Source organism: Streptomyces sp. NPDC048516 (genome assembly GCF_043199875.1).
Classification (GTDB): Bacteria; Actinomycetota; Actinomycetes; order Streptomycetales; family Streptomycetaceae; genus Streptomyces.
The window spans coordinates 55,841-113,511 of the sequence record NZ_JBICWS010000003.1 but is presented as its reverse complement, the minus strand read 5'-3'; the positions used below and the strand labels follow the sequence as shown (position 1 = coordinate 113,511).

Here is a 57,671-nt window from a genome sequence, read left to right as displayed (position 1 = left end):
CGCCCGGCTCCACCTTCAAGCTGGTGGTCGCCGCGGCCGCGCTGGAGAACGGTCTGTACTCCTCGGTGGACGAGCCCACGCACAGCCCCGACCCGTACACCCTCCCGCACACCCGCACCAAGCTCACCAACGAGAACCGGGCCGCACCCTGCAAGAACGCGGACATCCGCACCGCGCTCCAGTACTCCTGCAACACCGTCTTCGCGAAGATGGCCGTCGACCTGGGCAAGGACAAGGTGAAGGCGCAGGCCGAGAAGTTCGGCTTCAACGACGAGAAGGTGGACACGCCGGTGCGGGCCGGCAAGAGCGTCTACCCCTCCGACATGGACGAGGCACAGACCGCGCTGTCCGGGATCGGCCAGTTCGACGACCAGGCGACCCCGCTGCAGATGGCGATGGTCTCCTCGGCCCTCGCGAACGGCGGCGAGCTCAAGAAGCCGCAGATGGTCGACAAGCTGACCGACGGCGGCGGCAACAACGTCCAGGACTTCGGGCCGGCGACGTACGGCGACGGGCAGGCCGTGTCGGCGCACACGGCCCGGCAGCTGAAGTCGGCGATGCAGACGGTCGTGGACAAGGGCACCGGGTCCGGCGCGAAGATCGGCCAACTGACCGTCGGCGGCAAGACGGGCACCGCTCAGCACGGCGTCGACAACAGCGGTACGCCCTACGCCTGGTTCGTCTCCTACGCCGAGGACGGCAAGGGACACCGGGTGGCGGTGGCCGTGATGGTCGAGGACGGGCATGCCGCCCGCAACGAGGTCTCCGGCAACGGGCTGGCGGCGCCGGCCGCGCGGGCCATGATGAAGGCGGCGCTGGCGTAGGCGGCACGGGCGCAGGCGGCACGGGCGGCAGGCGGCGCTGATGCAGGCGAGGGGTGGGCTCCGGCGTACGGGTGCGGGTCCGGGGCCGGAGTACGGGCGGTGGCCGGGGCCGGCCGGGCCGGCCCCGGCCCCCTCAGGCGGCGCGGTACCGGGGAGGGGCAGCGCAGCGCACCGCTGTCACACGTGCCTCGTAGACTGGTCGGCGTGAGCGAGCGCCCCCAGAACGACGACCCCGACCCGAACGAAGCCTTCGACGAACTGGTCGAGGCGGAGACCGACCGTGACCCGGATCTTGCGGTGATCGAGGCCGGCAGCCGGACCCTGCGCGCCCAGGCCGGGCCGCCGCAGGGGGACGGGATCCCTGCCCGCCCGGCCGACCCCGAGGTCGACCGTGCGCTGCGCGCCGTCGAGGACGAGCTGGCCGGCCGCTGGGGCGAGACCAAGCTCGACCCGTCGGTACAGCGCATCGCGGCGCTGCTGGACATCCTCGGCGAACCCCAGCGCGCCTATCCGTCCATCCACATCACCGGCACCAACGGCAAGACCAGCACCGCCCGCATGATCGAGGCCCTGCTGTCCGCCTTCGACCTGCGCACCGGCCGCTACACCAGCCCGCACGTCCAGTCGATCACCGAGCGGATCAGCCTGGACGCCGCCCCGATCTCCGCCGAGCGCTTCATCGAGACCTACCGGGACATCGCCCCGTACGTGGAGATGGTCGACTCCCAGCAGGAGTACCGCCTGTCGTTCTTCGAGGTGCTGACGGCCATGGCGTACGCCGCCTTCGCCGACAGCCCCGTGGACGTCGCGGTCGTCGAGGTCGGCATGGGCGGCACCTGGGACGCGACGAACGTCATCGACGGCGATGTCGCCGTGGTCACCCCGATCTCGCTGGACCACACCGACCGGCTGGGGGAGACGCCCGAGCAGATCGCCGGCGAGAAGTCCGGGATCATCAAGAAGGACGCCACGGTCGTGCTGGCCCAGCAGCCGGTGGACGCGGCGTCGGTGATGCTCAAGCGCGCGGTCGAGGTGGATGCCACGGTCGCCCGTGAGGGCATGGAGTTCGGCGTGCTCAGCCGCGAGGTCGCGGTGGGTGGTCAGATGCTGACCCTGCGCGGGCTGGGCGGCGAGTACCCCGAGATCTTCCTGCCGCTGTACGGCGCCCACCAGGCGCACAACGCCGCGGTGGCGCTCGCCGCGGTCGAGGCGTTCTTCGGCGTGGGCTCGGACCACGCCCGCACCCTGGACATCGACACCATCCGCTCCGCGTTCGCCGCCGTCAGCTCGCCCGGCCGGATGGAGGTCGTACGGCGCAGCCCGACGGTCGTGCTGGACGCGGCGCACAACCCCGCGGGTGCGCGGGCGGCGGCCGAGGCGGTCACCGAGGCGTTCGGGTTCAGCCGGCTGGTGGGCGTCGTCGGGGCCAGCGGGGACAAGGACGTACGCGGCTTCCTGGAGGCATTCGAGCCGATCTTCGCCGAGGTCGTGGTGACACGTAATTCCAGCCATCGTGCGATGGACCCCGATGAGCTGGCGGCCGTCGCCGTCGAGGTCTTCGGGGCCGAGCGGGTCCAGGTCGAGCCGCGGCTCGACGACGCGCTGGAGGCGGCGATCACCCTCGCCGAGGAAGAGGGCGAGTTCTCCGGAGCGGGTGTGCTGGTGACCGGCTCGGTGATCACGGTCGGCGAGGCCCGGCTGCTGATGGGAAGGGGCTGACCATGCGCACCCTGTGTGCGAGCACCCTGATAGGTGAATTCTTCGTGATCGGCTTCGCGGGCCTGGTCGCGATGCAGATGACCGACCTGCCGGCGGCCACGGTCTGGACGGTCAGCGGTATCGGGATGCTGCTGAGCCTCCTGCTGTGCGGGATGCTGAGCCGCCCCGGGGGCGTCCAGCTCGGATGGGCGCTGCAGCTCGCCCTGATCGCCGGCGGTTTCGTGGTCCCGACGATGTTCTTCCTGGGCGTGGTCTTCGCGGCCCTGTGGTGGGCGTCGGTCCACTTCGGCCGCAAGATCGATGAGGCCAAGGCCCGTTGGGCCGCGCAGGCCGAGGCGCCGGGCGAGCCGGCCTAGGGGGTGTCTCCGGCGTCGCCCCGGGCCCCGTACAAGAGGCCGGGGGCGGGGCCGCCCGAGGCCGGGTCACCCATGTAGCCTCAGTTCACCCGCTGACCATTGTTCATATCCAGGGAGTTCCTCCGTGAGCCAGCGCACCCTCGTCCTCCTCAAGCCCGACGCCGTCCAGCGCGGTCTGATCGGCGAGATTCTCGGCCGTATCGAGAAAAAGGCCGGCTGGACGATCAGCGCGCTGGAGCTGCGCAGCCTGGACCGTGCGCTTCTGGAGCAGCACTACGCCGAGCACGTCGGCAAGCCGTTCTACGAGCCTCTGGTCGCCTTCATGTCCTCCGGACCGGTGGTCTCGATGGTCGTCGAGGGCGAGCGGGTGATCGAGGGCGTACGGACGCTCGCCGGTCCGACTGACCCGATTGCCGCGCCGGGTGGGTCCATTCGTGGGGACTTCGGAACGATCACCCGAGAGAATCTGATCCATGCGTCGGATTCCGAAGAGTCCGCAGAGCGTGAAATCAAGATTTTCTTCCCCGGGATTTCCTGACGGGTCGTCAGCTTTACACCCCTCGTGACCAGGGGCGACCGAAAAAAACATCGGTCGCCCTTTGGTGTATACGACACGATCGGGGGAACGCATCATCGCGACACGACGTCACCATTAAGGGGGGCGGGTGCCTGTACGGCTGACAATGGCGAAACAGCCTCCCGACGTGTTCGAGTGGGCGCACTACGAACTACGATGGAGGCTTCCGCGCCGCACAGCGCATCACCTCCCGCCGACCTCCAGTAAGCATTCGCTCCAGTTGGGAAGGCCAGACGTATCCTCATGGGGAACAACATGTCGTTCATCGGCCGTGACATGGCTGTCGACCTCGGGACCGCCAACACGCTGGTGTACGTCAGGGGCCGCGGCATCGTCCTCAACGAGCCGTCGGTCGTGGCCATCAACACCAACACCGGCGGGATTCTCGCGGTGGGTGCTGAGGCGAAGAAGATGATCGGGCGCACGCCCGGCAACATCGTCGCCGTAAGGCCCCTGAAAGACGGCGTGATCGCCGATTTCGAGATCACCGAGCGGATGCTCCGCTACTTCATCCTCAAGATCCACAAGCGGCGCTATCTGGCCCGCCCGCGGGTCGTCGTGTGTGTCCCCTCCGGCATCACCGGAGTGGAGCGCCGCGCGGTCATCGAGGCCTCGACCCAGGCCGGCGCGCGCCAGGTCCACATCATCGAGGAGCCGATGGCCGCCGCGATCGGGTCCGGCCTGCCGGTCCACGAGGCCACGGGCAACATGGTCGTGGACATCGGCGGCGGTACGACCGAGGTCGCGGTCATCTCGCTCGGCGGCATCGTCACCGCGCAGTCCATCCGGGTGGCCGGTGACGAACTCGACAACGCGATCATCCAGCACATCAAGAAGGAGTACAGCCTTCTGCTGGGCGAGCGCACCGCCGAGAGCATCAAGATCACCATCGGTTCGGCGTACGACCTCGAACAGGACGAGCACACCGAGATCCGCGGCCGTGACCTGGTCTCCGGCCTGCCGAAGACCGTCGTCATCTCGGCCGCCGAGGTCCGCAAGGCCATCGAGGAGCCGGTCAACTCCATCGTCGACGCGGTCAAGACGACGCTCGACAAGTGCCCGCCGGAGCTGTCCGGTGACGTCATGGACCGCGGCATCGTGCTCACCGGAGGCGGCGCCCTGCTCCGCGGCCTCGACGAGCGGCTGCGCCGTGAGACCGGTATGCCCATCCACATCGCCGAGGACCCGCTCGACTCCGTCGCGCTCGGTTCCGGCAAGTGCGTCGAGGAGTTCGAGGCGCTCCAGCAGGTCCTCGACTCCCAGCCGCGCAGGTAGCACGGCCCGGGTCCCGGTCCGTCCCGCGGCCGCCGAACGGCGTCCGCGGCGGTCGGGACCCCTGGCGGCCGCGGCCGGTCCGCCCGGCGGGTCGCTGATATACAGGCACAACATCCCGACAGACACGGTGCACTGACGCTTCATCATCCGGCACCGTCACACAGGCACAACGCTCAACTCCCGAACGAGACCGGCGGGGCCCGCAGCCGGCCGGTCCTACGAGGAAGGACACGGCCGCCGCACGTGAGGGACACACGAGAGAGCCGGCTGCTGCTGGTGCTGCTGGTCGCGATCGCGTTCGCGCTGATCACGGTCGATATCCGCGGCGGCGAACAGTCCCCGCTCGATGGTGCCCGGCAAGCCGCCGCCTCCGCCTTCGGCCCGGTCGAAGGCGGCGTGGCCCGCGTCGTCAATCCGGTCGGCAACGCCATCGGTGCCGTGCGGGACTCCGGCCGCCGGCACAACCGGATCAGTACCCTGGAGCACGAGAACGAGGCGCTGAAGGCCAAGCTCGGCTCCTCCGACCGCAACCGCAGCCGCGCCGCCGAGCTCGACAAGATCCTCAAGACCGCCGGCACCGGCCAGTACGGCATCAAGGGCGCCCAGGTCATCGCCATCGGGTCGGCCCAGGGCTTCTCCTGGACCGTCACCATCGACGCCGGCCGCCGGGACGGCATCGCCCGCGACATGACCGTGCTCAACGGTGACGGTCTGGTCGGCCGGGTCACCACCGTCGGCGCCGACACCTCCACCGTCCTGCTGGCCGCCGACCCCGACTTCACCGTCGGCACCCGTATGGAGAAGACCAACGAGATCGGCTTCGCCAACGGGCAGGGCGTCGGCTCGCTGCGCGTTCAGCTTCTCAACGGCAAGGCCAACATCAAGCGGGGCGACCGCCTGGTCACCTTCGGCTCCAGCAGGGACAAGCCGTTCGTGCCCGGGGTGCCCGTCGGCAAGGTCGTCAAGGTCGAGCCGTCCAACGGCGATCTGACGCGTAACCTCCAGGTCCGGCCCTTCGTCTCGTTCTCCCAGCTCGACATCGTCGGCGTGGTCGTCGCACCGCCCCGCCAGGACCCGCGCGACACCGTCCTGCCGCCTGCGCCCGCGAAGCCCAAGCCGACGCCGACGGTCACCGTCACGGCCACCCCCTCCGCGAGCGCTTCTCCCAGGAGCTGACCGATGCGCATCAACCGGATCCTGCTCTCGGCCCCGCTGGTGGTCGTCGCCCTCGTCATCCAGGTCACCATTCTCGCCAGACTCCAGCTTCCCGGTGCGGTACCGGATCTGCTGCTGCTCGTCGTGGTCGGCCTCGCGCTGGTCTACGGCCATGTCGGCGGCGCACTGGTCGGCTTCTTCGCCGGGCTGCTGGCCGACCTCGCCCCGCCGTCCGACCACGCCATCGGCCGCTATGCGCTGGTGCTCTGCGTCATCGGCTATGCCGCGGGCCTGACCAAGCCGGACTCGGGCCGGCACCGCTCGGCGACGCTCCCGCTGCTCGTCGTCCTCGGTGCCGCCGTCGGCTCGACGCTGATGTACGCCGGCGTCGGCTCGCTGGTCGGTGACACCGCCGCCCGCCACGTCGGCATCATCGGACTGCTGCTCAGCGCCACCCTCTACGACCTGCTGCTGGCTCCCTTCACGGTTCCCGTGGTGATGGCGCTGGCGCGGAAGGCCGAGGGAGATCTGCTGGCCGGCGAGGGTTCCGGCGCTCAGAGCGGCGGGGCCGGCGGCCGCGATGCGGGATACGGCTGGCTCACCACCGGTACGGGACTCAAGGCCAGCCGCGGCGCCATGAAATCCCTGCGCACGGGCACGGGCATCGGCAGCCAGCGCGGCAGCCTGCTCGGCAAGTCGGCCCGCGACAAGGCGGGCCGCATCAAGGGGGTCAAGCGACTGTGACGCCCTGTCTCCTTCCGATCACCACCCCTCGTGGAGGCGCTGCGCGCCATGAGTAATCTCCCGGAAACCCGGACCTCCCGGGTCAGCGTCCGGCTCATCGCGATCCAGATCCTGGTCTTCTCCCTGCTGCTCACCCTCGGCGGCCGGCTCTGGTATCTGCAGATCCGCAACGGCCAGGAGTACGCCACCGAGGCGAAGAACAACCACGTCCAGCAGGTCATCGAGCCCGCCACCCGCGGCTCGATCCTCGATGCGCGCGGAGTGCCGCTGGCCGACAACCAGACCCGCCTGGTCGTCTCCGCGAGCCGTACCGAGCTGCTGAAGATGAAGGACGACGGCAAGGCCGTGCTCGGCCGGCTGGCCAAGGTGCTCGGGATGTCCGAGAAGGAGATCCGCAACAAGGTCCGGCTGTGCGACGCCAAGACCCCGCAGCCCTGCTGGAACGGTTCGCCGTACCAGCCGATCCCGATCACCGACGAGGCCACCACCCAGCAGGCCCTCCAGATCCGTGAACGCTCCGAGGCGTTCCCCGGCATCAGCGCCGAACCCACCGCCGTGCGCCGCTATGCCGAGCCCGGCAACGCCAACACCGCCCAGGTGCTCGGCTACCTCTCGCCGGTGACCGACGAGGAGATCAACAAGGCCAAGAACACCAGCTCGCCGTTCCTGCGCTCCGACCAGATCGGCCGGTCCGGTCTGGAGCGTACGTACGACCGCTACCTGCGGGGCAAGGCCGCGGTCACCCGCTATGAGGTCGACAACCTCGGCCGGGTCATCGGCCAGGCCAAGAGCGAGAAGGGCCAGGGCGGCGCGAGCGTCGTCACCAGCATCGACGCACGCGTGCAGGCCATAGCGGAGAAGCAGCTCGAACAGGCCATGAAGGACGCCCGCAAGGTGCACGACAAGAACACCGGCACCAACTACAAGGCCGACTCGGGCGCCGTGGTCGTGATGGAGGCCAAGACCGGCCGGGTGGTGGCGATGGCCTCCAACCCCAGCTACGACCCCAACGCCTGGGTCGGCGGCATCTCCGGCAAGGACTACGCCCACCTCACCGGCAAGGACTCCAACTACCCGCTGCTGAACCGCGCCATCCAGGGACAGGCGGCCCCCGGCTCGATCTTCAAGGTCATCTCGACCTCGGCCGCGATCAACGCGGGCTATGACTTCAACGGCCACTACCCCTGCACCAGCTCGTACAGCATCGGCGGCCAGGTCTTCAAGAACTTCGAGGGCGAGGGTCACGGCGACATCAGCCTGGGCCGGGCGCTGGAGGTCTCCTGCGACACCGTCTTCTACCGCCTCTCGCACGACGAGTGGAAGAAGGACGGCGGGGACAAGCCCAAGAAGGACCCCAACGACTGGTTCTACAAGACCGCCCACCAGTTCGGTCTCGGCAAGGAGACCGGCATCGACCTGCCCAACGAGGTCACCGGCCGGGTCCCCGACCGCAAGTGGAAGAACGACTTCTGGAAGGCCAACAAGGCCGGCTGGTGCAAGCAGGCCAAGGCCTGGCCCAAGAAGAAGGACTTCGGCACCAAGCTCGCCCGTGAGGGCTGCCTCGAAGGCATGAAGCTGCACGCCTACGACTCCATCAACTACGCCATCGGGCAGGGCGACACCCTCGTCACACCGATCCAGATGGCGACCATCTACGGCGCGATCGCCAACGGCGGCACGCTCTACAACCCGACCGTCGGCAAGGCCGTCGTCAGCCCCGACGGCAAGAACGTGCAGCAGATCAAGCCCACGCCGCACGGCAAGCTGCCGGACAGCCCCAAGACGCTCCGGCAGATCGATTCCGCGCTGGCGGGTGTGGCCACCCGCGGTACCGCCGCCTGGCGTTTCCAGGGCTGGCCGCAGGACAAGATTCCGATGCACGCCAAGACCGGTACCGCCGAGGTCTACGGGAAGCAGACCACCTCGTGGTTCGCGACGTACACCAAGGACTACACGATCGTCATGACGATCGCCCAGGGTGGTACCGGCTCCGGTGCCTCCGGTCCGGCCGTACGCAACATCTACAACGCCCTGTACGGAGTCGACGAGAAGGGGGGCATCAACCCGAAGGCCGCCCTGCTGCCGAAGCCCCAGGGCTCGCTCCCCAAGATCGAGGGTGACGGGACCATCGAGGCTCAGCCCATCAAGCCGTATGTCCTGCCGTCGCCGTCGCCGTCCGCATCGGAGAGCCCACAGTGACGACCAGTCCTACTTCCCGGGCGTTCTCGATCCGGCGCTACACCCCCGAGCTCGGCACCTGGGGCAAGCTGACGGCGCGTGATTCGGTGCTGCGCAAACTGGACTGGATACTGCTGCTGTCCTGTCTGGTGCTGTCGCTGATGGGGTCGCTGCTGGTCTTCTCCGCCACCCGCAACCGCACCGAGCTCAACCACGGCGACGAGTACTACTACTTCCTGCACCATCTGCTGAATCTCGGTATCGGCCTGGCGCTGGCCGCCGGCACGATCTGGCTCGGGCACCGCACCCTCCGCGGCGCGGTACCGATCCTCTACGGCCTGTCGGTCGTGCTGGCGCTGCTGGTCCTGACGCCGCTGGGCGCCACCATCAACGGTTCGCGTTCCTGGCTGGCGATCCCCGGCGGCTTCTCGCTCCAGCCCGCCGAGTTCGCGAAGATCACCATCACGCTCGGCATGGCGATGATCCTGGCGTCCCGGGTCGACGCGGGGGACCGCCCGCACCCCGGCCACCGCACCGTCGTCCAGGCCCTCGGCCTGGCGGCCGTCCCCGTCGCCGTGATCATGCTGATGCCCGACCTCGGCTCGGTCATGGTGCTCGGCGCCGTCATCCTGGGCGTACTGCTCTCCTCCGGCGCCTCCAACCGCTGGATCCTCGGGCTCGTCGGCACCGGCGTCGTGGGCTGTGTCGCCATCTGGCAGCTCGGTCTGCTGGACGCCTATCAGATCGCCCGCTTCGCCGCGTTCGCCAACCCGAGCCTCGATCCGGCCGGCGTCGGCTACAACACCAACCAGGCCCGGATCGCGATCGGCGGCGGCGGACTGACCGGCTCCGGGCTCTTCCACGGCAGCCAGACCACCGGCCAGTTCGTCCCCGAACAGCAGACGGACTTCATCTTCACCGTCGCCGGTGAGGAGCTGGGTTTCCTGGGGGCGGGCCTGATCATCGTGCTGCTCGGCGTCGTCCTGTGGCGTGCCTGCCGGATCGCGCGCGAGTCCACCGAGCTCTACGGCACGATCGTCGCCGCGGGGATCATCGCGTGGTTCGCCTTCCAGGCCTTCGAGAACGTCGGGATGACCCTCGGCATCATGCCCGTCACCGGTCTCCCCCTGCCGTTCGTCTCCTACGGTGGCACCTCCATGTTCGCCGTCTGGATCGCGATCGGGCTGCTCCAGTCGATCCGCGTACAGCGCCCCCTGTCGGCCTCGCGCTGACGCCTTCTCCCCGCTCGGGGCACAGCTCCCCGCTCGGGGTACAGCTCATGGCTTGAGGTGCAGCTCGAACCACAGTGAGGTGGGCCGAGGCAGGTCCTCGGGCGGTGTCGTGCCCCAGTCGTCGGCGAGGCTCCCGGTCAGCAGGAGCCCGTAATCGTCCGGCTGCCGGCCGGGCGCCGGCCGTGGAATCCGGGCCGGTGCCCGGTCGTGCACGCTGATCCGCAGTCCGTGTCCGGCGGTCAGCATCCGCAGCAGGATGTCCGCCGTCCGCGGCGTGTGCAGATGAGCGCGGGTCACCGCCTCCGAGGTGAGTAGCACGGCGGTGTCGAGGAGCGGGCAGAGCGGGGTACGCCGCAGCACGGCGCGGACGAAATCGCGGGCGGCCTTGGGGGCGGTGGGTGTGCTCGGTGCGGTGAGAACGTACGGGCGGGCGCCTGCCGAGACGCGGACGCGTGTCCGGGTGACGGGCGCGGTTGCGGGGCGCACGGGTGTCTCCCTCCCCTGGGGGCGAGTGAGCGGCGATCGGGTGGCACGCTTGATTCGCACTCTGCGTACTCGATTCGTCACACAGAGTAACGCAGGTCGTGTGGTCGGCGCTACCCGCCGCCGCGGATTGCGCTGCCGTGGATCCCGCGGCGGGCAGCTCCTTGGTGCGGGTGGGTGGCCCCCGCCGGGGCGGGTGGCTAGCCTCGATGCATGGCGGACACCGTGCGGGAAGTCGAACGGAAGTATGAGGTGGACGGCGGTGTGCAGCTGCCCGACCTGACCGGCGTCGGCGGGGTCGCCACCGTGGCGGAATCGGGCGTCGAGAACCTTGACGCCCGCTATTACGACACTCCTGACCAGCGCCTCGCCGCCGACGCCATCACGCTGCGCAGACGCACCGGCGGCAGGGATGCGGGCTGGCACCTGAAGCTGCCGGTCGCGCCGGGCGTCCGCGACGAAGTGCGCGCGCCGCTGTCCGCTACGCCGCCCGAGGAACTGACCGCGCTCGTCCGGTCACGGGTGCTGGAGGGGGAGCTGGTTCCCCTGGTCCGGCTGCGGACGCGGCGGACGGTCCGGGTACTGCGGGATGCCGCGGGGACACCGCTCGCGGAGCTGGCGGTGGACGAGGTGCACGCACAGCGGGCGGGGAGGTCCGCCAAGGGCAAAGCGGGCACGGCCGGGGCCCGCTGGCGCGAGATCGAGGTGGAGCTGATCGGGGGCGGGGACAGCACGTTGCTGGACGAGGTCGGCCGGGCACTGGTCGCGGCCGGGGCGCGCCCCGCCTCGTCGGAGTCGAAGCTGGCGCGGGCACTCGCCGAGACGGGCCTGGAGCACGCGCGCCCCGCGCGCCCCGGCGCGGAACCGCGAACGTCCCGCCCCAAAGGCTCCGGCAAGCACGGAGGCAAGGCCATGGCCGGGAAGAAGAAGGAACCCACTGCCGGAGACGTGGTGCTCCGGTATGTCCGCGAGCAGGTACGGGTGATCATCGAGCTGGACCCGGCGGTACGGCGCGACCTGCCCGATGCGGTACACCGGATGAGGGTCGCCACCCGCCGGCTGCGCAGCGCCTTCCGCTCGTACACGAAGGTGCTCGACCGCGGCGCCACCCGGCCCATCGGCCTGGAGCTGAAGTGGCTGGCGGCGGAGCTGGGGGTGGACCGGGACCGGGAGGTGCTGACCGCGCGGCTGCAGGAGGCGCTGGCCGAGGTGCCCGGCACGCTGCGGCTCGGCCCGGTGGCCGCCCGGCTGCGCATCTGGTCCGAGCGGCGCCGGACCGGCGCGCGCAGCGAAGTGCTCTCCGTATTGGACGGTCCCCGCTATCTGGCGCTGCTGAAGACCCTGCACGCCCTCCTGGAGGCGCCGCCGCTGCGCCCGGCCGCGGACAGGCCGGCGTCCGAGGTGGCGGCCGGGGCCGTGCGGAAGGACTACCGGCGGCTGGCCCGCCGGGTGGAGGCCGCGCTGGCGGCCCCGGCCGGGCAGACGCGGGACGAGGCGCTGCACTCCGCGCGCAAGGCCGCCAAGCGGACGCGGTACTCGGCGGAGGCCGCCCGTCCGGCGCTCGGCCCGCCGGCGAAGAAGTTCGCCCGGCGGATCAAACGGGTGCAGCAGCTGCTGGGCGATCACCAGGACAGCGTGGTGGCGCGCGGCGCGCTGCGTGAGCTGGCCACCCAGGCGCAGCAGGCCGGTGAGGGCGGCTTCACGTTCGGCCTGCTCTACGGGCGGGAGGAGGCCAGGGCGGCGGACCGGGAAAGGGAGCTGCCCCGCCGGTGGCAGAAGGCCTCACGGCGCAAGCACCGGGCCGCCCTCCGGCCGTGACCGCACGACTGCCGCCGGCCCCCAGGCACGACTGCCGCCGGCCCCAGGCATGACTGCCGCCCGCCCCCCCCAGGCACGACGGCCGCCCCCCGCCGCACGACGGCCCCCCGGCCGTCTGGTGCATGCCTGCTCCGCGGGGGTGCCGCGGGCTGCCGGATCGCCGTGCGAGGGGGTGGTTTCGAGCGGTTACGCTTGAGAGTCGCCCCCTGCCAGCTCACGAAGGTTCGAGATGTCTGCCGAGTCGGTCTTCCCGCAGCTCGAGGCCCTGCTCCCGCATGTGCAGAAGCCCATTCAGTACGTCGGCGGTGAGCTGAACTCCACCGTCAAGGACTGGGACTCCTGTGATGTGCGGTGGTCGCTCATGTACCCGGACGCCTACGAGGTCGGTCTGCCCAACCAGGGCGTCATGATCCTCTACGAGGTCCTCAACGAACGCGAGGGCGTGCTGGCCGAGCGCACGTACAGCGTGTGGCCGGACCTCGAAGCGCTGATGCGTGAGCATCACGTCCCGCAGTTCACCGTCGACGCGCACCGCCCCGTCGGCGCCTTCGACGTGCTCGGTGTCTCCTTCTCGACCGAGCTGGGCTACACCAACCTCCTCACCGCCCTGGACCTCGCCGGTATCCCCATGGAGTCCAAGGACCGCACGGAGGACCACCCGATCGTCCTGGCGGGCGGCCACGCGGCCTTCAACCCCGAGCCGATCGCGGACTTCCTGGACTGCGCGGTCGTGGGCGACGGCGAGCAGGCGGTGCTGGAGATCACCGAGATCATCCGCGCCTGGAAGGCCGAGGACCGGCCCGGCGGCCGCGATGAGCTGCTGTTCCGCCTGGCGAAGACCGGCAGCGTCTACGTCCCCAAGTTCTACGACGTCGAATACCTGGCCGACGGGCGGATCTCCCGCGTCGTGCCGAACCGCTCCGGCGTCCCGTGGCGGGTGTCCAAGCACACCGTCATGGACCTGGACGAGTGGCCCTACCCCAAGCAGCCCCTCGTCCCCCTGGCCGAGACCGTCCACGAGCGGATGTCGGTCGAGATCTTCCGTGGCTGCACCCGCGGCTGCCGTTTCTGCCAGGCCGGCATGATCACGCGCCCCGTACGGGAGCGAAGCATCACCGGCATCGGCGACATGGTGGACAAGGGTCTGAAGGCCACGGGATTCGAGGAGGTCGGCCTGCTGTCGCTGTCCTCCGCGGACCACACCGAGATCGGTGACATCGCCAAGGGGCTCGCCGACCGGTACGAGGAAGACAAGATCGGCCTGTCGCTGCCGTCGACCCGGGTGGACGCCTTCAACGTCGATCTTGCCAACGAGCTGACGCGCAACGGCCGTCGCTCCGGTCTGACCTTCGCGCCCGAGGGCGGCTCCGAGCGGATGCGCAAGGTCATCAACAAGATGGTCTCCGAAGAAGACCTGATCAGGACCGTCTCCACGGCCTACGGCAACGGCTGGCGGCAGGTGAAGCTGTACTTCATGTGCGGTCTGCCGACCGAGACCGATGAGGACGTGCTCCAGATCGGCGACATGGCGGTCAAGGTCATCGCCGAGGGCCGCAAGGTCTCCGGACAGAACGACATCCGCTGCACGGTCTCCATCGGCGGCTTCGTGCCCAAGCCGCACACGCCGTTCCAGTGGGCGCCGCAGCTGTCGGCGGAGGAGACGGACGCCCGTCTCGAAAAGCTCCGGGACAAGATCCGCGGCGACAAGAAGTACGGCCGCTCCATCGGCTTCCGCTACCACGACGGCAAGCCCGGCATCGTCGAGGGCCTGCTCTCGCGCGGCGACCGCCGCGTCGGCTCGGTCATCCGCGCCGTCTACGAGGGCGGCGGCCGCTTCGACGGCTGGCGCGAGCACTTCTCCTACGACCGCTGGATGAAGGCCGCCGAGGAGACGCTGCCGGCGTTCGGCGTGGACGTCGCCTGGTACACCACCCGTGAGCGGGAGTACGAGGAGGTCCTGCCCTGGGACCACCTCGACTCCGGTCTGGACAAGGACTGGCTCTGGGAGGACTGGCAGGACGCGCTGGACGAGACCGAGGTCGAGGACTGCCGCTGGACCCCGTGCTTCGACTGCGGCGTCTGCCCGCAGCTCGACCTCGACATCCAGATCGGTCCCACCGGCAAGAAGCTGCTGCCGCTGACCGTCGTCAAGTAGCGCCTCCCGTACGCCTCTTCGGCCCGGCCCCGCACCCCGCGGTGGCCGGGCCGCGGCGTGCTCCCGCACAATGACGTGATGCCGCCACAGCTCATCGCCCCCACCGCCCGCGTTCATGCCTCGTTCCTCGCCGCGATGGAGGAGTTCCGCGCCGACGGCGCCGAGCACGTACCGCACTCCAACCTCGCCCGTGAGCTGCGGACCTGGGCCACCCGCTGGCCGACCGCGGAGGGGTTCGCCGAGTACGTCGACGCGATCAGCGGCGCACCGGGCGAGGAACACGCCGACGGTGTGGTCCCCAAGACCACCCGGTGGTGGGTGGCGGACGGCAGCTACCTGGGACGGGTCACCTTCCGCCACCGCCTCACCGACGAACTCCTCCACTACGGCGGCCACATCGGCTATGCCGTACGCCCCGGTGCCCGCCGCCGCGGCCACGCCACCGCGATGCTGCGCGCCGCACTGCCGGTCGCCCGTCACGAGCTGGGCATCGACCCGGTGCTGGTCACCTGCGACCACACCAATCCCGGCTCGCGTAAGGTCATCGAGGCCTGCGGCGGGGTCTTCGAGGACCAGCGGGGCGAAAAGCTGCGCTACTGGATCCACGCGGCCGCACCCGCCGCCGGACAGCAGCCGCACCGGCACCCCTGAGGGGCCGCGGGCCACGCGGTACGACGACGGAAGAACACAGGGGGAGGGGTCGAATGGAGCCCACCGACAACGACCGGCGGGTGCCCGCCCGTTACGAGCCGGGCGAGGGCTGTGTGACCCAAGTGGTCCGTATTCCGGTACGGATCGTGGTGCTGGTGCTCGTGGTACCGGTGCGCCTGGTGTGGGATGCACTGACCGCCACCGGCCGGGCCGTCGACCGGAGCGTGCTGCGCCCCCTCGGGCGCGGCCTCGCCCGCCTGTGGCGCGCCCTCGTGGTCGTCCCCCTGGCATGGACCTGGCGCACCCTCGTGGTGCTCCCGCTCGGGTGGACCTGGCGCACGCTGGTCGTCGCCCCCCTGGGGTGGCTGTGGCACGCCGTCCTCGCCCCGGCAGGCCGGGGGACGGGCAGGGCGGTGGCGTGGCTGGTGCGGCATCTGCTCGTGCTCCCCGTGCAGTGGCTGTACACGCACGTGCTGACGCCGGTGGGGCACGGCATCGCCTGGCTGCTGCGCGGACTGGGCGCTGCCCTGCTGTGGCTGGGCCGCGCGTTGTTCGTGTGGCCGTGGGTGACCCTGTGGCGGTATGTACTGGCGCCCGTCGGCCGGGGGACAGGCGCGGTCCTGGCGTGGCTGGTCCGTTGGCTCGTCGTCGTCCCCGCCCAGTGGCTGTACACCCAGGTGCTGACACCGGCCGGACGGGGCCTCGCCTGGCTGGTGCGCGGCCTCGGCACCGCTCTCGCCACCCTCGTGCGGTGGCTGGTGATCGTGCCGCTGGTCACCCTGTGGCGGTATGTGCTGGCGCCTGCCGGGCGGCTGCTGGCCGCCGTGGTGACGGTGGTGGTGCGCGAGGCCGGGTCGGCGTTCGGGCACTGCTGGCGGGCCGCCGGGATCGTCTCCCGGGCCATCGGCCGCTTCTGCGGCACCGTCCTGCGGTGGCTGCTCGTCGAACCGCTGCGGTGGGTGTACCGCACCGTGCTCACCCCGCTCGGGCACGGCATCAGGGACGGCATCTGGCGGCCGGTCCGGCAGGCCCTGCACACCGCCCGCGCAACCGTGCGGCAGACCCGCAGGGAGATCCGGCGGGCACTGTTCGGCGCCCCCGCAAAGCCCCGGCCGGCCGGGGCTGCCGAGCCCCGGCGGGAACCGGGAGGCTCCGGCACACGTACTCTAGGTAGCAGTACGACCGCACTCACGAAGGACTGAACGACACTGGGCAAGCGACAGCCCGAAGGCCCGCCGCCCGCACCGGCGGTGCAGCGCATCCGACTGCGCTACACCAAGCGCGGCCGCCTCCGGTTCACCAGCCACCGCGACTTCCAGCGCGCTTTCGAGCGGGCGCTGCGCCGCGCCGAGGTCCCCATGGCCTATTCGGCGGGCTTCACCCCGCACCCCAAGGTGTCGTACGCCAATGCCGCCCCCACCGGTACGGGCAGCGAGGCCGAATATCTGGAGATCCAGCTCACCGAGCACCGCGATCCGGACTCGCTGCGCACCCTGCTCGACGCGTCGCTGCCGGACGGGCTCGATGTGACCGACGCGGTCGAGGCCCGCACCAGCGGCCTGGCCGACCGGCTCCAGGCCTCGGTGTGGGAGCTCCGGCTCGACGGGGTCGAGCCCCAGGAGGCCGAGCGCGCGGTCGGGGCGTTCCTCGCCGCGGACGAGGTGCTGGTCGAGCGGCGGACGAAAAACGGCATGCGGACCTTTGACGCGCGGGCCGCGGTGACGCGTCTGGAGGCCGCCGGTCACGCCGGCGATAGGCCCGACGGCAAAGCCTGTGCGATACTGCGGCTGGTTGTTCGGCATCTGACACCTGCCGTTCGACCCGACGACGTCCTGTCCGGCCTCCGAGCTACGGCCGACCTGGCGCCGCCGGTCCCCGCAGCGGTGACCAGGCTGGCGCAGGGGCTGCTCGATGAGGAGACCGGCGCGGTGACCGACCCGCTTGCGCCCGACCGCGACGCTGCCACGGCCGCCCCACCCACGGCCGCCGGGCTGAGTGCCGCGAAGGTGACGAGCGGGGCCTCCCCGGCAGCCGGGGACGGTACTGCGTAGGAGCGCCGTCGTCGCGTCGCCGATCAGCCAGGGAGCCACCCCGGTCCGGCAGACGCACTGACCAGGAGACTTTCGCCGGTCCCTGCCCTACGGGGACCGGCGAGCGAGACGACAGCTCCCGTGCGGCGCCCACGCCCCGGACAGCGGGACCGCGCTCATCACGCGGACCGCGGCCGGAACAAGGCGCGGCGCCCGGGAGCGTGACGGGAGAACCGCCCGCATGCTCGAGCCCATTGAGCCCACCCGCGCCACGCAGTCCCAGGACCGTGGTGCCGACGACAACCACTCACCCAGCGACACGCTGCCGCCGCGCCGCCGGCGCCGTGCGGCCTCCCGGCCGGCCGGTCCTCCGGTGGCCGGCGCCGCCGGAGCCGAGGTGGTGAGCACCGAGGCCACCGCCGCTCCCGCGGCCGGTCCGGCCCTCGACGAGGAGGCCGCCGCCTCCGCGGTGACCACCGGCGACGAGGCCAAGCCGGCCCGTAGCCGCCGCCGCGCGACCCGTAAGGCCACCGCCCCGGCCGGAGCGCCGCAGCCGGCCGGTGGCGAGCCGGCCGAGGTCCCCGCCGAACCCGCTGCCGAGACGCCTGCGGCCGCCGCAGAATCGCCCGCCGAGGCGCCGGCCGAGGCACCGCAGACCGAGGACGCCGCGCCGCGCCGTACCCGCCGCCGGGCGACCCGCAAGGTGACCGCCCCGGCCGGTTCCCCGCAGCACGAGGACGCTCAGGAGCCGGCCGCCGCGGAGCGCGCGCCCGCCGCCCCGGCCGCCGTGGAAGAGCCCGCGCCCGCCGCGCAGCCCGCCCCGGCCGCCGCCGAGGAGACCGAGGACGCCGCGCCGCGCCGCAGCCGCCGCCGGGCGACCCGCAAGGTGACCGCTCCGGCCGGCGCCTCGCAGGTGAGCGACGCCGACGAGGCCGCCGACGGCAGCGCCGCGCCCGCCGCCGAGGTCCGGACCGCTGCGCCGGCCGCCCGCCCCGAGACCGCCGAGGAGGCCCCGGCCGCCGCCGAGGACGCCAAGCCGGCCCGTTCCCGCCGCCGCGCCACCCGTAAGGCCACCGCCCCCGCCGGTGCGCCGCAGGCCGCCGGACAGACCGCGGAAGCGGAAGCCGAGCAGGCCCCGGCCGCCCAGGCCGAAACCGCCGAGGTCGAGACGGCCCAGGCCGAGACAGCCCAGACCGAGACCGCCGAGGCCCCCCGCCGCCGCGCACGCCGCCGCGGTGAGCGTGCCGCCGAGCCCGCCGCCGAAGCGCCCCGCGCCGAGGAGGAGCCCGCGCAGGAGGCGCCGCAGCGCGGCCGCCGCCGGGCGCAGCGGCCGCCGACGGCCGTCTTCCAGGCGCCGGTCTTCACCGAGCCGATGTTCCAGACGCCGGAGACCGCGGCCGCCGCCGCTGCCGCGGCGCGCCAGGAGGAGACCGCGGCCGAGCCGGCCGTGGAGGAGCAGCCCGCCGCCGGTGCCCGCCGCCGTCGCCGCCGCGGCGCCCCGGCCGAGCCCGAGCAGGTGTCCGCCCCGGCCGAGGAGCCGGCGGCCGAAGAAGCCGAAGCGGCGGCCGAACCGGAGCCCGAGCAGGCCGTGAGCGACCAGGGCGAGGACGAGGCCGACGGCCGCCCCTCGCGCCGTCGCCGCCGTGGTGGCCGTCGCCGCCGTCGTGGTGAGTCCGCCGAGGGCGCCGAGGAGCAGCCCGCCGAGGGCCGCGGCGCCGAGGAGCGCGAGAGCGACCGGGCCGAGCCCGAGGAGGTCGACGAGCAGCCCGAGGCGGAGGAGGAAGCCGAGGAGCAGCCGGGCGGCGGCTCCAGCAGCAGCCGCCGTCGCCGTCGCCGCCGCCGTCGTACCGGTGACGCCGGCGAGGACGGGGCCGGCGGCACCGACGACCCGGAGCGCACGGTCGTCAAGGTCCGCGAGCCCCGCAAGAAGGACGAGAGCACCAGCGCCGACGAGGTGCAGTCGATCAAGGGATCGACGCGTCTGGAGGCCAAGAAGCAGCGCCGCCGTGAGGGCCGCGAGCAGGGCCGCCGCCGGGTGCCGATCATCACCGAGGCGGAGTTCCTGGCCCGCCGCGAGGCCGTCGAGCGGGTGATGGTCGTCCGCCAGAGCGGCGAGCGCACGCAGATCGGCGTCCTCGAGGACAACGTGCTCGTCGAGCACTTCGTCAACAAGGAGCAGGCGACCTCGTACGTCGGCAATGTCTACCTCGGCAAGGTGCAGAACGTCCTGCCGTCGATGGAGGCCGCCTTCGTCGACATCGGCAAGGGCCGCAACGCCGTGCTGTACGCCGGTGAGGTCAACTTCGAGGCGCTGGGCATGGCCAACGGCCCGCGCCGTATCGAGACCGCGCTGAAGTCCGGCCAGTCCGTGCTGGTGCAGGTCACCAAGGACCCGATCGGCCACAAGGGCGCCCGGCTCACCAGCCAGGTCTCGCTCCCCGGCCGTTACCTGGTCTACGTGCCCGAGGGCTCGATGACCGGTATCAGCCGCAAGCTCCCCGACACCGAGCGGGCGCGGCTGAAGCAGATCCTCAAGAAGATCGTCCCCGAGGACGCGGGCGTCATCGTCCGCACCGCCGCCGAGGGGGCGAGCGAGGACGAGCTGGCGCGCGACGTCCAGCGGCTGCAGGCGCAGTGGGAAGAGATCCAGAAGAAGGCGAAGGCCGCTTCCACGAGCTCCCCGTCGCTCCTGTACGGCGAGCCGGACATGACCGTCCGGGTGGTCCGCGACATCTTCAACGAGGACTTCTCCAAGGTCATCGTCAGCGGTGACGACGCGTGGCAGACCATCCACGGCTATGTCGCGCACGTCGCCCCGGACCTCACCGACCGGCTGCAGAAGTGGACTTCGGACGTTGACGTCTTCGCGACGTACCGCATCGACGAGCAGCTGATGAAGGCGCTGGACCGCAAGGTCTGGCTGCCCAGCGGTGGTTCGCTGGTGATCGACAAGACCGAAGCGATGATCGTGATCGACGTCAACACCGGGAAGTTCACCGGTCAGGGCGGCAATCTCGAGGAGACCGTCACCAGGAACAACCTGGAGGCGGCCGAGGAGATCGTGCGCCAGCTGCGGCTGCGCGACCTCGGCGGCATCGTCGTCATCGACTTCATCGACATGGTGCTGGAGTCCAACCGGGACCTGGTGCTGCGGCGGATGCTGGAGTGCCTGGGCCGGGACCGTACGAAGCACCAGGTCGCCGAGGTCACCTCGCTCGGCCTGGTCCAGATGACCCGTAAGCGGGTCGGCCAGGGCCTGCTGGAGTCCTTCTCCGAGTCGTGTGTGCACTGCAACGGCCGTGGCGTCATCGTCCACATGGACCAGCCGGCCGTGGCCGGCGGCGGTGGCAAGCGCAAGAAGAAGGGCAAGGGCGCCCAGCCCGAGCCGCACGTCCACGAGGCCGAGGCCGAGGAGACGCCGGACGGCGGCGCGCCCGAGCTGGAGCCCGCCCCCGTGACGGAGGCCGAGCTGCAGCCCGCGGTGGAGGGGACCGACGAATGGTTCGGCAGCCCGGCCGAGGCCGAGGCGGCCGCCGGACGCGGCCGTGGCCGCCGCCGGGCGAGCCGGAAGGCGTCCGCTCCGGCGGGTGCCCCCAAGGCCACCGGGGAAGCCACCGAGATCGTGGTGCCCGCCGAGTCGGTGCCGGCAGCCGAGCCGGAGAAGGCCGCGCCGCCGGAGAAGGCCCCTGAGCCGGTCGCCGAGGCGCCGGCCGCGGAGCCCGCACCGGCCCGTCCGCGCCGCCGGGCGACCCGGAAGGTGTCCGCTCCGGCGGGTGCCCCCAAGGCCGCCGGGGAGGCCGCCGAGATCGTGGTGCCCGCCGAGCCGGCGCCGTCGGCCGGGCCGGCCGGCGAGCCGGAGCCGGCCGAGGCCGCGGAGCCCGCCGAGGGCGCCGGGGCGGAGGCGGAGCCCGCGGCCAAGAAGACCGCGAAGAAGACGGCGGCCAAGAAGGCGACCGCCAAGAAGACCGCGGCGAAGAAGACCACGGCCAAGAAGACGGCGGCGAAGAAGACCACCGCCACCGCCAAGAAGGCCACGGCGAAGAAGACCACCGCCAAGAAGGCCACGACCAAGAAGGCGGCGGCCAAGAAGTCCGCTGCCGCCGAGCAGTCCTCGGCGGCGCAGGCGGAGGGCGTGGCGTAAGCCGCTTCGCAGTACAGCCGTGCCCCGGACCGTCGGCGGTCCGGGGCCGGTTTGACCCCCTGGTCAAGGCCCCGTAATCTTGACCGTCGGTGTCTGTGACACCGAACCCCTGAGCAAACACCTCTCGGTCCGCCGAGGGAGGCCGCTCGTCCACTCGGATTCCACGGGCCCCATCCCGAGCCCGTGTGAGCGGCTGGCATCAGAGGATCCGTTCCTAGCGAAAGAGAGTTCCGCGTGTACGCGATCGTGCGCACCGGCGGACGCCAGCAGAAGGTTGCTGTTGGCGACGTCATCGAGGTTGACCGCATTTCCACCAGCAAGGTCGGCGACACCGTCGAGCTCTCCACGCTGCTGGTTGTCGACGGCGACTCGGTCACCAGCGACCCGTGGGTCCTGGCCGGCGTGAAGGTCCAGGGCGAGGTCGTCGACCACCACAAGGGCGACAAGATCCGGATCCAGAAGTACAAGAACAAGACCGGTTACAAGAAGCGGATCGGCCACCGCCAGCTCCACACGGCGCTGAAGATCACCGGCATCGACGCTCCGGCGAAGTAAGGGACTGAGGAGACATGGCACACAAGAAGGGCGCATCGTCCACTCGGAACGGTCGCGATTCCAATGCTCAGCGGCTCGGCGTGAAGCGCTTCGGCGGTCAGGCCGTCCTCGCCGGTGAGATCCTGGTCCGCCAGCGTGGCACCCACTTCCACCCGGGCACGGGCGTCGGCCGCGGCGGCGACGACACCCTGTTCGCCCTGGCTGCCGGTGCGGTGCAGTTCGGCACCCACCGTGGCCGCAAGGTCGTGAACATCGTTCCGGTCGCCGAGTAATCACGGCCTGACCGAGCGATAGCTCAGCATCAGCATCACTCAGGGGCGGACCGCCTTCTCCCGCGCGAGCGGGAAGGCCGGTCCGCCCTTGCGTGTTAGTACAGAGACATGCGCGCAGGGCCGATACATGCGCGCAGTACAGCGACATACCCGTAGTTATCTGGAGGCACCCCCACCATGACCACCTTCGTGGACCGCGTCGAGCTGCACGTCGCCGCGGGTAACGGAGGCCACGGCGTGGCCTCCGTGATGCGGGAGAAGTTCAAGCCGCTGGGCGGCCCGGACGGCGGCAACGGCGGCCGTGGCGGTGACGTGATCCTGGTCGTCGACCAGGACGTGACCACCCTTCTCGAATACCACCACCACCCGCACCGCAAGGCCACCAACGGCCAGCCGGGCGCGGGCGACAACCGCTCCGGCAAGAACGGCCAGGACCTGGTCCTGCCGGTTCCCGACGGCACCGTCATCCTGGACCGCGCGGGCAATGTGCTCGCCGACCTCGTCGGCCAGGGCACCACCTTCGTCGCCGGCCAGGGCGGCCGCGGCGGCCTCGGCAACGCCGCGCTGGCTTCCGCCCGCCGCAAGGCCCCCGGTTTCGCGCTGCTCGGCGAGCCCGGTGAGGCCCGCGACATCGTGCTGGAGCTCAAGACCGTCGCGGACGTCGCGCTGGTCGGCTACCCGAGCGCCGGCAAGTCCTCGCTGATCTCGGTGCTCTCCGCCGCCAAGCCCAAGATCGCCGACTACCCCTTCACCACCCTGGTGCCCAACCTCGGTGTGGTGACGGCCGGTTCGACCGTCTACACGATCGCGGACGTCCCCGGCCTGATCCCCGGCGCGAGCCAGGGCAAGGGCCTGGGCCTGGAGTTCCTGCGGCACGTCGAGCGCTGCGAGGTGCTGGTGCACGTCCTGGACACCGCGACCCTGGAGTCCGACCGCGACCCGGTCTCCGACCTCGACACCATCGAGGAGGAGCTGCAGCAGTACGGCGGCCTGGACAACCGGCCCCGGATGGTCGTCCTCAACAAGATCGACGTCCCGGACGGCAAGGACCTCGCCGATTTGGTCCGCCCCGACCTGGAGGAGCGCGGCTACCGCGTGTTCGAGGTCTCCGCGGCCGCCCACACGGGCCTGAAGGAGCTGTCGTTCGCGCTCGCCGACGTCGTCTCCAAGGCCCGCGCCGCCAAGCCCGTCCAGGAGGCCACCCGTATCGTCATCCGGCCCCAGGCCGTGGACGACGCCGGCTTCACGGTCACGGAAGAGGGCGAGAACTTCTTCCGCGTGCGCGGCGAGAAGCCCGAACGCTGGGTCCGCCAGACCGACTTCAACAACGACGAGGCCGTCGGCTACCTCGCCGACCGCCTCAACCGTCTCGGCGTCGAGGACGAACTGCGCAAGGCCGGCGCGCACGCGGGCGACGGCATCGCCATCGGCCCCGAGGACAACGCGGTCGTCTTCGACTGGGAGCCGATGATGGCGGCCGGCGCGGAGATGCTGGGACGGCGTGGCGAGGACCACCGTATGGAGGCGCCCCGGCCGGCCGCGCAGCGCCGCAGGGACCGGGACGTGGCACGGGACGAGGCCGACCAGGAGTACGAGGGCTTCAAGCCCTTCTGAGGCCGCCGGGCGGTCCGCCGGACGGACCGCCCTGTGGTCGGGGCCCGCTCAGCGGGCGCGGCAACGGGGAAGGCCCCCGGGAGGAGATCTCCCGGGGGCCTTCCCCGTTGTACGGTGCCGTGCGCCGCGGCCGAAGCCGTGAGCGGCCCGCTGCGGCCTAGACGGCGGCCGTGGTGTCCGAGGCGCCGCTGGCCTCGTGCCCGGCCGTCTCGGAGGCGTCCATGTCCTCCTGCGAGCGCTGGCCGGGGATACCGGACAGCCGGTTCTCCATCCGGATGCGTCGCTCGTCGGCCTTCGCGGCCAGATCCAGCGCGGCCTGGTTGAACCGGACCGACGACGGCGGGTCCGACGGGCCCAGCAGGTGCTCCTTGAGCTCGGCCCGCTCCGCGGCCAGGGTGTCCTGCTCCGGGTTGCGGACCGCGTCGAGGAGGCCCGCCACCTCGTGCGCGTCGGGCGTGAGGATCGTCGCGGCCCGCACCGTCGGGAAGTTCGCCCGGAAGTCGTCCTCGCTCATCCCCGAGGTGTTGGCGACCGCGTACGGCTTCTCGCTGCTCAGGTAGTCGGAGACCACGCTGGAGACATCACTGATCAGCACGTCGGCCTGGTTGAAGCAGCTGAAGATGCCGGGGCGGGCGGTGGTGATGATGCGGTGCTCCCACCGGGGGAAGGAGTTCCAGTACGCCGCCTCCCAGGCGGTGACGGCCGCTTCGACGGCGGCCGCGCGGCCCTCCTCGGGGGTGCCCTGCAGCCCCATCCTCTCCAGCTCGTCCGCGCTCTTGCGGAACGCGGAGGTGGTCAGCGCGTTGAGCTCCTCGGTGCGGCGGGCCAGCTCGGCGGCGGCCTCCGCTCCGGGTGCCTCTCCGCTGCGCCGGGTGTTCGCCTCCGTGATCATCGCCTGGATGCGGGTGTTGGCGGCGCCCGCGCGCGGGTCCACGGAACCGGTCATCGGGTGCGGCTTGTACAGCAGCCGCACGTTCTCGTCGGCGAGCAGTTCGCGGACGATGTTCTCGCCCGCCAGGATCACCGAGGTGTTGCCCGGGTTGCCGTCCCAGCCCTCCCAGGTCGGGGCGTACAGCACGGTCGTCATCCGGTCGGCCGGGGCGCCCATGTACGGCTGGATCGGGGCCAGCTGGGGGCGGCCGACCTCGATGACGTCCTTGTCCTCGACGCCGATGTCGGCGAGCTGGTAGCGGTCACGGGCCGCCGGGCCCGCCACCCACACCTCGTCGTACGCCTTGGCGTACGGGTTGCAGGAGGACAGCTTGTCGCTCTCGCCGTGGTTGGTGAAGGCGTGCTTGATGGAAGGGATGCGCAGGATCTGCGAGGTCTTGCCGGAGTTCGCCGGGTGCAGCAGGACCTTGAGCGTGGAGTGCTCCAGACGCATCAGGTTGGCGACCTTGGGGATGCAGACGATCGGCACGTCCGTGGCCTCGATCTTCTGCACCATGAAGCGCTCACGGAGCACGATGATCGGGTTGCCGTCCAGGGAGGCCAGGGTGCTCAGCCACATGTTGGCCTGGTAGGCGGAGGAGGAGCCGCCCGAGAAGTACATGCCGACCGTCGGCCGGTACTCGGCCAGCCAGTCGTCCAGCCACGCCAGGGCCTGCTTCTCGCTGGCCACCCGCTTCTTGGGCAGCAGCCAGGTGCCCAGGTAGAGGGTGCCGCCGGCGGACAGGGTCAGGGAGACGGCCAGGCCGATGCCGCCCCAGTACGCGTCCGTGGTGATCGAGGTGAGCATCATGCCGACCGTGGTGGGCACGGAGAAACGCAGCAGCCGCCGGCCCGTCTGGCGGGAGAGGATGCGCGGCGGGGCGTCGCACAGCCGCAGCGCGCTCGCGTCGATGTTGCGGGTCACGAACGGCAGGCTGCGGGTCCTGCGGACCAGCACCGCGACCGCCTGGCACACGAAGTGGGTGCCGTAGAAGAGGAGCAGCGTGATGGTGAGCGGCGCCTGCTCCTCGAGCGGGTTGATGCCGTCGATGTGCAGCAGGCCGACCAGTATCAGCATGTCGCGCAGCAACTGGCGCACCGTGACATCGAACCGGATCCGGCCGAGCACCGCGAGCAGGCCGGGCTGCTTGTGCTGGAGGACCAGGTCGAGACCCAGGTTGACCACGGATGCGGCGATGAACAGCGGGATGACGGGCAGCAGCGCACCGACCAACTGGGCGGTGAAGGCGACCATCATCGCGAAGAGTGCCGCGAGCTGGACGGCTCGGCGGGGGGCGATTCCGGCGGAAGGCACGGGGGAGGGCTCCTGGCAGCACGAAAGGTCAAAGGGGAGGCCGAGGGGGGCGGCCGGGTCCCGCGCTGCGACACCGCCGGAGCGGCGAAACGGGACCGATGGACACCCGACCGTATGACCTTGTTGGCCTTGGTGACAATCTGCTGTGGGTCTCATCACCGCGAAAGCGGACCAATCGAACGCAACCTCTTGGCCTCGGCTTCCCTCTTAAGGAAAACCGCGCGGGCGGGGAAAGGCACGGAAGCAAGGCCCGGCATTTCGGCCCCTATTCTGCGCCCTCCGCCGGGTGCCTCGGCCGGCCGGGCCCCGCCCGCAGGGCGTCCGCCAGGCAATATCACGAAGCGCCCGGGGTCCGCCCTGCCGTAGATTGCGCCCGTAGGGCCGTGGTGCGGGTCGGGCAGTAATCCCCCGTACGGCGGTGGGATCGGCGAGCACAGGGGTATGCAGGTGGCAGGCGCAAGGCAGGACGTGAAGGACGCTCGCCGGATCGTGGTGAAGGTCGGCTCGTCCTCGCTGACCACGGCCGCCGGGGGACTGGACGCGGACCGCGTGGACGCGCTGGTGGACGTGCTGGCCAAGCACCAGGACAAGGAGATCGTGCTGGTCTCCTCCGGAGCCATCGCGGCCGGGCTGGCGCCCCTGGGGCTGGCCAAGCGGCCCCGCGACCTGGCCCGGCAGCAGGCCGCCGCCAGCGTCGGCCAGGGCCTGCTGGTCGCCCGCTACACCGCGTCCTTCGCGCGCTACGGCCGCCGGGTCGGCCAGGTTCTGCTGACCTCCGACGACACCAGCCGCCGGGCGCACTACCGCAACGCCTACCGGACCCTCGACCAGCTGCTGGCCATGGGCGCCGTGCCGATCGTCAACGAGAACGACACCGTCGCCACCGACGAGATCCGCTTCGGTGACAACGACCGGCTGGCGGCCCTGGTCGCCCACCTCGTCCGCGCCGACCTGCTGATCCTGCTCTCGGACGTGGACGGCCTCTACGACGGCGATCCGTCCGCCCCCGGTACCTCCCGGATAGCGGAGGTCGGCGGCCCCGAGGACCTGGAGGGCGTCTCCATCGGCAGCGCGGGCAAGGCCGGGGTCGGCACCGGCGGCATGGTCACCAAGGTCGAGGCGGCCCGGATCGCGGCCGCGGCCGGCATCCCGGTCGTCCTGACCTCCGCCGTGCACGCCGCGGACGCCCTGGCCGGCGGCCCGACCGGCACCCACTTCCTGCGCACCGGCCGCCGCTCCGCCGACCGGCTGCTGTGGCTCGCGCACGCCTCCACACCGCGCGGCGCCCTCGTCCTGGACGACGGCGCCGTACGGGCCGTCGTCGAACGGCGCTCCTCGCTGCTGCCGGCCGGCATCGCCTCCGTGGACGGTGAGTTCTCCGCCGGTGACCCGGTCGAGCTGCGGGACGCCGAGGGCCGCGCGGTCGCGCGCGGGCTCGTCAATTTCGATGCGAGGGAAATCCCCCGATTGATGGGCCGTTCGACCCGCGATCTCGCCCGCGAGCTGGGCCCCGCCTACGAGCGGGAAGTCGTGCACCGCGACGATCTGGTGCTGCTGCACCCCTGAGGCCGCCCTCCGGCCGACGGTCATCACGCTCCGTGAACCCCTCCCGCCATGCGGTGCGGAGACCGGCCTTTCCGTGGAGACCTTGGGGAAAACGCCCCCGCGACGGGCCGCGGGCTGGTCAACTTTGTTGCGGGGACGCCGTAGGGGAGCGGCACCCGCAGCGCGCGAGCGCACCCGCCGACGTACGAGGCTCCGCACCCCCGAGGGTGGAGCGATTCGCATCACAGGAGGCCGCCGGTGAGACGAGGGCGCCCGGAAGCGCTGCCCCGAGGGACGGCGGAGCGCACGCTGACCAGCGTCGGAACCGGCGAGGACACCGGCCGGCCGGACGAGCGGAGCGCCCAGCGGGACGGGGCGGCACAGCGCGGACCGGACACCGGGCGGCGCGAGACGTCCCGGCTGTGGCACATCACCCTCAGCGTCTCGGGCGCCGAGGCCCCGCTGAAGGAGGTCCGGCGCGCCCTGGAACAGCTCGCCCACGACCACCCCTTCCTGCTGACCAGCCGCTACGCCAACGACCACGCCGAGATCCGCTACTGGGAGGAGGCGCGGGACCTGCACGACGCCGCGGCGGTCGCGCTGCGGCTGTGGGGCGAGCACCGCTCGACGGCCAAGCTGCCGCCGTGGGAGATCGTCGGCCTGGAGGTCATCGACCGCGAGACCTATCACCATCGGGTAGCGGAGGGTTACGGTCCGCCCCCGGCCTCACCGGTCGGCGTCCACCCCTTCTGACCCGCGGTCGTCCGCGTCCCGCGCTGTGAGATACGGCGTGGCCGCGGCCCGCCGCCCCGTTAGGCTGCGGCCATGACCAGCAGCGCATCGCACACCTCGCCCGTCCTCGAGACCGCCCGCCGCGCGCGGGAGGCCGCCGCCGTCCTGGCGCCGCAGCCGCGTACGGCCCGTGACGCAGCGCTGCTCGCCATCGCCGACGCCCTGGTGGAGCGGACCGACGCGATCGTCGCCGCCAACGCCGAGGACATCGCCAAGGCGCGGGCGGCCGGCACCGCCGAGTCGGTCGTGGACCGGCTCACCCTCACCCCCGAGCGGATCGCGGCCATCGCCGCGGACGTCCGCCAGGTCGTGGCGCTGCCCGACCCGGTGGGCGAGGTGGTGCGCGGCTCGACCCTGCCCAACGGCCTCGACCTGCGGCAGGTCCGGGTCCCGCTCGGGGTGATCGGCATCATCTACGAGGCCCGGCCCAATGTGACGGTGGACGCCGCGGCCCTGTGCCTGAAGTCCGGCAACGCGGTGCTGCTGCGCGGCTCGTCCTCCGCCTACGCCTCCAACAGCGCTCTGGTGGACGTGCTGCGCGACGCCGTACAGAGCACCGGGCTGCCCGCCGACGCGGTGCAGCTGGTGCCCGGCGAGAGCCGTGACTCGGTGCGCGAGCTGATGCGCGCCCGCGGCCTGGTCGATGTGCTGATCCCGCGCGGCGGTGCCTCCCTGATCCGGACGGTCGTCGAGGAATCCACGGTCCCGGTGATCGAGACCGGCACCGGCAACTGCCACGTCTACGTCGACGAGGCCGCCGACCTCGACATGGCCCTCGACATCCTGGTCAATTCCAAGGCCCAGCGGCCCAGCGTCTGCAACGCCGCCGAGACGGTGCTGGTGCACGCCGGGATCGCCGAGAAGTTCCTGCCGCGCGCCCTGCAGGCGCTGACCCAGGCCGGCGTGATCGTGCACGGCGACGCCGCCTGGCAGCAGGCCGGCCCCGGGCTGGTCGCCCCCGCCACCGACGAGGACTGGGCGACGGAGTACCTCTCGTACGACATCGCGGCCGCCGTGGTGCCCGACCTGGACGCCGCGGTGGCCCACATCCGGCGCTGGACCTCCGGTCACACCGAGGCGATCGTCACCACGTCGCAGGCCGCCGCCCGCCGCTTCACCCAGTTGGTGGATTCCACCACTGTCGCCGTCAACGCCTCCACGCGTTTCACCGACGGCGGCCAGTTCGGCTTCGGCGCGGAGATCGGCATCTCGACGCAGAAGCTGCACGCCCGCGGCCCGATGGGACTGCCCGAGCTGACCTCCACCAAGTACATCCTCACGGGAGACGGCCACACCCGCTGAAGCGTCCCCCGGATTCCCCGTTCTCTCTGCCCAAAATGAGCGCCCGGGGCTAACCTGGACGGGTGCCGGACGACGTGGGGGGCAAGCCGTTCCCGGACGGTGAAGAGCCCGACGAGCGCCACCACGGGAGCCACGGAAAAGCGGACGAAGAATTCGCCTCCGTGGTCTTCGACGAGGAATTCGTCCGGTCCGCGCAGATTCATGAGCCCTCGGCGGTCGAGCGGATGCTGGCCGCCGCCGAGGCGCGCGCGGAGGCCGAGGCGGCCCGCTCCGGATCCGGCTTCGGCTCCGAGAGCGACGACCCGGACGAGACCGGCCTGCGCAGCCACCGCCGCGTCCGGGGGAGCGACGACTTCGACGGGTCCACCGACTACGCCGAGTACGACGACGGTGAGTTCGGCGACTACCCGCCCTACGGCCCGTACGGCCCCTACGGCGGCGCGCTGCGCCCCTACCGCAGCAGTACCCGCTGGCACCGCCCCGTCGCCTGGGTGCTGGCCGTGGTGATGGGTATCGGGCTGGTCGCGCTGGCCTTCAGCGCCGTCTACCGCGGCTCCTCGGGACGGACCCAGAGCCCGGCACCGGCGCCCACGTCCAGCGGCGTGGACGCCCCCGCCACGGGTGTCGCGGACAGCGTCCGCACGGCGGGCCCCGGCCTGCCGTCGCTGCCGTCGGCCGAGCCCCTGCGCCCGTCGTTCCCGGCGGTGCCCGGGCCGCACTGACGCCGTGTGCGCTGTGCCCGCAAAACGCGTTTTCGAAACGGAACCGTCTGGCGAAGTTGCCCGCCGCCCCGGCGTTTACCTTCGCCCCGGCAGACCTACTCTTGTTGTATGACCGGGCCTGGGGACCCTCCCGAAGGGACGCCCAACGGCGCCCCGGGAGGCGGTGAGGACGAATACCGATCCGTCGTCTTCGACGAATCGTTTGTTCGGGCTGCGCGACTGCAGGAATTCTCCGCGGACGAGCGGCTGGGCGAGCACCATTCGCCGGCCGTCAAGACCCGGCACGCCTGGATGCGGCTGGGCGGCTCACGGCAGGCCGTCCTGCTGGTGCTGCTGATCGTCCTCGCCTTCGGCACCGCCGTCTACATGGGCGTGCGCCATCCGTACAAGACCCCGGAGACGGTCCGGGCGCAGCCGCTGCGGTCCGCGGTGGTGCCGCTCGCGCCGGCCGGGGCGGTACCCGGAGCGACGCCGGGGGACCTCTTCGCCCACAGCCCCGCGGCCAATTACCGGATCGGCGCCGCGGGCGTCAATCTGCCCCCCGTCACCCGGACCGAGCACTTCTCCGACGGCCAGATCGTCGCCGCCCTGACCGTGGCGAAGGACTACCTCGTCCGGTCCTCGCTGGACCCGGCCACCCTCACCGGCGGGTCCGTACGGCCGGTACGGCTGCTGCTCGACACCGGCCAACTCGACCAGTTCGACCGCAGCCTGGCGCGCCCCGACGACAACGGCCACAACGCGGCGACCGGGTGGCTGATCCGCTTCGACCCCCGGCAGACCCGGCTCGCCGACCGGAACGTACGGGTCAACGGCACGCTTGCCGCGTCGGAGTTGAGCCCGGACGCGCTCGACGTCACCGCCGACTACACCTTCGTCTACGCCGTCCGGCCCGCCCCCGGAGCGCCGGACGACGGCCCCGGCCAGGGCGTCGGCAAGCCCACCCCGGGCGCCGCCTCGCTGGTCACCGTCCGGCGTGAGGTGCACTTCCGGCTGAGCCGGGAGAACCTCAACGACCACCGCCTGGAGGTCGTGCAGAGCAGCCTGCAGGCCGGGCCGCTGGCCTGCTCCTCGCGGCCCGCCGACGCGCTGCGCCCGCTGTTCGCGGGACAGCACACCGGCCAGGACCGGCCCCGGGGCACCGACCCCTATGCCAGGGACCGGGCCAACCCTTCGCTCTGCGGTGAGCTTGCGCCCTCCGCCCAGCCGAAGCCGAGCCGTCCGCTGCGCTAGGAGGCCGGGCGGTCGCCACCACCGGAGCCGTTGCTGCCGTTGCCGTTGCCGTTGCCCTGGCCGTCGGGGCGCGCGCCGCCACGGAAGACCGTGTCGCGCAGCTTGCCGCCCAGATCGCCCGCACCGCCCGCGATATCGCGTACCAGGCCCATCAGCGGGTCCTTGCTGTTGCGCACCGAGTCGGCGTAATGGGCCGCGGAGTCCCGGAACGAGTCGGAGACCGAGGTGTCCTTGTCCTCGTCCCGGCGCGGGTAGTGGCCGTCCATGATCCGCTGGTAGTCGCGGCTTTCCGCCCACTTCTTGAGCTCGGCGGCCCGTACGGTCGTGAACGGGTGGCTGCGCGGCAGCAGGTTGAGGATCTTCAGCACGGAGTCGCGCAGATCGCCGCCCGCCTCGTACTCGTCCGCCTGCTTGAGGAAGGCATCGACGTTCATCTCGTGCAGATGATTGCCGCCGGCCAGCTTCATCAGTCCGCGCATCGAGGCCTGCAGATCCTGGCCGACCAGCAGCCCGGCGCGGTCGGCGGACAGTTCCGACTTGCGGAACCACTCGCGCAGTGCCGTCACGATCGCCATGATCGCGACGTTGCCCAGCGGGATCCAGGCGACCTTCATGGCCAGGTTCGTCAGGAACAGCAGAATCGTGCGGTAGACGGCGTGCCCGGACAGCGCATGCCCGACCTCGTGGCCGATGACCGCCCGCATCTCCTCCTCGTCCAGCAGCTCGACCAGACCGGTCGTCACCACGATGATCGGCTCGTCCAGACCGATGCACATGGCATTGGGCTGCGGGTCCTGATTGACGTACATCGGCGGGACCTTCTCCAGGTCCAGGATGTAGCAGGCGTCGCGCAGCATGTCGTTGAGGTGCGCGAACTGCTGCTCGCCCACCCGCACCGAGTCCGACAGGAACAGCAGCCGCAGGCTGCGCTCCGGCAGCAGGCCGCTGAGCGTCTTGAAGACGGTGTCGAATCCGCTCAGCTTGCGCAGCGCCACCAGCGCCGAACGGTCCGCCGGGTGTTCGTACGACCGCGACGAGATTCCGGGGAATCGCCGCCGGTCCCGGCTCGGAACGTTCGCGCTGCCGCCTGGGCTCTCCGTCATTGGGGCCTCCCCCTGTTCGACTGCGTGTGTTTCAGACTAGAGGACGCCACCGACGGGAGAATGGATGCTCGGGCGTACGCTGGCGATCGCACCAATGACCGCACGGGCCCGTACAGATGACCGCACGGGCCGTACCCGAGGGAGCGCACCGTCATGCCGTATCCGAGCGTGCTGCTCGCCGCAGCCCAGGAGACCGCCAGGGACGGCGGACCCGGATGGATCCTGCGCGCCGTGATCGTCGTCGGCTTCGTGGGCGCCGGCCTGCTCGCCTGGTTCCTGCTGCGCGGCTACGGCCAGGACTGACCTCCCGGGCACGGCCCGGACGTCTCCGGGCGGAGTCGCCGTGAGCCCGCGGTGAGGCGGCGCTTACGATGTGGTGGAAGTCTCTGCCCGACCCCAGCCCGGATTGGTCCTGCTGACGATGAGCCTGCACACCACCGCACAGTCCCTGGTTTCCCTCGCCGCCGAGCCCGGACACGAGGGCGGTCACGCCAGCCTCAGCCCCTTCGTGACCGGCGGCGGCGCCCTGATTGTCCTGCTCCTCCTGCTCTGGATCACCACCCGCTTCAACCGGGATCGCTGAGCCCGGCACCCGGCCCCCGGCATCGCGCACAGCCCAGTAGGGTCTGCACGCATGGGAGAGCACACAGGGCCCGTGAAGCGGCGACTCGGAGTGATGGGCGGCACGTTCGACCCGATCCATCACGGTCACCTGGTCGCCGCCAGCGAGGTGGCCAGCCAGTTCCACCTCGACGAGGTCATCTTCGTGCCGACGGGACAGCCGTGGCAGAAGAGCCACAAGAAGGTGTCCCCGGCCGAGGACCGGTATCTGATGACGGTCATCGCGACCGCGTCGAATCCGCAGTTCTCCGTCAGCCGCATCGACATCGACCGCGGCGGCAAGACGTACACCATAGACACGCTGCGTGACCTGCGGACGGAGCACCGTGACGCGGATCTGTTCTTCATCACCGGCGCCGATGCGCTCAGCCAGATTCTGACCTGGCACGATGCCGCGGAACTGGTCTCGCTCGCCCACTTCATCGGGGTGACCAGGCCCGGCCATGTCCTCGCCGACCCCGGGCTGCCCGCGGGGGCGGTGTCCCTGGTCGAGGTGCCGGCGCTGTCCATCTCCTCGACCGACTGCCGGGCGCGCGTCGCCCAGGGGGACCCGGTCTGGTACCTGGTGCCGGACGGTGTGGTGCGCTACATCGACAAAAAACAGCTGTACCGCAACGACCGCTGACGGGGCTGACGGAAAGGGGCACCGGTGAGCGACCGACAGGATCCGTACGGGCCGCAGGACCCGTATGCCCACGACCCCTATGGCCAGGAGCAGCAGGGGCATACGAGCTACACCTACGACGCCTACGGGCAGCCGGTGTACCGCGACGCCGATCGGTCGTCGTACGAGCAGCACTACGACGCCTACGGGCAGCAGACCGCCCCCTCCGCCTATGAGGGGTATGACCCCTACGGCGGCTACCAGGGCGGCGGCCAGGCGCCGCAGGGGCAGCAGGGCCACCAGGGATACCAGGAGCATCAGGGACACCGGGGGCAGGCGGAGTACGGCTACGACGCGTACGGCCGTCCGCAGGTGCAGGACCGGCCCGGCTATCCGCAGCAGTACGACCCGTACGCCCAGCCCCAGCAGCCGCCTCAGCAACAGCCTCCTCAGCAGCCGCACCAGCAGGAGTGGATCCCCCAGCACGCCCAGCAGTCCCCGTACGAGCAGGCCCCCTACACGGACGGGCCCCGTTACGACGAGCCCGCTCCGCAGCCCCAGGGCCGGCCACCCCGTCCGCCGGAGCGGCTCCGCGCCCCGGCGGACGACGGCGCGGAGCCGGGCGAGGCCGGCGCGCCCGGTGCCTCCGGAGAGGACCCGGAGTACCGCACCGAGCAGTTCTCCTTCATCGAGGAACCGGACGAGGACTCCGAAGACGTCATCGACTGGCTGAAGTTCACCGAGAGCCGCACCGAGCGGCGCGAGGAAGCCAAGCGGCGCGGCCGCAGCCGCATCGTCGCGCTGTCCGTCGTGCTGGCCCTGCTGGTCGCCGGTGGCGTCGGCTATCTGTGGTGGGCGGGCAAGCTGCCCGGTCTGTCCGGTCCCGGCACCGGCCCGGCGGCCGCGGCGGGCGGCCAGAAGCGCGACGTCCTCGTCGTCCATCTGCGGGACACCAAGTCCGGGAACAGCTCCACGGCGCTGCTGGCGGACAACGAGACCACCCACAAGGGCACCACCGTCCTCCTGCCCAACAGCCTCGTCGTCCCGAAGGACGACGGCAGCAGCACGACGCTCGGCAAGTCCGTCAAGGACGACGGCACCGAGCCGACCCGGGACTCCCTCAACGGCCTCCTGGGCGCCGACCTCAAGGCCAGCTGGCGGCTGGACACCCCGTATCTGGAGAACCTCGTCGAGACGGTCGGGGGGATCACGCTGGACACCGACGCCACCGTGCCCGGCGCCAAGAAGGGCGCCTCCCCGGTCGTCAAGCAGGGCAGTGCCCAGGACCTGGGCGGCCAGGCCGCCGTGGCCTACGCCACCTACCAGGCGCCGGGCGAGCCCCAGACCCGGCAGCTGCAGCGGTTCGGCCAGGTCATGCAGGCGACCTTGAAGAAGGTCTCCAGCGACGCCGACGGTGCCACGGCCACCGTGAAGTCGCTGCTGCAGGTGCTCGACCCGCCGCTGACCGAGGGCCAGCTGGGCAGCTCGCTGGCGCAGCGGGCGGAGCTGGCGAAGACCGGTGCGTACCGCACGACGCTGCTGCCCGTGCAGGCGAACGGCACGCTCAGCCAGGCCGCCGCGGCCGGTGTGGTCAAGGACGTGCTCGGCGGCACGGTCAAGAAGACCGCCCCCGACGCGACCGCCCGGGTCGCCGTGCGCAACGCCACCGGCAACAAGGCCGCCACCAACAAGGCGCAGGTCGCACTGCTCAACGGCGGTTACAGCTTCGTCGACGCGGGCACCGCGGGCGCGGCCGCCAGGTCCCGGATCACCTACGCGGACGCCGCGCAGAAGGCCAGGGCCGCGGAGGTCGCCAAGACCCTGGGCCTGCCCGCCGGCGCGGTCACGCAGGGCAAGGGCGCCTCGAACGCCGACATCACGGTGGTGCTGGGGCAGGACTACAAGGGCTGACGGGCGCGACGCGTCCGCCCCCGCCGGTCTCCACCGGCGGGGGCGGACCTCCCCGAACGCGGCTCTGACCAGCCCGGACACCGGAACCGACCCACTGGTTCGAAAACCCAGTCGGGAGTGTCGGTGGTCCGTGAGACCCTTGAGGGGTACTTGACCGCCGATCCGGTCGTCCACGGGGACCGCGGCACGCGCCGCGGCTCAGCAGTGAGCCAGCTGCCCCTGCCCGGCCGGAGAGGCTGCCCTCGACCCGGAAAGCCGCTTGTGACCGCCACGGACCGTTCCCTCGAGCTCATCAACGCCGCCGCCCAGGCCGCGGCCGACAAGCTCGCGCACGACATCATCGCGTACGACGTCAGCGACGTCCTCTCGATCACCGACGCCTTCCTGCTGGCCTCGGCGCCCAGCGACCGCCAGGTCAAGTCGATCGTCGACGAGATCGAGGAACGGCTCAACAAGGACCTCGGCGCCAAGCCGGTCCGCCGTGAGGGCGACCGCGAGGCCCGCTGGGTCCTGCTCGACTACGTCGACATCGTGGTGCACGTCCAGCACAGCGAGGAGCGTGTCTTCTACGCGCTCGAGCGCCTGTGGAAGGACTGCCCCGAGATCGACCTCCCCGAGGAGGCCAAGGCCACCCGCGGCAAGGCCGCCGAGCACGCCGACGCCACGGCGGGCGAGCAGGACGGTGAGCTGCTCTGAGCGGCACCAAGGGCGGCCGGGGCCGCCGCATCGTCCTCTGGCGGCACGGCCAGACGGCCTGGAACCTGGAGCGCCGCTTCCAGGGGTCGACGGACATCGAGCTGACCGAGGAGGGCCTCGGCCAGGCGCGCCGCGCCGCCCGCCTGCTCGCCGCCCTGGGGCCGGACGCCATCATCGCCTCCGACCTGCAGCGGGCCTCGACGACCGCGAGCGAGCTGGCCGCGCTCACCCGCATCGAGGTCACGCACGACGCGGCCCTGCGGGAGACCTACGCGGGCTCCTGGCAGGGGCTGACGCACGACGAGATCCTTGCGCAGTACCGCGAGCAGTACACCGCCTGGAAGCGCGGTGAGCCGGTGCGGCGCGGTGGCGGCGAACTGGAGACCGAGGTCGCCGACCGGGCCGCCCCCGTCGTGCTCGGCCACGCCGACAAGCTGCCCGACGACGGCACCCTGGTCGTCGTCAGCCACGGCGGCACGATCCGCACCACCATCGGGCGGCTGCTCGGCCTGGAGGCCCACCACTGGGAGGGCCTGGGCGGTCTGTCGAACTGCTGCTGGTCCGTGCTGGGCGAGGGCGCGCGCGGCTGGCGCCTGCTGGAGCACAACGCCGGCACCCTGCCGGAGCCGGTGCTCGGCGACGACGACTGAGCCCGCCGGGTGCCCCCGGCCGACCGGATTTCACATCTGGGCAGGTCGCAGGCTAAAGTTCTTCTTGTTCGCGGCGCCGCCGGGGGAAACCCGGGGGAGCGGAACAAGACCCGGGGCTATAGCTCAGTTGGTAGAGCGCCTGCATGGCATGCAGGAGGTCAGGAGTTCAATTCTCCTTAGCTCCACAGCCCGGAAGATCCCGCCTCCAGACGGAGGCGGGATCTCTGCGTTGTCCGCGATTTCTGCGTGCTGAGCGATCTCCGTGGTGTAGGCGAGCTGCGCCGGGCCGGGCCGTGCGGTCAGCTCTCCGTGCGCGTGCCGCCGCTGCGCTCCCACCGCCGTTCCAGCTCCGCGCGGACCTCGGAGGCGGGCCGCAGATGCTCCGGGCAGCCGGTCAACGGGTCGTGGAGGCCGCGCAGCGCCGCCGCCAGCTCCCTGCTCTCCTCATCGGCCGGGGTGTAGACCACGATCCGGGTCTCCGGGACGCCGCCCACCGCCAGTGACGTCGAGACCAGCCGTAGCTCACCGACCGAGGCGTGCTGGATCACCTTCATGCGGTTCCCCGGCGGCGAGACGTCCCCGGCCTCCCACAGGCGCGCGAAGTCCGCACTGGTCCGTGACAGCCGCCCGATCAGCGACTCCCATGCCGGCTCGCCCACATGCCGGCCGTACGACGCCCGCAACTGCGCCACGAGGGCGGGGAACTCCTCGTCGCGATTGAGGATCGTGCAGCAGCAGGGCGGCATGGTGAACAGTTGCCAGAGGATGTTGCGGGACGGGCCGTGCGCCCACGCCAGGGTGGGGAAGATTCCTTGGTAGGCCGCATTGGAGCCCAGCACGTCATAGCGGGCGTTGTAGACCACCGCGGGCAGCGGCACCAGCGCGTCGATGATGCCCTGCACCTCCGGGGCGACCGACTGCGCGTCCGCCTCACGGGCAGGGGCGTACGGGACCTCCGCCAGGTGATACAGATGCTCGCGCTCGGTGTCGTCCAGCCGGAGCGTACGGGCCACGGCGTCCAGCACCTGGCCGCTGGCGTTGATGGGGCGGCCCTGTTCCAGCCAGGTGTACCAGGTCACTCCGACACCGGAGAGCTGGGCGACCTCCTCGCGGCGCAGGCCGGGCGTGCGGCGGCGCAGCCCCGGGGGCATGCCGACGTCCCGAGGGGTCACCCGGGCGCGGCGGCCGCGCAGGAACGCCGCCAGTTCGGGACGCCGTCGCCCGGCCGGCCGCCGGGACGCACTCACCATGCTGCTCACACCCCCATCGTCGGGGCAGGCGCGCGGGCCTGCCAGGTGCTGTCGGTACCAGCATCGGCGGGCTCTCGTGAGGGGCATCCGTGCGCCGCCAGGCTCACCGGCATGACGGACAACTACTCCTCGGGGGCGCCGCCGACGCCCGTGCTCACGGCGCCGACTCCACCGGCCATTAAAGACCCCGGCACCGACAACGGCCCCGCGCCCGGGGGCGGAAGAGCCCGTTCGCGGGGTGCGGGACGCACCCTGGCAGTGATCCTCTCCGGGCAGTTCATGGCCCTGCTCGATGCCTTCATCGTCACTGTCGCGGCCCCGTCGATCGGCGCGGACCTGAACGCCTCGGGCGCCGCGCTGCAACTGGTGATCGCCGGTTACACGATCGCGTACGCGGCGCTGCTGATCACCGGTGCACGGATCGGTGAACTGCTGGGCCCGCGACGGACGTTCCTGGCCGGGCTCGCCGCCTTCACCGGAGCCTCGCTGGCCTGCGGACTTGCCGCGGATGCCGGCCAGTTGATCGCCTTCCGGGCTGTCCAGGGAGCCGGTGCGGCGGTGATGATCCCCCAGGTGCTGGGGATCATCCAGCGCACCCATACGGGTCCGGCGCGGACGCGGGCGCTCGGCGCCTACACCGCCGTGATGGCCGTCGGGGCGGCCTGCGGGCAGATCGCGGGTGGCGTCCTGGTCAGCGCGGACCTCTTTGGTGCGGGCTGGCGGCCGGTGTTCCTGGTGAACGTGCCGATCGGGGCGCTGCTGTTGGCGGCCGGTCCACGCCTGATTCCCCGGGACCGGCCGCCGGCTTCGCCGCGTGGCCTGGATCTGCCCGGCCTGGTACTGCTCGCCGGAGCGCTGGTGCTGGTGACCGTGCCGCTGGTGCTCGGGCAGGAGGCGGGCCGGCCGGCGTGGACGTGGTGGTCGCTCGCCGCCGGTGGGGTCCTGCTGGGGGCGTTCGCGGGGTACGAGGCGCGGCGTGCGCGGCGGGGCGGGGCTCCCCTGATCGCGCCGCGGGTGCTCGGCGCCCCCGGGATGCCGCTGGCGGTGGTCCGTCTCGCCCTGGTGATGGCGGTCAACGCGGGCTATATGTTCGTGCTGACGCTGCACTTCCAGAACACGCTCCACTACAGCGCCCTGCGCACCGGGCTGATGTTCGTTCCGACGGCCCTGGCATACGGGGCGGTGGGGCTGTGGTGGCGGCGGCTGCCACCGCGGCTGCATCCCCTGCTGGTCCCCGGCGGCTTCGTGCTGGTGTCCGCGACGCTGGTGGGGATCGGGTCGGCGTTCAAGGACGGCGGAGCCGGAGACGGCCGCTGGCTGCTTGCCGCGTATGCCGGTATCGGTGCGGGCCTCGGGTTCGCCCACAGCCCCAATCTCGCCGCCGCGTTGGGAACCGTACGCAAGGAGCACGCGGCGGATGCGAGCGGTCTCGTGGTGACCGTCAACCAGGTCGGACTGCTCCTGGGAACATCCCTTTTCGGGACACTCTTCCTCAATCGGCTGGCGGAGGCGGGAGCGGGCGCAGCGTCGCGGGCGCTCTGGGAAACCCTGCTCGCTCTGGCGGGTGCGTCCGCGGTGGGCGGGCTCGCCGGGATGACGAGAAGGCGGGCCTGACCCGGTCCGTGGTCCGTGGCAGAATCGGACGGCGCCGGCAGGGGAGGAGAGATCGCGATGCCCACGAGCATCCTCGAGGAGGTCAACGACCTGCTCGACGTGGCCGAGGCGCAGGGCTATGACTGGCTGCCGGAGTATGCGCTCCGCTTCACCTGCCCCGTAGACGTTCCCTCCCCCGCAGCCGGCGGCGCTGACGGTTCGGCTGTGCGGTGCCCCTCCTGCGTCTCCTCCTGTGTGGCGCAGGCGCTGGGTGACGCCGGGGGCATGTCCTTCGTTTGTACGGCCTGCGGCCGCAGTTGGAGCTGATGGATGGGCGCCCACAGCAGGAAATGTGACTGGTGCGGCAGCGGTACGCCGATTGTCCGCGACATGGAGCCGGTCAACGCCGACTACCAGTACTGGTGCGAGGAATGCGCCCGCGCCCTCGTCATAAAGGGCGACCCCATCGAGACCTACCGGGAGCTCGACGGGGAGCCGATCTACGGACGGCTGCTGGAAGAGCACTGCACGCTGAAGCGCTTCTACTCGTTCGCGACGGCCTGAGCGGGGGCCGCCCGGCGGCGGTGACGGCGGAGGCAGCCGACATACCCCCTTCGTGTGTGAGGGTCACTGCGCAACAGCGCGGGCGCTCGGTTCACGTGCCGCTGGCGGGGCCGGCCCTCCGGGGTGCGCCGCCAAACCCCGGCCGCCCGCCGAGCCGCCACAGCCGGGCCCCGGCCAGTGCCACCAGCGCAAGACCGGCGAGCGGATAGACGTCGGAGAGCAGCATCTGGGCGCCGTTCTGGTGCAGTTCCTCGTGGTGGTGCCAGCGGTGCGGCACCCACCACAGCGCGAACGAGGAGAAGAGCAGGCCCAGTGCGGTGGCCGCCGCCCACCAGCGGCGGGCGGCGGTGCCGGTCCGGTGCAGCGCCTCGGAGCCGAGCAGGATCACCATCGGCACGCACCACACCCAGTGGTGGGACCAGGAGATCGGGCTGACCAGGAGCGCGGTCGCCGCGCAGGCGACGGCCGCCCAGGCACGCTGCCCGCGCAGCAGCGACCCGGCCGCCACTGCCAGACCGAGGGCCGCGGTCAGACCGGCGACCACGAGCCAGGCGGCGCCCGGATCGTGGGTGTGCAGCAGCCGGGCGAGGGCGCCGCGCAGCGACTGGTTCGCGGTGATCTCCACCTCACCGACCCGGTCGGCGGCGAAGACGATCTCGGTCCAGAAGCGGTGCGCGTCACGCGGCAGCGCGAGCGCGGACAGGAGGGCGGTGGCCAGGAAGGTGGCGGTGGCGACGGCGGCCTGCCGCAGCCAGGGATTCCGGGCGGCGCGCGCCCCCGCGCCGGAGCGGAGCAGCTGCCCGGCACGGACGGCGCCGGCCAGCGCGAGGAGCACGGCGAACAGCGCCGGGGTGAGCTTGAGGCCGGCCGCGATGCCGATGCCGATACCCGCGAGCCGCTGGGTGTCCTTGCGGGTCAGGTCCCACAGCACGAGCGCGGCGAGCAGCAGGTTGATCTGCCCGTAGCGCAGCGTCGTCCACACCGGCTCGCACCACACCAGCAGCGCCGAGACCGCGAGCGTCGCGGCCGGCCCGGGGAGGTGCCGGGGCCGGCCGGCCAGCCGCAGCGAGAGGTGGACGACGGCGACGAGCAGCGCGAGGTTGCCGGCCGTGGCGAGGGTGCGCAGCTCGGGGACGCCGAGGAGGGTGAGCGGGGTGAACAGCAGCGCCGCGAAGGGCGGGTAGGTGTTGGGCAGGTGCGCCGAGGTCGCCACCATGTCGTAGAGGGACCCGCCGTTGCGGACCGTGAAACCCTCGGCGCGGTAGACCATGAGGTCGAGCATCGTCACGTGGGCGAGGCGCTGCGCGATCCAGAAGGCCGTGAACGAGACCAGGCAGGCGAGGGCCGCCGCGCGGGTCGGGTACCGGCGGACGAGGTCCCTGCCGGGGCGGGCGCCGCGGGGGTCGGTGGGCGCTTCCAGCTCCAGCGCGGTCACGGCGTACGGCTCCCCCAGGACGAATCGGGCACGGTGTGCCGACAGTACCGCGCGTCGCGCCGAGGGGCCCGGGCACAACGGCCGAGGGGCCCCGGCAGAACGATTTGGCAGAAGCCGGGGAGGTCCGTGTAATGTAGGCGATGCCGCAGCGGGGAACCGGGGCGGACAACAGAATACGGGGCTATAGCTCAGTTGGTAGAGCGCCTGCATGGCATGCAGGAGGTCAGGAGTTCAATTCTCCTTAGCTCCACAGAGAACGGAGCGGGTCGTCCGATATGGACGGCCCGCTCCGTCGTATGTGCCCGCTCCGTTGCGTGTGCCCGCTCCGTCGTATGTGCCCGCGGGGCGGGTGTCCTGGCCGCCCGGCGGCTCGGTGGCGGTTCATCCCGGGTTGCCCTGATATCCGGTCAGCGGTCCGTCCGTTATGGCGAGTTGAATGTTCGCTCCCTGCCCATTCGTGGCCAGTCCTTGCCATTCCTTGGTCTCTTCTTGGTGATCGCATGCCCCTGACATGAACGGTTCACCGAAAGAGTGGCGCATCGCGTGAACGTCACATCCCACGCATTCACCGCTTGTGCGGTGCCGCGCACCCGCGCACCGGCGCAGCGCGGCACCCCGCAGCGCACCGCATCGCCACAGCAGGGGGTTACATGAGATCAAGCCGCACCAGATCACCGCGCGCCCGCGCCGGTCTGGCCTGGGCAGCGACGCTGCCGCTGGTCGCCGGTGCGCTCGCGCTCGGCGCACCCGCCGCCGACGCCGCGGGCCACGACGGCGGACGGCACGCACTGCAGGGCACCAAGCCCCTGTGGGCCACCCGGCAGGCCGACCGGGGCGATACCTCCGCTTCTGCGGGCGTCACCGCCCGCGTCTACCTGGCGGGCCGTGACGCCAAGGGGCTCGCGGACTATGCCAGGGCCGTGTCCGACCCGCACTCCGCCGCGTACGGGAAGTACCTGAGCCCCGGCCAGGTGCGGGCCCGTTACGGCGCCACGCACGACCAGATAGCCAAGGTGACCGACTGGCTGAAGAAGTCCGGCCTGACGGTCACCGGCACCAGCAACCGGTATGTGACGGTCAAGGGCGACGCGGCAGCCGCCGAGCGCGCCTTCGCCACCGACCTGCACAATTACCGCAAGAGCGGCCACACTTACCACGCGCCGTCCACCACCGCCTCCGCGCCCGCCCCGCTCGCCGACGCGGTCCTGACGGTCACCGGTCTGGACAACGCGCCGCGGCTCGCCAAGCACCACTCCAGCGAACTGCCGCCGCCGGAAGGCGTCTTCCGCAACTCCGGCCCGTTCTCCTCGTACTACGGCTCCAAGACGGACAAGAAGCTGCCGTCCGCCTACGGGAACAAGGCCCCGTACGCGATCAAGGGCTACACCGGCAAGCAGCTGCGCGCCGCCTACGGGGCGAAGAAGTGGACCGGCAAGAACGTCACCGTCGCGATCACCGACGCCTACGCCTCGCCGAGCATCGCCAAGGACGCGGACACCTACGCCGGCCGTAACGGGGACCCCCGCTACCGCCGCGGCCAGCTCTCCCAGGTGCTGCCCAAGGACTACACGCACATCGAGGAGTGCGGCGCGGCCGGCTGGTACGGCGAGGAGACCCTCGACGTCGAGGCCGTCCACGCGGTCGCCCCCGACGCCGACATCGTCTACGTCGGCGGCGCCTCCTGCATGGACGACGACCTGATCGACTCGCTCGGCAAGGTCGTCGACGGTCACCTCGCCGACATGGTCTCCAACTCCTGGGGCGACCTGGAGGCGAACGAGACCCCGGACGTGGCAGCCGCCTACGACCAGCTCTTCCAGCAGGGCGCGGTGCAGGGCATCGGCTTCTACTTCTCCTCCGGCGACGACGGTGACGAGGTCGCCAAGACGGGCACCAAGCAGGTCGACAGCCCGGCGAACTCCCCCTGGGTGACCGCGGTCGGCGGCACCTCCCTGGCCGTCGGCAAGCACGACGCGTACCAGTGGGAGACCGGCTGGGGCACCATGAAGGCGGGGCTCTCCCAGGACGGCAACGACTGGACCGGATTCCCCGGTGCCTTCAACGGCGGCGCCGGCGGCGGCACCAGCAAGAGTGTGGCGCAGCCCTTCTACCAGCGCGGCGTCGTGCCGGACGGGCTCGCGAAGGCGAACGGCGGCGGCGCGATGCGCACCATTCCGGACATCGCCGCGGTCGCCGACCCCAACACCGGTTTCCTCGTCGGCCAGACCCAGACCCTGCCGGACGGAAAGCTCGGCTATGACGAGTACCGCATCGGCGGCACCTCGCTGGCCGCACCGGTGATCGCCGGAGTCCAGGCGCTCGCGCAGCAGGCCCGGCACGGCGTCGCCATCGGCTTCGCCAACCCCGCCATCTACCAGCGCTACGGCACCGCCGCCTACCACGACGTCACCGACCACCCGCTGGGCGCCGGCCGTGACCTGGCCGTCGTCCGCGTCGACTACGTCAACGGTGTCGACAGCAGCAAGGGCACCACGACCTCGCTGCGCAGCCTGGGCAAGGACAGCTCGCTGCACGCGGGCGTCGGCTACGACGACGTCACGGGCGTGGGCTCGCCGGGCGCCGGATACGTGAGCTCCTACCGCCCCTGACACGGGCGCGCGGCACCGCCTCCCCGTGCCGTCCGTGACCCCGGTGGGGCGGCGGCGGGCGTGAGGGGTAACGGGGGCGGGGCCCGTGTTGGGGGAATCCTCAGCGCGGGCCTCGTACGCCCTGCGGTACCCTGACGCCATGCGTGCCGTACGCCTTCTGCTTAGCGGGCCGCGCTGATCAGTACCGACGGATGACAGAACCCGTCGGAATCGGCGCGGCGTCCCCTCCTGTGCGAGGGGTCTTTTTGTTTCCGGCGTGCCGGGATTGTGGCGCGTTTCCGCAGGCAGAGACGATCGATGGAGCTTTGAGGACGATGAGCGAGACGACCACTGCTGCCGAGGTGGCAGCACCGCACCGCTATACGGCAGCGCTGGCCGCCGACATCGAGGCCCGCTGGCAGGACTTCTGGGAGACGGACGGGACCTACGAGGCCCCGAACCCCACCGGGGAGCCGGCCGGCGACGCCGCGGTGGCGGCCCGCCCCAAGAAGTTCATCATGGACATGTTCCCGTACCCGTCGGGCGCGGGCCTGCACGTCGGGCACCCCCTGGGCTTCATCGCCACCGACGTCTACGCCCGCCACCAGCGCATGACGGGCCACAACGTCCTGCACACCCTGGGCTTCGACGCCTTCGGCCTGCCCGCCGAGCAGTACGCGGTGCAGACCGGCACCCACCCGCGGGTCTCCACCGAGGCCAACATCGTGAACATGCGGCGCCAGCTGCGCCGCCTGGGCCTGGGCCACGACCAGCGCCGTTCGATCGAGACGATCGACCCGGCGTACTACAAGTGGACCCAGTGGATCTTCCTGCAGATCTTCAACTCCTGGTACGACCCGGAAGCGGACGCGGCCCGTCCGGTCGACACCCTGGTCGCCCAGTTCGAGGCCGGCACCCGGCAGACCCCCGACGGCCGGCCCTGGGCCGGGCTGAGCCCGATCGAGCGCGCCAACGTCCTGGGCGAGTACCGCCTGGCGTACGCCTCGGACGCGCCGGTCAACTGGTGCCCCGGCCTGGGCACGGTGCTGGCCAACGAGGAGGTCACCGCCGACGGCCGCTCCGAGCGCGGCAACTACCCGGTCTTCAAGGCCAAGCTGCGCCAGTGGAACATGCGCATCACCGCTTACGCCGACCGCCTGCTGAACGACCTGGACGCGCTGGACTGGCCGGAGGCCATCAAGCTGCAGCAGCGCAACTGGATCGGCCGTTCCGAGGGCGCCCGGGTCGACTTCCCGGTGGGCGACGACAAGATCACCGTCTTCACCACCCGCCAGGACACCCTGTTCGGCGCGACGTACATGGTGCTGGCGCCTGAGCACCCGCTGGTCGCCGGCTCCGACAACGGCACCGGCACCGGCACCGGATCGATCGTTCCGGACGCCTGGCCCGAGGGCACCCACGACGTCTGGACCGGCGGCCACGCCACTCCGGCCGACGCCGTCTCCGCCTACCGCAAGCAGGCCGCCTCCAAGTCGGACGTCGAGCGGCAGGCCGAGGCCAAGGACAAGACCGGCGTCTTCACCGGCGCCTTCGCGACCAACCCGGTCAGCGGCGAGCAGGTCCCGGTCTTCATCGCCGACTACGTCCTGATGGGCTACGGCACCGGCGCGATCATGGCCGTCCCCGCGCACGACAGCCGTGACTTCGCCTTCGCCCGCGCCTTCGAGCTGCCGATGCGCTGTGTGGTCGAGCCGTCGGACGACCGCGGCACCGACCCCTCGGCCTGGGACGACGCCTTCGCCTCGTACGACGCGAAGATCGTCAACTCGTCGAGCAAGGCGATCTCGCTGGACGGCCTGGGGGTGACCGAGGGCAAGGCGAAGATCACCGACTGGCTGGCCGCCGAGGGCATCGGCGAGGGCACCGTCAACTTCCGGCTGCGCGACTGGCTGTTCAGCCGGCAGCGCTACTGGGGCGAGCCGTTCCCGATCGTCTACGACGAGGACGGCGTGGCACACGCGCTGCCCGAGTCGATGCTGCCGCTGGAGCTGCCCGAGGTCGAGGACTACTCCCCGCGCACCTTCGACGCGAACGACGCCGACACCCAGCCGGAGACCCCGCTGTCCCGTAACGAGGACTGGGTCCATGTCGACCTGGACCTGGGCGACGGCAACGGCATCAAGCGCTACCGCCGCGAGACGAACACCATGCCCAACTGGGCGGGTTCGTGCTGGTACGAGATGCGCTACCTGGACCCCCACAACGCCGACGCGCTGGTCGCCCCGGACATCGAGCAGTACTGGATGGGCCCGCGCGACGGTCAGCCGGCCGGCGGCGTCGACCTGTACGTGGGCGGCGCGGAGCACGCCGTGCTGCACCTGCTGTATGCCCGCTTCTGGTCCAAGGTGCTGCACGACCTGGGACATGTCTCGTCCTCCGAGCCGTTCCACAAGCTGTACAACCAGGGCATGATCCAGGCCTTCGTCTACCGGGACAGCCGCGGCATCGCCGTTCCGGCCGCCGAGGTCGAGGAGCGCGACGGCGGCTACTACTACCAGGGCGAGAAGGTCAGCCGCGTCCTGGGCAAGATGGGCAAGTCCCTGAAGAACGCGGTCACCCCCGACGAGATCTGCGCGGAGTACGGCGCGGACACCCTGCGCCTGTACGAGATGGCGATGGGCCCGCTGGACGTGTCGCGGCCGTGGGACACCCGGGCCGTCGTCGGCCAGTACCGCCTGCTGCAGCGTCTGTGGCGCAATGTGGTCGACGAGGCGACCGGCGAGGTCACCGTCGTCGACACCGAGCCGGACGAGGCCACCCTGCGGGCCCTGCACAAGGCGATCGACGGTGTCGGCCAGGACCTGGCGAGCCTGCGCTTCAACACCGCCATCGCCAAGGTGACCGAGCTGAACAACCACCTGACCAAGGCGGGCGGCCCGATTCCGCGCACGGTCGCCGAGCGGCTGGTGCTGCTGATCGCCCCGCTGGCCCCGCACATCGCCGAGGAGCTGTGGCGCAAGCTGGGCCACACGGACACCGTGGTGCACGCGGACTTCCCGGTGGCCGACCCGGCGTACGTCGTCGACGAGGCCGTGACCTGCGTCGTGCAGATCAAGGGCAAGGTCAAGGCCCGCCTGGAGGTCTCCCCGTCGATCTCCGACGCGGACCTGGAGGCCACGGCACTGGCCGAGCCCGCCGTGGTCGCGGCGCTGAACGGCGCGGGCATCCGGAAGGTCATCGTCCGGGCGCCGAAGCTGGTGAACATCGTGCCGGCGTAGGTCGGGGAGGGCGGCCGGGGCCGCGATGGGTCCCGGGCGCCCGGCCGGGGAGCTTCGGCCGGTGGGCTTCGGCCGGTGGGCTGCGCGGGGGTGGTGGCCGGCCGGGGAGCTTGTGTGGTGCCGCTCCGGTGGCCGGGTTTCTGGTCGCTGTCGCTGTCGCTGTCGCTGCCGCTGTCGCTGCCGCTGCCGCTGCCGCTGCCGCTGCCTGGCTGGGCTTCTGGTCGCTGCCGTCTCGTCGCTGTCGCTGCCGCGTCGGCGCCATGGGTGGTTTCCCCTACGGGCAGGTTGGGGGTTCGTTCGGAACCCGTGGCCTGCCCGAGCCGTTTACCGTGGAGGGACAAGGGCGCAGGCGAGGAACCGGCGCCGCCGACACGTCTGGGGAGCGCCCATGGAAGCTGCTGTCGCCATCGTCGGGCTGCTCTTCGTGCTGTTCGTCCTGGCAGGCGTGTTCGTCACGGTCAAGGCCGTGACGGCGGCCAAGCGCGGCGTCGACCGCACCGTCGCCCAGGCCCGCAGAACCGTCGAGGACACCAGCCTCCGCGCCCGGCAGTTCGCCCAGCCCGGCGTGGTCGGCGAACTCGCACAGCTGCGGCTCTCGCTGCGTACGTCCATGCGCGCCACCCAGGAAGCGCTCCGTGGCGGCTCCTCCGAGGACGCCTCCCTGAGTGAGGCGATCGGGCTCTTCGAGCGGCTGAGCGCCCACGGCCATGAGCTTGACGACGAACTCAAGCGGCTCGAACGCGAGCCCGACCGGGCCACCATCGGAGCGCGCCTCCCGGAGCTCAGGGAGTGCCTGGAACGGATCACGCACTCCGCGGAGTCGCTGCGCTGGGCCGCCCGGGACCGTGCCCGCAAGTTCGCGGACGACGATCTGGCGGCGCTGAGCGACCAGATCGATGTCGAGGCGGGGGCGCTGCGCCACTGGACCCGGGTGGAGGATGCCGCTGACCCACTGCGGGAGCCCGTACACCCGCCTGCGGAGGGGCCGTCACGGGCGCGTGCCACCGGCGGGGTCGCGGACGCCGGTGTCCGGCCAGGCCGGGCTACGGCGTCCGGGGGCGGCCACTCCGCGGGGCCGGTCCCCGAGGACCCGCAGGCGCTCACCGCCCGTGACCCGCGCACCCAGCCGTCCTACCCGTGGGAGAAGGCCCCACGGACACGGACGTCACGCGCGCCACGGACGGAGGACACGACCAACGGAGGGCACGACCAGGTGAGGCCGTAAGACGTCGGCGAGGTTGAGGGGGTGGGTGGGGGCGGGGCGGGGCCCGGGGGAGAGGGAGACGGAGAGGAAGAGCCCGGAGCGTCAGCGGTGCCGCGCAGATCGCGGATCGCGGATCCGAGGACAGGGATGGTGACAGGGACGGGGACGGCATGCTCCGGCGCCCTCTTGGCAGAGCCTTGGGGAAACCTGGAAGATCTTGGGGAGGGGCCCGCACTGTGCGGCATCCGGATCCCCGGATAACCTCCCAGTCATGTCCCGCCATGTCGCGATCGTCACCGATTCCACGGCCTACTTGCCGCGGACGGCTGTCGAGCGTCACCGCATCACGGCCGTTCCGCTGACCGTCGTCCTGGGGGACCAGGCCCTGGAAGAGGGCACCGAGATCTCCGCGAGATCCGTCGCCCAGGCACTCCAGAAGCGCCGGCCGGTGACGACCTCCAGGCCCGCGCCCACGACGTTCGCGGACACCTACCGCAAGGTCGCGGCGGCCGGTGCGAGCGGCATCGTCTCGCTCCATCTGTCCTCGGAGATCTCCGGTACGTACGACGCGGCGGTGCTGGCGGCCAAGGAATCGCCGGTACCCGTACACGTCGTGGACACCGGCATGGTCGCGATGGCCCTCGGCTTCTGCGCTCTCGCCGCCGCAGAGACGGCGGAGGCGGGCGGGGGCATCGACGAAGCGGTGGCTGCCGCGGAGAAGCGTGCCGCCGCCACCTCCGCCTACTTCTACGTCGACACTCTCGACTATCTGCGCCGCGGCGGCCGTATCGGTGCCGCCCAGGCGCTGCTCGGCTCCGCGCTCGCCGTCAAACCGCTCCTTCAGCTGACCGACGGGCGGATCGAGCTGCTGGAGAAGGTCCGTACGGCGTCCAAGGCCATCGCACGGCTGGAGGAGCTCGCCGCGGAGCAGGCCGGCGAGGGTCAGGTCGACATCGCGGTGCACCATCTCGACGCGGCGGAGCGCGCGGATGCTCTGGCCCAGCGGCTCCGGGAGCGGGTGCCGGGACTCAACGAGCTCCTGGTGAGCGAGGTGGGCGCGGTGATCGGCGCGCATACGGGGCCGGGGCTGTTGGGGGTCGTGGTTTCGTCGCGGTGAGGGGGAGCGGTGGGGGCTCCTGTGGGTGACGGAATTTTCCACAACTCGGCCTTTCTCCACCGGAATTGCGGCAGCTCGGCGAGATCTGCGCGACGTGCTTAGCGTCGATCGGTATGAACTCGTTTCGATCTGAGTGGGCGGCTTCCCTGGCTTCCCCGGATTCCCCGGTTTCATCGTCTGCTTCCGCTCCGTCCGCTCCGTCCGCTCCGTCCGCTCCGTCCGTTGCCTCCGCTCCGCCGTTCGCCGCCGCTGCTTCCCTGGCTCCGTTCGGTGCGTCGGAGCGGCGGGAGTGGGAGCGCGCGCGGGTACGGGACCGGGCCGCGGCAATCTTCGGTGGTGCGGGTGCGGGTGCGGGTGCGGGTGTGTCTGCGGGTGCAGGTGCGGAGGCGGACGCGGGGCCGGGTGCCGGGACCGGGCCGGGCGGGGGTGGGGCTGCGGTGGCCGGGGGTGGATCGCCGCCTCCGGGGCACGGTCCGCCGCCTCCTGGGTGCGATCCACCGGGGCCGCGCCGACGGGAGCGGGTATGGCTTGCCGTACGCGAACGGCTGCCGCTCTGGGTGCAGTTACGGTGCGGCGCCGACCCGAAGATGCTCGCCGCCCTGGTCCTGGTGCTCGTGCTGGCGCTGGGGTTGGCCGTACAGCACTTCTGGGCCGGTCGTCCCGAACCGGTACGGGCCCCGGCGGCCGAACGGACGGCGCCCGGACCCGCGCCGCACCCACCCTCACTGCCGTCGTCGTCCGCCGCAGCGATGGCGCACGGTCCGCCGGGCGGCGCGGGAGGGCAACTGGTCGTCGATGTCACGGGCAAGGTCCGGCATCCGGGCATTCACCGGATGCCGCAGGGGTCGCGGGTGATCGATGCGCTGCAGGCGGCGGGCGGGGTGTTGCGGGGAGCGAGCACCGGTGGGCTGAACCGGGCCCGCCTGCTGACCGACGGCGAACAGATCGTGGTCGGCGCGGCCGCGGGCGCCGGGGGCGCTGCCGGGCCCACCGGCCCGGGGGCAGGCGGGCCGGGAAGCGGGTCGCCGGGGGCCGGAGGGGGGCCGGCCGGACCGGTCAGCCTCAGCACGGCGACCGAGCAGCAGCTCGACTCGCTCCCCGGAGTGGGGCCCGTCCTGGCCCGGCACATCGTCGAATTCCGCACCGAGCACGGCGGGTTCACCTCGGTGGACCAGCTCCGCCAGGTGACGGGCATCGGTGACCGCCGCTTCGCCGATCTGCGCGCCCTGGTCCAGCCGTGACCGGTCTCCGCGCCACCGTGCACGCCACGGCGGCGTCGTCGCACGGTGCCTCGGACCCGCATCAAGAGGGCCCGGCCGATCTGCGGCTGGTCGCGCCCGCGCTGGCTGCCTGGGCGGGGGCGGTGATCGGACTGGGTGCCCCCGGCTGGGGAGTGACGGTGGTCTGCGGCGCGGCCATGGTGCTCGCGCTGTCCGCGTGGCGGATGGCTGTGGTCCGGCGCAGGGCCGGGTGTGCTGCGGAGAGGGAGGGGCGGCCCTGCGCCGGGCCGGAGACGGGAGCTGTCCGGCGAGGGCTGGGGCCGCTCCGGCCGCGCTCTCCCCGCCGCTGGTCGGCCGGGGCTTTCGTGGCCCTGGCCGCGGTGCTGCTGTGTGCTGCGGCGGGGGCCGCGGCCGCGGCGCTGCATGCGTCGGATGTGCGGCGCGGACCGCTGCCGGCCTTGGCGGAGCGCTATGCGGGACTCACGGCGGAGCTGGAAGTAAGTGGTGATCCACGACTGACCCGCCCCAAGGTGCGAGGCTCCCAACGCACGCCCCCGGTACTGGTGTTCACGGCCGATGCCGTCCGGGTCACGGCAGCGGGCGGTGAGGTCACCACCCTACGCACCCCGGTGCTGGTGGTCGTACAGCCGCGCGGAGGGGGCGGCGAAGCGCGCGGCCCCGAGGCTCAGGAGAGTTGGTCGTCGGCGTGGCGCGGGCTGCTGCCGTCGACACGCATCCGGGTGGTGGCGCGCGCCGCGCCACCGCTCTCGCCGGCCGACCAGGTGGCCGCCGTGCTCCGGGTCACCGCCGAGGCGCCACCGGTCAAGGCCGGCGCCCCCTCTCCCCTGCAACGGCTGGCAGGGCACCTGCGTGCCGGGCTGCGCGAGGCCACCGACGGGTTGCGCCCCGATGCCCGTGCCCTGCTGCCCGGCCTCGTGGTGGGAGACACCTCACGCGTGCCGCCGGATCTCGACGACGACTTCCGTGCCACCGACCTCACGCATCTGCTGGCCGTCTCCGGCAGCAACCTGACGATGGTGCTCGCCCTGCTGATCGGGCCGCCCCACCTCGCGACGCGCGCCGAGCGCCGCGGGCTGGCACCACGCCTGGGGTTGTCCCTGCGCGGCACGGCCGTCGTCGGCGGTGCGCTCGCCCTCGCCTTCGTCGTCGTGTGCCGCCCGGACCCGAGTGTGCTGCGGGCCGCCGCCTGCGGGCTGATCACACTGCTGGCCATCGGCACCGGCCGCCGTCGCTCGCTGCTCCCCGCCCTCGCCGCCGCGGTCCTGTTGCTGGTCCTCTACGACCCTTGGCTAGCCCGTAGTTATGGCTTTCTGCTGTCCGTGCTGGCGACCGGCGCGCTGCTGCTGCTCGCGCCACGCTGGAGTGCCGCCCTTCAACGGCGCCGGGTACCGCCTCGGATCGCCGAGGTGATTGCCGCCGCGGCCGCTGCCCAGGCGGTCTGTGCGCCGGTGGTTGCCGTGCTGGCGGCCCGGGTGGGCCTGGTCGCTGTGCCCTGCAACCTGCTGGCGGAATTGGCCGTGGCCCCCGCGACGGTGCTGGGTTTCGCGGCCCTCGCCGTCGCCCCGGTCGCGTTGCCGGCCGCGCAGGCACTGTCGTGGTGCGCGGGCTGGCCGGCTGAGTGGATCGCCGGCGTCGCCCGTACGGGGGCGGCGCTGCCGGGGGCGGAGTTCGACTGGCCGGGTGGCTGGGGCGGCGGGTTGGTGCTGGCGGCTGCCATGGTGGCCCTGGTACCGGTCGTCCGCAGGGTGCTGCGTCGTCCCTGGCTGTGCCTGCTGTGTGTAATGGCAATGATCTTGGCGGTGTGCCGCCCCGCCCCGCTCACCCGCGTCCTCACCGGATGGCCGCCACCGGGGTGGCGGGCCGTGGTGTGTGACGTGGGGCAGGGCGACGGCCTGGTGCTGGCAGCCGGGGACGGTACGGCGCTGGTGGTGGACACCGGACCCGAGCCCCAGGCCATCGACCGCTGCCTCACCGACCTGGGTATCCGCCGAATCCCGCTCCTGGTCCTGACACACTTCCACGCCGACCATGTCGACGGACTCCCGGGGGCGCTCCGCGGCCGTGCGGTCGGTGCGATCGAGACCACGACGCTGCAAGACCCTCCGGGGCAGGCGCAGTTCGTACGCAGTGCGGCAGCGGCGGCACGGGTGCCGGTCATCCGCGCCGTACCGGGGGAGCGGCGCCACCTGGGCCCACTCACCTGGGAGGTCCTCTGGCCGCCGGCTCCGCCCGCTCTCCCCGGCCCCGGTGACCCCGCCGACCTCACCAGCCAACCGGTCGGTCCCGGCGAGCTCGAGGGCCCCAATGACGCCAGCGTCACCCTGCTCGTCCGTACGGGCGGCCTGTCCCTTCTGCTGCTGGGTGACCTCGAACCACCTGCACAGCGCGCGCTGTCGGCGGCCCACCCGGAGCTGGGCGGCGTCGATGTCCTGAAGGTGGCACACCACGGCTCCGCCTATCAGGACCCGCCGCTGATGCATCGGCTGGCGCCGCGCCTGGCGCTGATCTCCTGCGGTATCGGCAATCCGTACGGCCATCCGGCACCCCGCACCATCGCGGCGCTGCGCGCCCAAGGCGCCCGGGTGCTGCGGACGGACACCGACGGAGCCATCGCGATCCTGGGCACCACGGCGAGACTGTCGGCGACGGTCAACGGCCACCGGACCAGGGCAGGTCCGGCCCCCGGCCGGAGCAGCCGGTCCCGCCCGGTAACGGACCGGAGAGGCGCGGCACGTCCAGGCGGCGGCCGTCCACCCGGTGGCGGCCTGCCCGGCGGCCGTCCACCCCGTGGCCGTAGGCCCGGCGACCGTCCACCTGGTGGCCATCGGCCCGACGCCCGTCGAGCCCTGATGTACAGGCCCGACCGCCGCCGGTCACATGCCCGTCCTCGTGCTCGCCTCGTCGGGAACCGCCTGACCGGGCGCCGCCGCCTCCGTTCCCACAGCTACCGGCCGGGCTCTTCCCCCGAATACGCAGCCTTCCGGGGTCCACCACGCCTCAGGAGGCTGCGCCCGGGCCGGACGGCGGCGCCTCCGTGCACCTCCCCGAACCCAGCGGAGAAGCCCCGTAGGCGGCGGCGACCCCGGGCGGCCGGCCGCGCTGGTCGACGGCATTGTGCAGCTCAGCGGGCCGCAGCAGGCCGCCGGTGGGGCTGTGTGGTGCACCAGGCCATGGACCGAGCAGGCAGTGCGGGCCAGGACGTAGCACGATTGCTGCTGAATCAGGATCCGTAGGATCCAGATCATGAGGAGGGGTGAAGGCGTCGAACGGGGCCTTCACCGCTGTGTGCGGCCGACCGGGCTCGAAGGACGCCGCCGGCCCGCTTCGGAGAGGACCCGCCCCTGATGGACACCGCTGCCGCCGAGGCCTACCTCGACCGGATCGGTGCCGCCCGCACCGCGGCCCCGGACGCCGAGGCGCTGCGTGCGCTGCACCTCGGTCATCTGCGTACCGTCCCTTTCGAGAACCTCTCCATCCACCTCGGCGAAGAGATCGTGCTCGCGGAGCAGCCGCTGCTGGACAAGATCGTCCGCGCCCGTCGGGGCGGCTTCTGTTACGAGCTCAACGGCGCTTTCGCGCTGCTCCTGGGTGCGCTCGGCTACGAGGTCGAGCTGCTTTCCGCCCGCGTGTTCGGCGCCGACGGGCCCGGAATTCCGTACGACCACCTCGCGCTGCGCGTACAGACGCCGAGTGGTCCATGGCTGGCGGACGTCGGCTTCGGCAGGAACAGCCACTTTCCGCTGCGCTGGGACAGCCGTGCCGAGCAGGCCGATCCCGGTGGGGTGTTCCGGATCGAGGAGACGAGTGAGGGAGACCTGGATGTCCTGAGGGACGGCGATCCGCAGTACCGCCTCGAACAACGGCCGCGTGCCTACGCGGACTTCGAGGCCGGCTGCTGGTGGCACCAGACCTCGCCCAAGTCGCACTTCACCCGGTCCCTGGTGTGCTCACGGCTGACCGGGACCGGCCGGGTCACGCTCTCCGGTCGTAGCCTCGTGACCACCGGGGCGGATGGTGCACGGGACGAGCGTCAGCTGGGCGAGGGCGAGGTCCTTGCCGCCTACCGGGAGCACTTCGGGATTGTCCTGGAGCGGGAGCCCCGGGTCGGCGCGGTGCGGGCGCCCGGCGCCGGCGCTTAGGCCCGCGGGTCACACGGCTCCCTGGCCCCCGCGGGGCCCCGTCGTCACTCGGCCTCGCGCCAGCCCTCGTACTCCGCCGCGAGGTCGTGCAGGTGCGCCGGGTCGTGGGCGGCGTCCGGGTCTTCGACCACCACCAGCCACTGGGCGTCCTCGGCGTCGTCCTCACCGGCCAGGGCGTCCCGTACGAGCTGGGGCTCCTCGGCGACACCGAAGCGTTCGGTCAGGGCCTCGGCCACCTCTTCCGCGGCATCGCGGTCGGGCAGTACCAGAACGTGCCGGAGGTGCGGTGGGTGTGGGGCAGCGTCATTCACCCGTCCATTGTCCGATATGGGGACGGCGCCGCCGTCAGGCAGGGGCCCCGAGTGGTCCGCCGGGGGCACCGGAGCGGCCTCGGGCCGGGGTGCCGGAGCCGCCCGGGCCGGGGTGTCAGTGGGGCGTGGGATGCTGGACGCGATGGCCAGGAAGACAGCTCAAGACGACCCGCTCGCCCCCGTCACGATCGCGGTGGGCCAGGAAGACCTGCTGCTGGATCGCGCGGTGCAGCAGGTGGTGACGGCTGCCCGGGCCGCCGATGCGGACACCGATGTGCGCGACCTCACTCCCGATCAGCTCCAGCCCGGCACCCTGGCCGAGCTGACCAGCCCCTCGCTCTTCGCCGAGCGCAAGGTCGTCGTGGTGCGCGCCGCCCAGGACCTTTCCGCGGACACCATCAAGGACGTCAAGGCGTATCTCGGCTCGCCCGCCGAGGAGATCACGCTGGTGCTGCTGCACGCCGGCGCCGCCAAGGGGAAGGGGCTGCTGGACGCCGCCCGCAAGGCCGGGGCGCGGGAAGTGGCCTGCCCCAAGATGACCAAGCCGGCCGACCGGCTGGCCTTTGTGCGGGGCGAGTTCCGTGCGACCGGGCGTTCGGCGACGCCCGAGGCCTGCCAGTCGCTGGTCGATGCCATCGGCAGCGATCTGCGTGAGCTGGCCTCGGCCTGTTCGCAGTTGGCCGCCGATGTCGAGGGCACCATCGACGAGGCCGTCGTGGCGCGCTACTACACAGGCCGGGCCGAGGCCTCGAGCTTCACCGTCGCGGACCGTGCCGTCGAGGGCCGGGCCGCCGAGGCGCTGGAAGCACTGCGCTGGTCCCTCGCCACCGGCGTCGCCCCCGTCATGATCACCAGCGCGCTCGCGCAAGGCGTCCGCGCCATCGGCAAGCTGGCCTCCGCCCCGCGCGGCGCCCGCCCCGGCGACCTCGCCCGCGAACTGGGCATGCCGCCCTGGAAGATCGACCGGGTACGGCAGCAGATGCGCGGTTGGTCGGCGGACGGCGTGGCCACGGCGCTGCGCGCGGTGGCAGCGGCCGACGCGGGGGTGAAGGGCGGCGGGGACGATCCGGCGTACGCCTTGGAGAAGGCCGTCGTGGCCATTGCCCGGGCGGCCCGTTCACGGTGACACCCGATCCTCGTTGTCGGCGCGGGCGTTCAGCAGCGCGATCCCGGGCGGCTTCGGCGCTGGTGCCGACGCCGGCGATGTGGTGGGCGTCGGCGATGTGGTGGGCGTCGGCGTCGGCGGTGTTGTCGGAGCCCGCGCCGGTGCGGCACCTGTGCAGGCAGACCGTCATCGAAGACGGTGGTCGGCGTGATCAGCGCTCTGGGCGCAGCCGGCTGAGCGTTTCCCTCGCGCTGGTCTTCAGCATCGTGGCCACCTCGGTGGCCGTCGGCTGCTTGCCGCTGTCGCTGCCGCTGCTCGACGCATAGCTCGACCACGTCGACTGGTACGTCATCCAGCCGTCCCGGACGCCGAGGATCACATACGAGCTGCTGCTCGTGCCGCCGTCGTCCTTGCGGGTCACCAGATAGGCCTCGTCACCGATTCCCGGTACGGCCTCGACCCGGTAGCCGACCGAGGTGTCCTGCTTCTCGTACGAGCGGTAGCCGTCGGCGAACTCCGGCGTCGGGTCGGTCTCCTTGTGCAGCGTGGCGGTGTTGTAGAGCCAGGTGGAGGAGTAGGCGGAGGTGCTTGCGCCGTCCTGCTCGAACGAGACGTTGCAGGTCATCGTGTCCAGGGACTTCAGCTGGGCGCCGCTGTGCTGCGGGTTGGCGTCCTTCGGGGC

General features: G+C 71.8%; 46 protein-coding genes, 2 tRNA genes and 1 pseudogene (2 of these 49 running past the window's edge). 42 read left to right on the top strand and 7 right to left on the bottom strand.

From position 1 onward, the window contains the following. The 9 genes from ACGFR7_RS07775 to rodA form a co-directional block, all read left to right on the top strand. A protein-coding gene (locus ACGFR7_RS07775) for a peptidoglycan D,D-transpeptidase FtsI family protein (protein ID WP_393314489.1) crosses the window boundary here: on the top strand, positions 1-824 show its 3' portion. 631 nt of this gene lie to the left of the window's left edge; 824 of the gene's 1,455 nt are visible here — the last part of the coding sequence; its start codon lies off the left edge, out of view; its stop codon occupies positions 822-824. 204 nt (positions 825-1,028) lie between these two features. Further along, entirely contained in the window at positions 1,029-2,543 is a 1,515-nt protein-coding gene (locus tag ACGFR7_RS07770; protein WP_393314486.1) for a bifunctional folylpolyglutamate synthase/dihydrofolate synthase, read from the top strand. 2 nt (positions 2,544-2,545) lie between these two features. Further along, on the top strand, positions 2,546-2,899 hold the full coding sequence (locus ACGFR7_RS07765) for a DUF4233 domain-containing protein (RefSeq protein ID WP_393314483.1): 354 nt from the start codon (positions 2,546-2,548) through the stop codon (positions 2,897-2,899). Between the two features lie 124 nt (positions 2,900-3,023). After that, complete coding sequence (gene ndk, locus ACGFR7_RS07760; protein WP_088797646.1) at positions 3,024-3,437, top strand: nucleoside-diphosphate kinase; 414 nt, start codon at positions 3,024-3,026, stop codon at positions 3,435-3,437. Positions 3,438-3,731: 294 nt separating this feature from the next. Further along, positions 3,732-4,751, top strand: coding sequence for a rod shape-determining protein (locus ACGFR7_RS07755; protein WP_003985182.1), 1,020 nt, complete (start codon positions 3,732-3,734; stop codon positions 4,749-4,751). A 243-nt stretch (positions 4,752-4,994) separates the two neighbouring features. Next, positions 4,995-5,927, top strand: a complete 933-nt coding sequence (gene mreC, locus ACGFR7_RS07750) for a rod shape-determining protein MreC (RefSeq protein ID WP_393314480.1) — start codon at positions 4,995-4,997, stop codon at positions 5,925-5,927. 3 nt (positions 5,928-5,930) lie between these two features. Then, positions 5,931-6,650, top strand: a complete 720-nt coding sequence (gene mreD / locus ACGFR7_RS07745; RefSeq protein WP_393314478.1) for a rod shape-determining protein MreD — start codon at positions 5,931-5,933, stop codon at positions 6,648-6,650. Positions 6,651-6,698: 48 nt separating this feature from the next. Continuing rightward, positions 6,699-8,849, top strand: a complete 2,151-nt coding sequence (mrdA, locus tag ACGFR7_RS07740) for a penicillin-binding protein 2 (RefSeq protein WP_393314475.1) — start codon at positions 6,699-6,701, stop codon at positions 8,847-8,849. 29 nt (positions 8,850-8,878) lie between these two features. After that, positions 8,879-10,060: a rod shape-determining protein RodA gene (rodA, locus tag ACGFR7_RS07735; RefSeq protein WP_393315341.1), complete on the top strand. Its 1,182-nt coding sequence runs from the start codon at positions 8,879-8,881 to the stop codon at positions 10,058-10,060. A gap of 45 nt (positions 10,061-10,105) precedes the next feature. Here the strand turns inward: rodA and ACGFR7_RS07730 are convergent, their stop codons facing one another. Beyond that, positions 10,106-10,546, bottom strand: coding sequence for an ATP-binding protein (locus tag ACGFR7_RS07730; RefSeq protein WP_393314472.1), 441 nt, complete (start codon positions 10,544-10,546; stop codon positions 10,106-10,108). 210 nt (positions 10,547-10,756) lie between these two features. On the opposite strand from ACGFR7_RS07730, the gene ACGFR7_RS07725 reads away from it, so the two are divergent. The 9 genes from ACGFR7_RS07725 to obgE all read left to right on the top strand — a co-directional run bounded on the left by ACGFR7_RS07725 (position 10,757) and on the right by obgE (position 23,779). Continuing rightward, on the top strand, positions 10,757-12,361 hold the full coding sequence (locus tag ACGFR7_RS07725; protein WP_393314469.1) for a CHAD domain-containing protein: 1,605 nt from the start codon (positions 10,757-10,759) through the stop codon (positions 12,359-12,361). A 229-nt stretch (positions 12,362-12,590) separates the two neighbouring features. Beyond that, positions 12,591-14,516, top strand: coding sequence for a TIGR03960 family B12-binding radical SAM protein (locus tag ACGFR7_RS07720; protein WP_393314466.1), 1,926 nt, complete (start codon positions 12,591-12,593; stop codon positions 14,514-14,516). Between the two features lie 78 nt (positions 14,517-14,594). Beyond that, a complete protein-coding gene (locus tag ACGFR7_RS07715; protein WP_393314463.1) occupies positions 14,595-15,167 on the top strand; it encodes a GNAT family N-acetyltransferase in 573 nt (190 codons plus the stop codon). Between the two features lie 53 nt (positions 15,168-15,220). After that, positions 15,221-16,369, top strand: a complete 1,149-nt coding sequence (locus tag ACGFR7_RS07710) for a hypothetical protein (protein ID WP_393314460.1) — start codon at positions 15,221-15,223, stop codon at positions 16,367-16,369. Positions 16,370-16,417: 48 nt separating this feature from the next. Beyond that, positions 16,418-17,218, top strand: a complete 801-nt coding sequence (locus tag ACGFR7_RS07705; RefSeq protein ID WP_393314457.1) for a TIGR03936 family radical SAM-associated protein — start codon at positions 16,418-16,420, stop codon at positions 17,216-17,218. Between the two features lie 220 nt (positions 17,219-17,438). After that, complete coding sequence (locus tag ACGFR7_RS07700) at positions 17,439-21,338, top strand: ribonuclease E/G (RefSeq protein ID WP_393314454.1); 3,900 nt, start codon at positions 17,439-17,441, stop codon at positions 21,336-21,338. Between the two features lie 234 nt (positions 21,339-21,572). Further along, positions 21,573-21,893: a 50S ribosomal protein L21 gene (gene rplU / locus ACGFR7_RS07695; protein WP_006605648.1), complete on the top strand. Its 321-nt coding sequence runs from the start codon at positions 21,573-21,575 to the stop codon at positions 21,891-21,893. A 14-nt stretch (positions 21,894-21,907) separates the two neighbouring features. Next, a complete protein-coding gene (gene rpmA, locus ACGFR7_RS07690) occupies positions 21,908-22,165 on the top strand; it encodes a 50S ribosomal protein L27 (protein WP_018088248.1) in 258 nt (85 codons plus the stop codon). A gap of 177 nt (positions 22,166-22,342) precedes the next feature. Further along, positions 22,343-23,779, top strand: coding sequence for a GTPase ObgE (obgE, locus tag ACGFR7_RS07685; protein ID WP_393314450.1), 1,437 nt, complete (start codon positions 22,343-22,345; stop codon positions 23,777-23,779). A gap of 157 nt (positions 23,780-23,936) precedes the next feature. Here obgE and ACGFR7_RS07680 read toward each other — a convergent pair whose 3' ends face one another. Beyond that, on the bottom strand, positions 23,937-26,024 hold the full coding sequence (locus ACGFR7_RS07680; RefSeq protein ID WP_393314447.1) for a hypothetical protein: 2,088 nt from the start codon (positions 26,022-26,024) through the stop codon (positions 23,937-23,939). Between the two features lie 441 nt (positions 26,025-26,465). On the opposite strand from ACGFR7_RS07680, the gene proB reads away from it, so the two are divergent. The 5 genes from proB (at position 26,466) to ACGFR7_RS07655 (ending at position 31,618) form a co-directional block, all read left to right on the top strand. Continuing rightward, positions 26,466-27,590, top strand: a complete 1,125-nt coding sequence (gene proB / locus ACGFR7_RS07675; protein WP_393314444.1) for a glutamate 5-kinase — start codon at positions 26,466-26,468, stop codon at positions 27,588-27,590. Positions 27,591-27,827: 237 nt separating this feature from the next. Further along, positions 27,828-28,322, top strand: coding sequence for a hypothetical protein (locus tag ACGFR7_RS07670; RefSeq protein ID WP_393314441.1), 495 nt, complete (start codon positions 27,828-27,830; stop codon positions 28,320-28,322). 72 nt (positions 28,323-28,394) lie between these two features. Further along, complete coding sequence (locus ACGFR7_RS07665; RefSeq protein WP_393314438.1) at positions 28,395-29,663, top strand: glutamate-5-semialdehyde dehydrogenase; 1,269 nt, start codon at positions 28,395-28,397, stop codon at positions 29,661-29,663. Between the two features lie 62 nt (positions 29,664-29,725). Continuing rightward, entirely contained in the window at positions 29,726-30,385 is a 660-nt protein-coding gene (locus tag ACGFR7_RS07660; RefSeq protein WP_393314435.1) for a hypothetical protein, read from the top strand. 108 nt (positions 30,386-30,493) lie between these two features. After that, positions 30,494-31,618, top strand: a complete 1,125-nt coding sequence (locus ACGFR7_RS07655; RefSeq protein WP_393314432.1) for a hypothetical protein — start codon at positions 30,494-30,496, stop codon at positions 31,616-31,618. On the opposite strand, the gene ACGFR7_RS07650 is transcribed toward ACGFR7_RS07655, so the two are convergent. After that, positions 31,615-32,721: a M48 family metallopeptidase gene (locus tag ACGFR7_RS07650; RefSeq protein WP_393314429.1), complete on the bottom strand. Its 1,107-nt coding sequence runs from the start codon at positions 32,719-32,721 to the stop codon at positions 31,615-31,617. The genes ACGFR7_RS07655 and ACGFR7_RS07650 overlap by 4 nt on opposite strands. A 153-nt stretch (positions 32,722-32,874) precedes the next feature. Here ACGFR7_RS07650 and ACGFR7_RS07645 point away from each other — a divergent pair, with 153 nt between their 5' ends. The 7 genes from ACGFR7_RS07645 (at position 32,875) to ACGFR7_RS07615 (ending at position 37,388) form a co-directional block, all read left to right on the top strand. Beyond that, the gene (locus ACGFR7_RS07645) at positions 32,875-33,024 is read left to right on the top strand and encodes a hypothetical protein (RefSeq protein ID WP_393314426.1); all 150 of its coding nucleotides are present in this window, start codon (positions 32,875-32,877) and stop codon (positions 33,022-33,024) included. Positions 33,025-33,142: 118 nt separating this feature from the next. Then, positions 33,143-33,304, top strand: coding sequence for a hypothetical protein (locus ACGFR7_RS07640; RefSeq protein ID WP_086718179.1), 162 nt, complete (start codon positions 33,143-33,145; stop codon positions 33,302-33,304). 51 nt (positions 33,305-33,355) lie between these two features. Continuing rightward, positions 33,356-33,967 carry a nicotinate-nucleotide adenylyltransferase gene (gene nadD, locus ACGFR7_RS07635; RefSeq protein ID WP_129296438.1) on the top strand — a complete coding sequence of 204 codons (612 nt, stop codon included), beginning with the start codon at positions 33,356-33,358 and terminating at the stop codon, positions 33,965-33,967. Positions 33,968-33,991: 24 nt separating this feature from the next. Continuing rightward, positions 33,992-35,857, top strand: coding sequence for a LytR C-terminal domain-containing protein (locus ACGFR7_RS07630; RefSeq protein WP_393314421.1), 1,866 nt, complete (start codon positions 33,992-33,994; stop codon positions 35,855-35,857). Positions 35,858-36,118: 261 nt separating this feature from the next. Next, positions 36,119-36,553 (top strand): ribosome silencing factor, encoded by a 435-nt coding sequence (gene rsfS, locus ACGFR7_RS07625; RefSeq protein ID WP_393314418.1) that lies wholly within the window; start codon positions 36,119-36,121, stop codon positions 36,551-36,553. Continuing rightward, positions 36,550-37,203, top strand: coding sequence for a histidine phosphatase family protein (locus tag ACGFR7_RS07620; protein ID WP_393315338.1), 654 nt, complete (start codon positions 36,550-36,552; stop codon positions 37,201-37,203). The genes rsfS and ACGFR7_RS07620 overlap by 4 nt, the downstream gene beginning before the upstream one ends. A gap of 112 nt (positions 37,204-37,315) precedes the next feature. Next, positions 37,316-37,388: transfer RNA gene (locus tag ACGFR7_RS07615), tRNA-Ala, on the top strand. 114 nt (positions 37,389-37,502) lie between these two features. Here the strand turns inward: ACGFR7_RS07615 and ACGFR7_RS07610 are convergent. Continuing rightward, entirely contained in the window at positions 37,503-38,453 is a 951-nt protein-coding gene (locus tag ACGFR7_RS07610; protein ID WP_393315336.1) for a helix-turn-helix transcriptional regulator, read from the bottom strand. Between the two features lie 111 nt (positions 38,454-38,564). Here ACGFR7_RS07610 and ACGFR7_RS07605 point away from each other — a divergent pair, with 111 nt between their 5' ends. From ACGFR7_RS07605 to ACGFR7_RS07595, 3 genes are read left to right on the top strand one after another with little or no spacing between them, the layout of a single operon-like run. Next, on the top strand, positions 38,565-40,067 hold the full coding sequence (locus ACGFR7_RS07605; RefSeq protein ID WP_393314415.1) for an MFS transporter: 1,503 nt from the start codon (positions 38,565-38,567) through the stop codon (positions 40,065-40,067). A gap of 57 nt (positions 40,068-40,124) precedes the next feature. Then, entirely contained in the window at positions 40,125-40,373 is a 249-nt protein-coding gene (locus tag ACGFR7_RS07600; RefSeq protein WP_393314413.1) for a hypothetical protein, read from the top strand. Positions 40,374-40,376: 3 nt separating this feature from the next. Next, positions 40,377-40,610 (top strand): hypothetical protein, encoded by a 234-nt coding sequence (locus ACGFR7_RS07595; RefSeq protein WP_147245244.1) that lies wholly within the window; start codon positions 40,377-40,379, stop codon positions 40,608-40,610. Between the two features lie 91 nt (positions 40,611-40,701). Here ACGFR7_RS07595 and ACGFR7_RS07590 read toward each other — a convergent pair whose 3' ends face one another. Continuing rightward, positions 40,702-42,045, bottom strand: a complete 1,344-nt coding sequence (locus tag ACGFR7_RS07590) for a glycosyltransferase 87 family protein (protein ID WP_393314410.1) — start codon at positions 42,043-42,045, stop codon at positions 40,702-40,704. 177 nt (positions 42,046-42,222) lie between these two features. On the opposite strand from ACGFR7_RS07590, the gene ACGFR7_RS07585 reads away from it, so the two are divergent. The 8 genes and pseudogenes from ACGFR7_RS07585 to ACGFR7_RS07550 all read left to right on the top strand — a co-directional run bounded on the left by ACGFR7_RS07585 (position 42,223) and on the right by ACGFR7_RS07550 (position 55,573). Beyond that, a tRNA-Ala gene (locus tag ACGFR7_RS07585) sits at positions 42,223-42,295 on the top strand. A 400-nt stretch (positions 42,296-42,695) separates the two neighbouring features. After that, complete coding sequence (locus tag ACGFR7_RS07580) at positions 42,696-44,654, top strand: protease pro-enzyme activation domain-containing protein (protein ID WP_393314407.1); 1,959 nt, start codon at positions 42,696-42,698, stop codon at positions 44,652-44,654. A gap of 314 nt (positions 44,655-44,968) precedes the next feature. After that, the gene (locus ACGFR7_RS07575) at positions 44,969-47,872 is read left to right on the top strand and encodes a leucine--tRNA ligase (RefSeq protein WP_393314404.1); all 2,904 of its coding nucleotides are present in this window, start codon (positions 44,969-44,971) and stop codon (positions 47,870-47,872) included. A gap of 388 nt (positions 47,873-48,260) precedes the next feature. Next, positions 48,261-49,097: a hypothetical protein gene (locus ACGFR7_RS07570; protein ID WP_393314401.1), complete on the top strand. Its 837-nt coding sequence runs from the start codon at positions 48,261-48,263 to the stop codon at positions 49,095-49,097. A gap of 250 nt (positions 49,098-49,347) precedes the next feature. Then, positions 49,348-50,193, top strand: a complete 846-nt coding sequence (locus ACGFR7_RS07565; protein ID WP_393314398.1) for a DegV family protein — start codon at positions 49,348-49,350, stop codon at positions 50,191-50,193. 557 nt (positions 50,194-50,750) lie between these two features. Next, positions 50,751-51,434 (top strand): helix-hairpin-helix domain-containing protein, encoded by a 684-nt coding sequence (locus ACGFR7_RS07560; RefSeq protein WP_393314395.1) that lies wholly within the window; start codon positions 50,751-50,753, stop codon positions 51,432-51,434. Positions 51,435-51,862: 428 nt separating this feature from the next. After that, positions 51,863-54,079, top strand: a pseudogene (locus ACGFR7_RS07555) (ComEC/Rec2 family competence protein); the annotation flags it as partial. A 699-nt stretch (positions 54,080-54,778) separates the two neighbouring features. Then, on the top strand, positions 54,779-55,573 hold the full coding sequence (locus ACGFR7_RS07550; protein ID WP_393314392.1) for an arylamine N-acetyltransferase: 795 nt from the start codon (positions 54,779-54,781) through the stop codon (positions 55,571-55,573). A gap of 44 nt (positions 55,574-55,617) precedes the next feature. Here the strand turns inward: ACGFR7_RS07550 and ACGFR7_RS07545 are convergent, their stop codons facing one another. Then, positions 55,618-55,884, bottom strand: a complete 267-nt coding sequence (locus tag ACGFR7_RS07545) for a hypothetical protein (RefSeq protein ID WP_393314389.1) — start codon at positions 55,882-55,884, stop codon at positions 55,618-55,620. Positions 55,885-56,026: 142 nt separating this feature from the next. On the opposite strand from ACGFR7_RS07545, the gene holA reads away from it, so the two are divergent. Then, positions 56,027-57,010, top strand: a complete 984-nt coding sequence (gene holA, locus ACGFR7_RS07540) for a DNA polymerase III subunit delta (RefSeq protein ID WP_393314386.1) — start codon at positions 56,027-56,029, stop codon at positions 57,008-57,010. Between the two features lie 190 nt (positions 57,011-57,200). Here holA and ACGFR7_RS07535 read toward each other — a convergent pair whose 3' ends face one another. Further along, positions 57,201-57,671, bottom strand: the 3' portion of a protein-coding gene (locus ACGFR7_RS07535) for a hypothetical protein (protein ID WP_393314383.1). 435 nt of this gene lie beyond the right edge of the window; the window shows 471 of its 906 coding nt (coding positions 436-906); its start codon lies beyond the right edge, outside the window; it ends in the stop codon at positions 57,201-57,203.

Bases quoted from the DNA above. Each gene is read 5' to 3' on its own strand.
- ACGFR7_RS07765 (WP_393314483.1), top strand. From the start codon at position 2,546: ATGCGCACCCTGTGTGCGAGCACCCTGATAGGTGAATTCTTCGTGATC.
- ACGFR7_RS07755 (WP_003985182.1), top strand. From the start codon at position 3,732: ATGTCGTTCATCGGCCGTGACATGGCTGTCGACCTCGGGACCGCCAAC.
- mreD (WP_393314478.1), top strand. From the start codon at position 5,931: ATGCGCATCAACCGGATCCTGCTCTCGGCCCCGCTGGTGGTCGTCGCC.
- mrdA (WP_393314475.1), top strand. From the start codon at position 6,699: ATGAGTAATCTCCCGGAAACCCGGACCTCCCGGGTCAGCGTCCGGCTC.
- ACGFR7_RS07725 (WP_393314469.1), top strand. From the start codon at position 10,757: ATGGCGGACACCGTGCGGGAAGTCGAACGGAAGTATGAGGTGGACGGC.
- ACGFR7_RS07720 (WP_393314466.1), top strand. From the start codon at position 12,591: ATGTCTGCCGAGTCGGTCTTCCCGCAGCTCGAGGCCCTGCTCCCGCAT.
- ACGFR7_RS07715 (WP_393314463.1), top strand. From the start codon at position 14,595: ATGCCGCCACAGCTCATCGCCCCCACCGCCCGCGTTCATGCCTCGTTC.
- ACGFR7_RS07710 (WP_393314460.1), top strand. From the start codon at position 15,221: ATGGAGCCCACCGACAACGACCGGCGGGTGCCCGCCCGTTACGAGCCG.
- ACGFR7_RS07700 (WP_393314454.1), top strand. From the start codon at position 17,439: ATGCTCGAGCCCATTGAGCCCACCCGCGCCACGCAGTCCCAGGACCGT.
- rpmA (WP_018088248.1), top strand. From the start codon at position 21,908: ATGGCACACAAGAAGGGCGCATCGTCCACTCGGAACGGTCGCGATTCC.
- obgE (WP_393314450.1), top strand. From the start codon at position 22,343: ATGACCACCTTCGTGGACCGCGTCGAGCTGCACGTCGCCGCGGGTAAC.
- proB (WP_393314444.1), top strand. From the start codon at position 26,466: ATGCAGGTGGCAGGCGCAAGGCAGGACGTGAAGGACGCTCGCCGGATC.
- ACGFR7_RS07665 (WP_393314438.1), top strand. From the start codon at position 28,395: ATGACCAGCAGCGCATCGCACACCTCGCCCGTCCTCGAGACCGCCCGC.
- ACGFR7_RS07655 (WP_393314432.1), top strand. From the start codon at position 30,494: ATGACCGGGCCTGGGGACCCTCCCGAAGGGACGCCCAACGGCGCCCCG.
- ACGFR7_RS07650 (WP_393314429.1), bottom strand. From the start codon at position 32,721: ATGACGGAGAGCCCAGGCGGCAGCGCGAACGTTCCGAGCCGGGACCGG.
- ACGFR7_RS07645 (WP_393314426.1), top strand. From the start codon at position 32,875: ATGCCGTATCCGAGCGTGCTGCTCGCCGCAGCCCAGGAGACCGCCAGG.
- ACGFR7_RS07640 (WP_086718179.1), top strand. From the start codon at position 33,143: ATGAGCCTGCACACCACCGCACAGTCCCTGGTTTCCCTCGCCGCCGAG.
- nadD (WP_129296438.1), top strand. From the start codon at position 33,356: ATGGGAGAGCACACAGGGCCCGTGAAGCGGCGACTCGGAGTGATGGGC.
- ACGFR7_RS07610 (WP_393315336.1), bottom strand. From the start codon at position 38,453: ATGGTGAGTGCGTCCCGGCGGCCGGCCGGGCGACGGCGTCCCGAACTG.
- ACGFR7_RS07605 (WP_393314415.1), top strand. From the start codon at position 38,565: ATGACGGACAACTACTCCTCGGGGGCGCCGCCGACGCCCGTGCTCACG.
- ACGFR7_RS07600 (WP_393314413.1), top strand. From the start codon at position 40,125: ATGCCCACGAGCATCCTCGAGGAGGTCAACGACCTGCTCGACGTGGCC.
- ACGFR7_RS07595 (WP_147245244.1), top strand. From the start codon at position 40,377: ATGGGCGCCCACAGCAGGAAATGTGACTGGTGCGGCAGCGGTACGCCG.
- ACGFR7_RS07580 (WP_393314407.1), top strand. From the start codon at position 42,696: ATGAGATCAAGCCGCACCAGATCACCGCGCGCCCGCGCCGGTCTGGCC.
- ACGFR7_RS07575 (WP_393314404.1), top strand. From the start codon at position 44,969: ATGAGCGAGACGACCACTGCTGCCGAGGTGGCAGCACCGCACCGCTAT.
- ACGFR7_RS07570 (WP_393314401.1), top strand. From the start codon at position 48,261: ATGGAAGCTGCTGTCGCCATCGTCGGGCTGCTCTTCGTGCTGTTCGTC.
- ACGFR7_RS07565 (WP_393314398.1), top strand. From the start codon at position 49,348: ATGTCCCGCCATGTCGCGATCGTCACCGATTCCACGGCCTACTTGCCG.
- ACGFR7_RS07550 (WP_393314392.1), top strand. From the start codon at position 54,779: ATGGACACCGCTGCCGCCGAGGCCTACCTCGACCGGATCGGTGCCGCC.
- holA (WP_393314386.1), top strand. From the start codon at position 56,027: ATGGCCAGGAAGACAGCTCAAGACGACCCGCTCGCCCCCGTCACGATC.